The sequence below is a fragment of the Mucilaginibacter sp. OK283 genome (genome assembly GCF_900110415.1).
GTDB lineage: Bacteria > Bacteroidota > Bacteroidia > Sphingobacteriales > Sphingobacteriaceae > Mucilaginibacter.
Window position 1 is genome coordinate 403,375 of record NZ_FODR01000003.1, and the last position, 57,671, is coordinate 461,045.

52 protein-coding genes (2 of these 52 only partly in view) are annotated in these 57,671 nt (G+C 44.1%); 31 read left to right on the forward strand and 21 right to left on the reverse strand.

Annotated features, from left to right (window positions below; translation table 11 throughout):
• A protein-coding gene (locus tag BMX56_RS30370) for a TIR domain-containing protein (protein ID WP_218152397.1) crosses the window boundary here: on the reverse strand, positions 1-230 show its 5' end (the start). Its footprint begins 646 nt before the window's first position; only the first 230 of its 876 coding nucleotides appear in the window; its start codon is at positions 228-230; its stop codon lies off the left edge, out of view.
• Positions 231-346: 116 nt separating this feature from the next.
• Here BMX56_RS30370 and BMX56_RS09935 point away from each other — a divergent pair, with 116 nt between their 5' ends.
• The 5 genes from BMX56_RS09935 to ftcD all read left to right on the forward strand — a co-directional run bounded on the left by BMX56_RS09935 (position 347) and on the right by ftcD (position 7,259).
• The gene (locus BMX56_RS09935) at positions 347-856 is read left to right on the forward strand and encodes a MarR family winged helix-turn-helix transcriptional regulator (RefSeq protein WP_090645350.1); all 510 of its coding nucleotides are present in this window, start codon (positions 347-349) and stop codon (positions 854-856) included.
• On the forward strand, positions 849-2,408 hold the full coding sequence (gene hutH, locus BMX56_RS09940) for a histidine ammonia-lyase (protein WP_090645353.1): 1,560 nt from the start codon (positions 849-851) through the stop codon (positions 2,406-2,408). Before BMX56_RS09935 ends, hutH begins: the two co-directional genes overlap by 8 nt.
• Positions 2,386-4,059, forward strand: coding sequence for a urocanate hydratase (gene hutU, locus BMX56_RS09945; protein WP_090645356.1), 1,674 nt, complete (start codon positions 2,386-2,388; stop codon positions 4,057-4,059). The genes hutH and hutU overlap by 23 nt, the downstream gene beginning before the upstream one ends.
• A gap of 114 nt (positions 4,060-4,173) precedes the next feature.
• Positions 4,174-5,400, forward strand: a complete 1,227-nt coding sequence (hutI, locus tag BMX56_RS09950) for an imidazolonepropionase (protein ID WP_090645360.1) — start codon at positions 4,174-4,176, stop codon at positions 5,398-5,400.
• Between the two features lie 170 nt (positions 5,401-5,570).
• Complete coding sequence (ftcD, locus tag BMX56_RS09955) at positions 5,571-7,259, forward strand: glutamate formimidoyltransferase (RefSeq protein ID WP_090645365.1); 1,689 nt, start codon at positions 5,571-5,573, stop codon at positions 7,257-7,259.
• Positions 7,260-7,304: 45 nt separating this feature from the next.
• Here ftcD and nagB read toward each other — a convergent pair whose 3' ends face one another.
• On the reverse strand, positions 7,305-9,227 hold the full coding sequence (gene nagB, locus BMX56_RS09960) for a glucosamine-6-phosphate deaminase (protein WP_090645368.1): 1,923 nt from the start codon (positions 9,225-9,227) through the stop codon (positions 7,305-7,307).
• A 776-nt stretch (positions 9,228-10,003) separates the two neighbouring features.
• On the opposite strand from nagB, the gene cysC reads away from it, so the two are divergent.
• Positions 10,004-10,555 (forward strand): adenylyl-sulfate kinase, encoded by a 552-nt coding sequence (gene cysC, locus BMX56_RS09965; RefSeq protein WP_090645371.1) that lies wholly within the window; start codon positions 10,004-10,006, stop codon positions 10,553-10,555.
• A 37-nt stretch (positions 10,556-10,592) separates the two neighbouring features.
• Positions 10,593-11,423, forward strand: a complete 831-nt coding sequence (locus tag BMX56_RS09970) for a sulfotransferase (protein ID WP_090645374.1) — start codon at positions 10,593-10,595, stop codon at positions 11,421-11,423.
• A gap of 232 nt (positions 11,424-11,655) precedes the next feature.
• On the opposite strand, the gene BMX56_RS09975 is transcribed toward BMX56_RS09970, so the two are convergent.
• Positions 11,656-12,207 (reverse strand): cupin domain-containing protein, encoded by a 552-nt coding sequence (locus BMX56_RS09975; protein WP_090645377.1) that lies wholly within the window; start codon positions 12,205-12,207, stop codon positions 11,656-11,658.
• Between the two features lie 312 nt (positions 12,208-12,519).
• Between BMX56_RS09975 and BMX56_RS09980 the strand changes: the two genes are divergently transcribed.
• On the forward strand, positions 12,520-15,372 hold the full coding sequence (locus BMX56_RS09980; RefSeq protein ID WP_090645380.1) for a DNA gyrase/topoisomerase IV subunit A: 2,853 nt from the start codon (positions 12,520-12,522) through the stop codon (positions 15,370-15,372).
• A 55-nt stretch (positions 15,373-15,427) separates the two neighbouring features.
• Here the strand turns inward: BMX56_RS09980 and BMX56_RS09985 are convergent, their stop codons facing one another.
• Together BMX56_RS09985 and BMX56_RS30495 are read right to left on the reverse strand one after the other, a co-directional pair.
• Positions 15,428-15,745: a hypothetical protein gene (locus BMX56_RS09985; protein WP_090645384.1), complete on the reverse strand. Its 318-nt coding sequence runs from the start codon at positions 15,743-15,745 to the stop codon at positions 15,428-15,430.
• Positions 15,745-15,867: a hypothetical protein gene (locus BMX56_RS30495; RefSeq protein ID WP_255369814.1), complete on the reverse strand. Its 123-nt coding sequence runs from the start codon at positions 15,865-15,867 to the stop codon at positions 15,745-15,747. Before BMX56_RS30495 ends, BMX56_RS09985 begins: the two co-directional genes overlap by 1 nt.
• Before the next feature lie 200 nt (positions 15,868-16,067).
• Here BMX56_RS30495 and BMX56_RS09990 point away from each other — a divergent pair, with 200 nt between their 5' ends.
• The 3 genes from BMX56_RS09990 to BMX56_RS10000 all read left to right on the forward strand — a co-directional run bounded on the left by BMX56_RS09990 (position 16,068) and on the right by BMX56_RS10000 (position 17,798).
• On the forward strand, positions 16,068-16,451 hold the full coding sequence (locus tag BMX56_RS09990) for a TraR/DksA family transcriptional regulator (protein WP_090645387.1): 384 nt from the start codon (positions 16,068-16,070) through the stop codon (positions 16,449-16,451).
• 230 nt (positions 16,452-16,681) lie between these two features.
• Positions 16,682-17,329, forward strand: coding sequence for a hypothetical protein (locus BMX56_RS09995; protein ID WP_090645390.1), 648 nt, complete (start codon positions 16,682-16,684; stop codon positions 17,327-17,329).
• Between the two features lie 103 nt (positions 17,330-17,432).
• Complete coding sequence (locus BMX56_RS10000) at positions 17,433-17,798, forward strand: DUF1304 domain-containing protein (protein ID WP_090645393.1); 366 nt, start codon at positions 17,433-17,435, stop codon at positions 17,796-17,798.
• A gap of 19 nt (positions 17,799-17,817) precedes the next feature.
• On the opposite strand, the gene BMX56_RS10005 is transcribed toward BMX56_RS10000, so the two are convergent.
• The 4 genes from BMX56_RS10005 to BMX56_RS10020 are packed head-to-tail and all read right to left on the reverse strand — an operon-like array spanning position 17,818 to position 19,496.
• Positions 17,818-18,132: an antibiotic biosynthesis monooxygenase family protein gene (locus BMX56_RS10005; RefSeq protein ID WP_090645396.1), complete on the reverse strand. Its 315-nt coding sequence runs from the start codon at positions 18,130-18,132 to the stop codon at positions 17,818-17,820.
• A 17-nt stretch (positions 18,133-18,149) separates the two neighbouring features.
• On the reverse strand, positions 18,150-18,374 hold the full coding sequence (locus tag BMX56_RS10010; RefSeq protein ID WP_090645398.1) for a hypothetical protein: 225 nt from the start codon (positions 18,372-18,374) through the stop codon (positions 18,150-18,152).
• A 2-nt stretch (positions 18,375-18,376) separates the two neighbouring features.
• Entirely contained in the window at positions 18,377-19,021 is a 645-nt protein-coding gene (locus BMX56_RS10015; RefSeq protein ID WP_090645401.1) for an NAD(P)-dependent oxidoreductase, read from the reverse strand.
• 1 nt (position 19,022) lies between these two features.
• A complete protein-coding gene (locus BMX56_RS10020; protein WP_143065419.1) occupies positions 19,023-19,496 on the reverse strand; it encodes a DUF2214 family protein in 474 nt (157 codons plus the stop codon).
• A gap of 97 nt (positions 19,497-19,593) precedes the next feature.
• On the opposite strand from BMX56_RS10020, the gene BMX56_RS10025 reads away from it, so the two are divergent.
• On the forward strand, positions 19,594-20,229 hold the full coding sequence (locus BMX56_RS10025; RefSeq protein ID WP_090645407.1) for a MarR family winged helix-turn-helix transcriptional regulator: 636 nt from the start codon (positions 19,594-19,596) through the stop codon (positions 20,227-20,229).
• Between the two features lie 39 nt (positions 20,230-20,268).
• Here the strand turns inward: BMX56_RS10025 and BMX56_RS10030 are convergent, their stop codons facing one another.
• Positions 20,269-20,826 carry a DoxX family membrane protein gene (locus BMX56_RS10030; RefSeq protein ID WP_090645410.1) on the reverse strand — a complete coding sequence of 186 codons (558 nt, stop codon included), beginning with the start codon at positions 20,824-20,826 and terminating at the stop codon, positions 20,269-20,271.
• Positions 20,827-21,040: 214 nt separating this feature from the next.
• Here BMX56_RS10030 and BMX56_RS10035 point away from each other — a divergent pair, with 214 nt between their 5' ends.
• Entirely contained in the window at positions 21,041-21,604 is a 564-nt protein-coding gene (locus BMX56_RS10035) for a thioredoxin family protein (protein WP_090645413.1), read from the forward strand.
• Positions 21,605-21,844: 240 nt separating this feature from the next.
• On the opposite strand, the gene BMX56_RS10040 is transcribed toward BMX56_RS10035, so the two are convergent.
• A complete protein-coding gene (locus BMX56_RS10040; RefSeq protein ID WP_090645416.1) occupies positions 21,845-23,752 on the reverse strand; it encodes a DUF294 nucleotidyltransferase-like domain-containing protein in 1,908 nt (635 codons plus the stop codon).
• Positions 23,749-24,480, reverse strand: a complete 732-nt coding sequence (locus BMX56_RS10045) for a 3'-5' exonuclease (protein WP_090645420.1) — start codon at positions 24,478-24,480, stop codon at positions 23,749-23,751. Before BMX56_RS10045 ends, BMX56_RS10040 begins: the two co-directional genes overlap by 4 nt.
• A gap of 441 nt (positions 24,481-24,921) precedes the next feature.
• On the opposite strand from BMX56_RS10045, the gene BMX56_RS10050 reads away from it, so the two are divergent.
• From BMX56_RS10050 to BMX56_RS10095, 10 genes are all read left to right on the forward strand, one after another.
• Complete coding sequence (locus BMX56_RS10050; RefSeq protein WP_090645423.1) at positions 24,922-25,263, forward strand: HopJ type III effector protein; 342 nt, start codon at positions 24,922-24,924, stop codon at positions 25,261-25,263.
• A 149-nt stretch (positions 25,264-25,412) separates the two neighbouring features.
• Positions 25,413-26,768 carry a sensor histidine kinase gene (locus BMX56_RS10055; RefSeq protein ID WP_090645426.1) on the forward strand — a complete coding sequence of 452 codons (1,356 nt, stop codon included), beginning with the start codon at positions 25,413-25,415 and terminating at the stop codon, positions 26,766-26,768.
• Between the two features lie 285 nt (positions 26,769-27,053).
• Complete coding sequence (locus BMX56_RS30375) at positions 27,054-29,180, forward strand: ATP-binding protein (RefSeq protein WP_218152398.1); 2,127 nt, start codon at positions 27,054-27,056, stop codon at positions 29,178-29,180.
• Positions 29,181-29,389: 209 nt separating this feature from the next.
• On the forward strand, positions 29,390-29,977 hold the full coding sequence (locus BMX56_RS10065) for an RNA polymerase sigma factor (protein ID WP_090645434.1): 588 nt from the start codon (positions 29,390-29,392) through the stop codon (positions 29,975-29,977).
• 73 nt (positions 29,978-30,050) lie between these two features.
• On the forward strand, positions 30,051-31,208 hold the full coding sequence (locus BMX56_RS10070) for a FecR family protein (RefSeq protein WP_090645437.1): 1,158 nt from the start codon (positions 30,051-30,053) through the stop codon (positions 31,206-31,208).
• 199 nt (positions 31,209-31,407) lie between these two features.
• A complete protein-coding gene (locus BMX56_RS10075; protein WP_090645439.1) occupies positions 31,408-35,169 on the forward strand; it encodes a SusC/RagA family TonB-linked outer membrane protein in 3,762 nt (1,253 codons plus the stop codon).
• A 30-nt stretch (positions 35,170-35,199) separates the two neighbouring features.
• A complete protein-coding gene (locus tag BMX56_RS10080) occupies positions 35,200-36,843 on the forward strand; it encodes a SusD/RagB family nutrient-binding outer membrane lipoprotein (RefSeq protein WP_090645446.1) in 1,644 nt (547 codons plus the stop codon).
• Positions 36,844-37,116: 273 nt separating this feature from the next.
• A complete protein-coding gene (locus tag BMX56_RS10085; protein WP_090645449.1) occupies positions 37,117-37,860 on the forward strand; it encodes an isocitrate lyase/PEP mutase family protein in 744 nt (247 codons plus the stop codon).
• Positions 37,861-37,892: 32 nt separating this feature from the next.
• Positions 37,893-38,510, forward strand: a complete 618-nt coding sequence (locus BMX56_RS10090) for a DinB family protein (RefSeq protein WP_090645452.1) — start codon at positions 37,893-37,895, stop codon at positions 38,508-38,510.
• A 341-nt stretch (positions 38,511-38,851) separates the two neighbouring features.
• Entirely contained in the window at positions 38,852-40,096 is a 1,245-nt protein-coding gene (locus BMX56_RS10095) for a sensor histidine kinase (RefSeq protein ID WP_090645456.1), read from the forward strand.
• Positions 40,097-40,334: 238 nt separating this feature from the next.
• Here the strand turns inward: BMX56_RS10095 and BMX56_RS10100 are convergent, their stop codons facing one another.
• On the reverse strand, positions 40,335-41,492 hold the full coding sequence (locus tag BMX56_RS10100) for an acetyltransferase domain-containing protein (protein WP_090645459.1): 1,158 nt from the start codon (positions 41,490-41,492) through the stop codon (positions 40,335-40,337).
• Positions 41,493-41,875: 383 nt separating this feature from the next.
• Between BMX56_RS10100 and BMX56_RS10105 the strand changes: the two genes are divergently transcribed.
• Positions 41,876-42,832 (forward strand): alpha/beta hydrolase, encoded by a 957-nt coding sequence (locus BMX56_RS10105; protein ID WP_090645462.1) that lies wholly within the window; start codon positions 41,876-41,878, stop codon positions 42,830-42,832.
• Positions 42,833-43,088: 256 nt separating this feature from the next.
• On the opposite strand, the gene BMX56_RS10110 is transcribed toward BMX56_RS10105, so the two are convergent.
• Positions 43,089-43,445: a hypothetical protein gene (locus tag BMX56_RS10110; protein ID WP_143065420.1), complete on the reverse strand. Its 357-nt coding sequence runs from the start codon at positions 43,443-43,445 to the stop codon at positions 43,089-43,091.
• On the opposite strand from BMX56_RS10110, the gene BMX56_RS10115 reads away from it, so the two are divergent.
• Complete coding sequence (locus BMX56_RS10115) at positions 43,412-44,146, forward strand: hypothetical protein (RefSeq protein ID WP_090645468.1); 735 nt, start codon at positions 43,412-43,414, stop codon at positions 44,144-44,146. The genes BMX56_RS10110 and BMX56_RS10115 overlap by 34 nt on opposite strands.
• A gap of 333 nt (positions 44,147-44,479) precedes the next feature.
• Here BMX56_RS10115 and BMX56_RS10120 read toward each other — a convergent pair whose 3' ends face one another.
• Both BMX56_RS10120 and BMX56_RS10125 read right to left on the reverse strand, forming a co-directional pair.
• Positions 44,480-45,775, reverse strand: coding sequence for an aKG-HExxH-type peptide beta-hydroxylase (locus BMX56_RS10120; RefSeq protein ID WP_090645471.1), 1,296 nt, complete (start codon positions 45,773-45,775; stop codon positions 44,480-44,482).
• 85 nt (positions 45,776-45,860) lie between these two features.
• Complete coding sequence (locus BMX56_RS10125) at positions 45,861-46,052, reverse strand: hypothetical protein (protein ID WP_090645473.1); 192 nt, start codon at positions 46,050-46,052, stop codon at positions 45,861-45,863.
• A 381-nt stretch (positions 46,053-46,433) separates the two neighbouring features.
• Here BMX56_RS10125 and BMX56_RS10130 point away from each other — a divergent pair, with 381 nt between their 5' ends.
• Both BMX56_RS10130 and BMX56_RS10135 read left to right on the forward strand, forming a co-directional pair.
• Positions 46,434-46,883, forward strand: a complete 450-nt coding sequence (locus BMX56_RS10130) for a MarR family winged helix-turn-helix transcriptional regulator (RefSeq protein WP_090645476.1) — start codon at positions 46,434-46,436, stop codon at positions 46,881-46,883.
• Between the two features lie 39 nt (positions 46,884-46,922).
• Entirely contained in the window at positions 46,923-47,849 is a 927-nt protein-coding gene (locus BMX56_RS10135) for a DUF6268 family outer membrane beta-barrel protein (RefSeq protein WP_143065421.1), read from the forward strand.
• Between the two features lie 271 nt (positions 47,850-48,120).
• Here the strand turns inward: BMX56_RS10135 and BMX56_RS10140 are convergent, their stop codons facing one another.
• From BMX56_RS10140 to BMX56_RS10160, 5 genes are all read right to left on the reverse strand, one after another.
• On the reverse strand, positions 48,121-48,558 hold the full coding sequence (locus BMX56_RS10140) for a type II toxin-antitoxin system VapC family toxin (protein ID WP_090645482.1): 438 nt from the start codon (positions 48,556-48,558) through the stop codon (positions 48,121-48,123).
• A complete protein-coding gene (locus BMX56_RS10145) occupies positions 48,527-48,784 on the reverse strand; it encodes a hypothetical protein (RefSeq protein ID WP_090645485.1) in 258 nt (85 codons plus the stop codon). Before BMX56_RS10145 ends, BMX56_RS10140 begins: the two co-directional genes overlap by 32 nt.
• A 533-nt stretch (positions 48,785-49,317) precedes the next feature.
• Positions 49,318-50,313 carry an MlaD family protein gene (locus BMX56_RS10150; RefSeq protein ID WP_090645488.1) on the reverse strand — a complete coding sequence of 332 codons (996 nt, stop codon included), beginning with the start codon at positions 50,311-50,313 and terminating at the stop codon, positions 49,318-49,320.
• A gap of 24 nt (positions 50,314-50,337) precedes the next feature.
• Positions 50,338-51,111 (reverse strand): ABC transporter ATP-binding protein, encoded by a 774-nt coding sequence (locus BMX56_RS10155; protein WP_090645491.1) that lies wholly within the window; start codon positions 51,109-51,111, stop codon positions 50,338-50,340.
• 10 nt (positions 51,112-51,121) lie between these two features.
• The gene (locus tag BMX56_RS10160; RefSeq protein ID WP_090645494.1) at positions 51,122-51,931 is read right to left on the reverse strand and encodes an MlaE family ABC transporter permease; all 810 of its coding nucleotides are present in this window, start codon (positions 51,929-51,931) and stop codon (positions 51,122-51,124) included.
• Between the two features lie 607 nt (positions 51,932-52,538).
• Here BMX56_RS10160 and BMX56_RS10165 point away from each other — a divergent pair.
• From BMX56_RS10165 to BMX56_RS10180, 4 genes are all read left to right on the forward strand, one after another.
• The gene (locus tag BMX56_RS10165) at positions 52,539-53,417 is read left to right on the forward strand and encodes an AraC family transcriptional regulator (protein ID WP_090645498.1); all 879 of its coding nucleotides are present in this window, start codon (positions 52,539-52,541) and stop codon (positions 53,415-53,417) included.
• A gap of 499 nt (positions 53,418-53,916) precedes the next feature.
• Positions 53,917-55,749 carry a sodium:solute symporter family protein gene (locus tag BMX56_RS10170; protein ID WP_090645501.1) on the forward strand — a complete coding sequence of 611 codons (1,833 nt, stop codon included), beginning with the start codon at positions 53,917-53,919 and terminating at the stop codon, positions 55,747-55,749.
• Positions 55,750-55,762: 13 nt separating this feature from the next.
• The gene (locus BMX56_RS10175) at positions 55,763-56,965 is read left to right on the forward strand and encodes a glycoside hydrolase family 130 protein (protein WP_090645505.1); all 1,203 of its coding nucleotides are present in this window, start codon (positions 55,763-55,765) and stop codon (positions 56,963-56,965) included.
• A gap of 218 nt (positions 56,966-57,183) precedes the next feature.
• Positions 57,184-57,671, forward strand: partial view of an AGE family epimerase/isomerase gene (locus BMX56_RS10180; RefSeq protein WP_090645508.1) — the 5' portion only. It continues 706 nt past the right edge of the window; the window shows 488 of its 1,194 coding nt (coding positions 1-488); its start codon is at positions 57,184-57,186; its stop codon lies off the right edge, out of view.

Here is a 57,671-nt window from a genome sequence, read left to right on the forward strand (position 1 = left end):
TCATTATGTTCATTGTTAAAGAATTGTTTTAATAATTCAGAGTTATAGTCGTCCCAATTATAATAGTCCTTTTTACTTTCATTTAGTTGGGGCATAGTTTGGATTTGTCTATTTAGGATTTCCTTCCCAAGTTGAATTCTCGAATTAAGTTGATCCGTAAAATATTCTTTTCCAACAATCAGTTGGGTTGGTTCTCTTTCTTTTTGAGTAGAAGGTTTTTTTGTTGCCATTTTGGTTTAACTACAGTGTTGTAAATATAAATAATCGATGCAACTAAATTTTTTGCGCGTGAAATTAAAATCCAACTATTTCTTGCATTTATATAAGTACTTATATAAATTGCGTTATGAATTTATATCAAAGCCTGGGTTATTTGGTATTGGGTAGCAGGTTAAGGCGATTAAGCGAAGCTTTTTTGGCCGAAATTAACCGTGCTTACCAAAATGAGGGGATAGATTTTGATGCCAGTTGGTTTCCGGTGTTTTATTTGTTATCAAAAAACGACGCGCTTTCTATCAAGGAACTGAGCGAACAGATAGAGGTATCGCACCCGGCGGCAAGCCAGCTGATTACCAATTTAAAAAACCGGGGCCTGGTTACCAGCGCAACCTGTACCGACGACGGCCGCAGGCAACTGGTTACGTTAACCGATAGCGGCCGCGCATTACTAAAGCAGATATTGCCCGTTTGGGATGCCATCAGCCAGGCCATGACCCAACTGGTGGATAGCGATGCCATATCGCAACAACTGTTGCCTGCTATTACGGCTGTCGAAAATACCTTTCGTTCAAGCAACCTGTCTGCCGTTATCAGCGAAAAGTTAACAGCTAATTTAAAACCCGCCGATCATGAATAGCATTTTCAACTACGGCACAAACCATTTAACCATTGGCATTTGCCTTGATATTGCAGCAGGTAAAACCAGGGGAATTATCGATGCAGATGCTGATAAAGCTATCCGTGCCTCCTGGGGCGAGGTTGCCAAAATCGTTCATGCGCAAAAGCCGGTTTACGGCATTAATACAGGTTTTGGTCCGCTATGCGATACCCATATATCCGAGGCTGATACCAGTTTGCTGCAAAGTAATATCCTTAAAAGTCATAGTGTAGGGGTGGGCAAGCCCATTCCGCAGGAAATAGCCAAGTTGATGCTGATAACCAAAGTACATGCTTTGGCACAAGGTTTCTCGGGAGTTGCGCCGGATACGTTAACGCGAATCATCTGGCTTATCGATAACGACATTATACCTCTTGTGCCCGAAAAGGGATCTGTAGGTGCGTCCGGCGATCTGGCCCCCTTATCGCACCTGTTTTTACCTTTAATAGGTTTAGGCGAGGTGTATGAAAATGGCGAGCGCAAACCTGCAGCACAGGTACTGCAAAAACATAACCTGGCCCCATTGGTGTTAGGGCCTAAAGAAGGGCTTGCTTTAATAAACGGCACACAATTTATATTAGCTTTCGCGATAAAAGCAGTTGAGCGTTTGGATGATGCCCTGAACCGTGCCGACCTGATTGGCGCCATGTCTTTAGAAGGGCTGATGGGCTCGGTAAGGCCTTTTGATGCCCGTATACATGCTTTACGCCCCTTTAAAGGCACTAAAATGGTTGCCGACCGCCTGTTTACTTTATTAAACGGATCAGAGATCAACTCCTCGCACATCAATTGTAATAGGGTGCAGGACCCTTATTCGTTACGTTGTATGCCTCAGGTACACGGCGCATCGCGCAACGCCTGGCTGCATTTAAAAGAACTTACCGAAATTGAATTAAACTCGGTTACCGATAACCCCGTTATTTTTAGTGCTGATGACACCATTAGTGGGGGCAACTTTCACGGCCAGCCGCTGGCTTTACCCTTGGACTATGCCACCGTGGCCGCCGCCGAACTGGGTAATATTGCCGACAGGCGCTGCTACCTGATGAGCGAAGGCCGTTACGGTTTGCCCAAGCTGCTTACTCATGATGCCGGATTAAATTCTGGATTGATGATCCCACAGTATACTACCGCTGCTTTGGTTACTGAAAATAAAACCCTGTGTTTCCCGGCAAGTGCCGATAGCGTGCCTACTTCATTAGGGCAGGAAGATCACGTATCCATGGGTTCCATCAGCGGGCGCAAGCTGCATACGGTGTTAGATAATATAGAATACATACAGGCCATCGAGCTGCTTTATGCGGCGCAGGCCATGGACTTTCGCAGGCCATTAAAATCAACACCGGTGGTAGAGGCGTTGCATGATTTTGTGCGCCAATACGTTCCGTTTATAAACGACGACCGTGTTTTTGCGGACGATATTAACCGTTTACATCAAATTATTACCGATGGCTCTTTTTTGGCGACTGCCAATAACGCAGCTATTCATCACCACATAACCCTCAGTCATGACGAGTTCGGAATTTATTGATACCTACGCCAGCCACCCGGTATACAAAGCGCCCCGCGGTATGCAGTTGCATGCCAAAAGCTGGCAAACCGAAGCTCCTTTGCGGATGCTGCTTAACAACCTTGATGACGAAGTTGCCGAAAATCCTGCCGAACTGGTGGTGTACGGCGGCATTGGCCAGGCTGCCCGCAACCCGGAATCGCTGCGGAAAATTATTGAGTTGTTGCTGGAACTGGATGAGTATCACTCTTTACTGGTACAATCGGGCAAGCCGGTAGGCATTATCCGTAGCCATCCCCAGGCTCCGCGTGTTTTAATAGCCAATAGCAACCTGGTGCCTGCCTGGGCCAACTGGGAGCATTTTAATGATTTGCGCGCCAAAGGCCTGATGATGTACGGCCAGATGACCGCCGGCAGCTGGATATATATAGGTACACAAGGTATTTTGCAGGGCACCTACGAAACCTTTGTAGAGTGTGGCAACCAGCACTTTAATGGCGATTTGGCAGGCAAGCTGATTGTAAGCGCCGGTTTAGGCGGTATGGGCGGGGCTCAGCCATTGGCGGCAACTATGGCAGGCGGGGTATTTTTAGGTGCGGATGTGGATGCAACGCGTATCCAAAAAAGGTTGGATTCGCAATATATCGACCGCATGACCTACTCCTACGAAAAGGCCATAACCTGGGTAAAAGAGGCTATCGACAAAAAAGAAACCCTGTCTGTAGGCCTGGTAAGCGATGCCGGCGATCTGCTGGAAAGATTATTGAATGACAACCTTATTCCCGATATTTTAACCGACCAGACATCGGCACATGATCCGTTGAACGGGTATATCCCGAATGGTCTGTCGTTAACGGAAGCTTTGGATTTAGGCAAGAGCGATCCGGTAGAATACAAGCGCTTATCGTTAAAAAGTATGGCCAGGCATGTAGGCCTGATGCTGGAATTACAACAACGCGGCGCTATAACTTTTGACTACGGTAACAACCTGCGCGAATTTGCACGGCAGGGGGGCGAACCGGATGCATTTAATTTCCCGGGTTTTACACCGGCCTATATCCGCCCGCTGTTTTGCGAAGGTAAAGGGCCGTTCAGATGGGTAGCCCTTTCCGGCGATCCGGAAGATATTTATACTACGGATAAAGCGCTGATGGAATTATTCCCCGAGGATAAGCCGCTGGCCAAATGGTTGACCAATGCGAGGGAAAAAATCTCGTTCCAGGGATTGCCTGCCCGTATTTGCTGGCTGGGGATGGGCGATAGGGAAAAGGCCGGCCTGTTGTTTAATGAGCTGGTAAAATCAGGCAAGGTAAAAGGCCCGATAGTAATAGGCCGCGACCATTTGGATTGCGGCTCGGTAGCATCGCCCAATCGCGAAACCGAATCCATGAAAGATGGCTCGGATGCCGTGTCTGACTGGCCGCTGCTTAACCTGATGGCCAATGCATCCGGCGGCGCTACCTGGATCTCGTTTCACCACGGCGGCGGCGTAGGCATGGGTTACTCCCAACATGCCGGCATGGTTGTTTTGGCCGATGGAACGGAAAGGGCCGCCACCTGCCTCAAACGCGTATTATATAATGATCCGGCGATGGGGATATTCCGGCATACCGATGCAGGGTACGATAAGGCTGAAGAGTGGGCAGAGAAGTTTGGGTTGAAGGTGTGGTGAGCCCCACCCAACCCTCCCCTGAAGGGGAGGGCTTTAAAAAGAATGTTGAATAAAACCTGAGCTTTTGAAAGTCTCCCCCTTCAGGGGGAGATTTAGAGGGGGCTGCTGATATTTATGAAAAAACTAATCGGTCCATTCACGCAAATCCTTCCTTTAACAGGGCTGCCAATAAAGGGCGCGCTAAAGGACGAGCAGTTACACATCATCCCTAACGGAGGCGTATTGGTTGATGACGGACTAATACTCGCCGTTGATGACTTTGAAAAACTCCGGTCAAACTATCCGTCGGCACAAATCGAAGAAATTAACGGTAATCACGTACTATTGCCCGGTTTTGTAGATTGCCATACCCACATTTGCTTTGCCGGCAGCCGTGCAAAGGACTATGCCATGCGTAACAGTGGTAAAACTTATTTGGAGATAGCGCAATCAGGCGGGGGCATCTGGGATTCGGTTACTCAAACCCGTGCTGCAGATGAGGCAACGTTAACAAGTCTGCTTTTGAAGCGCGTACAACGGCATGTAAGCGAAGGCGTCACCACCATCGAAATAAAAAGCGGCTACTGCTTAAGTGTCGGGGGCGAGTTAAAGCAGTTAAACGCTATAAAAGAGGCGGCAGATAAAACAAATGCAAGTTTAATATCAACCTGCCTTGCCGCCCATATATTACCTAAGGACTTTAATGGCAATCACCAGGAATACCTTAATCATGTTTTAAACAACCTATTGCCTGTTATCAAACAAAAGGGATTGAGCAACCGGATTGATGTTTTTATCGAGCAAAGTGCGTTTAACGCCAGCGACGCTTTAAACTATTTGGCCAAAGCTAAACAAATGGGCTTCGAGGTAACAGTTCATGCCGATCAGTTTACCACAGGAGGTAGCGAAGTCGCTATCAAGGCCCGCGCTGCATCCGCCGATCACCTGGAAGCCAGTGGCGATTATGAAATAAAATTATTGGCCAATTCCGATACCGTAGCTGTAACTTTACCCGGCGCATCCTTGGGTTTAGGAATGGCTTACGCTCCCGCCCGCAAGCTGCTGGATGTCGGAGCCTGCCTGGCCATAGCCAGCGACTGGAACCCCGGCTCGGCCCCAATGGGCGACCTGCTGATGCAGGCTGCGGTAATGGCTGCCGCAGAAAAGCTAAGCGCAGCCGAAGTATTTACGGGCCTAACCGCCCGCGCGGCCCAGGCCCTGAAACTAAACGACCGTGGGATCTTAAGCAAAGGCAAACTTGCCGATATGCAGGCTTACCCATGCGACGATTACCGCGAGATATTATACCGCCAAGGAAAATTGAAGCCTGAAATGGTATGGACGGAGGGGTTGAAAAATTAAAAGGCGGGGGAATGTGCGATTCCCCTCTTGAGAGGGGCGGAGGGGGGTGTTTATAAAAGCAGGCGATGAACGCTGGTCAACACACCCCTGCCACCGCGCTTTCCATCCCGCCCCCTCTCGAGAGGGGAACTTAAAAAGAGGCAGGCTTCGCCGCCATAACCAGTGAACCAATGAACAAACTAATAGAATGCGTACCCAATTTTAGCGAAGGTGTAAACCTTGATATTATTAAACAGATAACCAACGAAGTGGAATCGGTTGAGGGAGTAAGGTTACTGAATGTTGACCCTGGTAAGGCTACCAACCGAACTGTCGTGACATTTGTGGGCGAACCTTCCCGGGTGATTGAAGCTGCTTTCCTCGCGATAAAAAAAGCGGGGGAGCTGATTGATATGAGCAAACAGAAAGGCGAGCATCCGAGGATGGGTGCTACTGATGTTTGTCCGCTGATACCGATTAGTAATATCAGTATGGAAGAAACCGCGGAGTATGCCCAGCAGTTGGCCAGGAGGGTAGGCGAGGAGTTGCAGATCCCGGTTTATTTGTACGAGAATGCGCAGCCCAACAAAAGCAGGAGTAACCTTTCGGTGATTCGAGCCGGCGAATATGAAGGTTTTTTTAAGAAGATAAAACTGCCCGAATGGGCTCCCGATTTCGGTCCGGCCGAAAATGATGTTAAGCGGGGGGCAACTGTGATAGGTGCCCGTGATTTCCTGGTAGCTTACAATGTGAACCTTAATACTACATCAACCCGCAGGGCAAATGCTATTGCGTTTGATGTACGCGAGGCTGGCCGAACTTTGCGCGAAGGCGACCCGGTTACAGGCAAAATCGTAACAGACGAGAATGGTAAACCCAAATCAATCCCCGGCTCATTAAAAGCGGTTAAAGCCATCGGCTGGTATATCGAAGAATACGGCGTGGCCCAAATCTCAATGAACCTGACTAATATAAAAATAACCCCTGTTCATGTGGCTTTTGACGAAGTTTGCACCAAAGCCAATGAGCGCGGCATTCGGGTAACAGGCAGCGAATTGGTGGGTTTGATCCCTTTAAAAGCGATGCTGGATGCAGGTAAATATTTCCTGCGCAAGCAACAACGCTCTGTTGGCGTTAGTGAAAAGGAACTGATAAAAATAGCCATCAAGTCGATGGGGCTTGATGAACTTGGCCCTTTTGTTCCCGAAGAACGCATTATTGAATATTTATTGAAAGATAAGGCTGATAGTAAATTGATCAGCATGAGCCTTACTGACTTTGCCGATGAGACGGCGAGCGAAAGCCCGGCACCCGGTGGTGGTTCTATCTCGGCCTATGTAGGCTCATTAGGCGCTTCATTGGCTGGCATGGTGGCCAACCTAAGCTCGCACAAAAAAGGATGGGACAGCCGCTGGCTGGAGTTCAGCGACTGGGCCGGGCAGGCGCAACAATATAAAAATGAGCTTTTGGCATTGGTGGACCTGGATACTACGGCTTTTAATAAGATCATGGAATCTTTCAGCCTGCCCAAATCTACCAATGAAGAAAAGGCTGCAAGGGATCAGGCAATCCAGGAGGCCACAAAATATGCCATTGAAATCCCTTTTAAGGTGATGCAGGCCGCGCTGAACAGTATGGAAGTGATTAAGGCGATGGTGGAGATAGGCAACCCCAACTCTGTAACCGATGCCGGTGTAGCTGCCCTTTGTGCCCGCACGGCCGTTTTAGGAGCGTTTATGAACGTGAAGATCAACGCTTCGGGGTATAAGGATAAGGATTATGTTTTGGATATTATTTACCGGGGCAACGAGATTGAACGGCAGGCTATTGCTTTGGAAGCAGAGATTATTGAGACGGTGAATGGGAAGATAGCCTTGTAAGAAAAAGTCCATGGACCATAGTCTATGGTCCATGGACTAAACGAACTAAAACCTATACCTCACAAAAGCTTCCATAGCTTCATATTCTGCTAAACCTAATCTGTCGTATTTTTTAGCGGTATCGCTTGTCCTGTCTTCGGCGCGTACCCAAAACTCCCTTGCATCGTCACCAGGGAATACCGGCCTGTCTTTTTGTGATTGGTGTTTGAAGATGGCATTACGCTTGCGGATCACTTCCTGTGGTGAAAGCGGCACAGCCATTTCAATTTCATGAGTTTCAAACTCGTGCCATGCACCGCGGTACATCCACAGCCAGCAATCTTTTACCCATTCTTCGGTTGCCTTCAGGCGGTCGAGTGCTGCAAGGATAATGTTGAAGCACACCAGGTGGGTTCCATTAGGGTCGGCAAAATCACCGGCTGCAAAAATCTGGTGTGGCTTTATTTTTTGTAACAGGTCGATGGTTAACAGGATATCTTCCTCGCCAACGGTGTTCTTTTTGATTTTGCCGGTTTCGTAAAATGGCAAGGCCATAAAGTGGATATGATCATCCTGTAAACCTGCATAACGGGCCCCCGAAATGGCCTCTGTTTTGCGGATAAAACCTTTTACATTCCTGATTTCGCGGGTATCAATCTGGTTGGGTTGTTTTTGCGGGAAGAAGGCACGCATTTCTTCGTATAACGAAGTCAGGTGTGCACTGTCCTCACCAATGCTGTTGGTAAAGTCGATAGCGAACTCCATGTAACGCAGTACATCATCGTCCCAAACCGCGGTGTTGCCCGATGTTTGGTAAGCAACATGCACATCATGCCCCTGGTCGACCAGGCGGATGAAGGTACCACCCATCGAGATCACATCATCATCCGGGTGCGGGGAGAAGATAACCGAGCGTTTTTTTGCCGGTAAAGCCCTTTCCGGGCGTTGTGAATCATCAGCATTCGGTTTGCCGCCCGGCCAGCCCGTAATGGTATGCTGTATCTGGTTAAAAATATCAATATTGATGTTGTATACGGGGCCCTGCTCTACGGCTAATTGAGCCATACCATGGTTGTTGTAATCTTCTTCGGTAAGTTTTAATACCGGTTTACCAATGGTATCAGCCAGCCAGATCACGGCTTTCTTTTTCAGCGTATTATCATCCCATGAACAATCTTTAACCAGCCATGGGGTATCAAAACGGGTTAGTTCAGATGCGGCCGCTTCGTCCAGCACAAATTCCACATGCTCTGATAATTGCAGGTAGGTAGCAGGAACTTCACCGGATATTTCACCTTCAACCGCTTTTTTAACAATAGGCGCTTTTTTGGCGCTCCAGGCCATCAGGATGATCTCTCTTGCTTTAAAAATAGTACCAATCCCCATGGTGATGGCTTTGGTAGGCACATTGGCCTTGCCGCCAAAATCGCGGGCAGCATCACTGCGAGTCAGGTCATCTAAAGTAACCAAACGAGTGCCCGAATTTGGAGCAGATCCAGGCTCATTAAAACCGATGTGACCGGTACGGCCGATACCTAATATCTGCAGGTCTAAACCACCTAATTCTTCAATTTGCTTTTCATAATCCAGGCAGAAGGCTACTACGTCTTCTTTATCCAAAGTACCATCGGGTATGTGCACATTGGCTTTATCAATATCAACATGGCTGAAAAGGTTTTCGTACATGAAAGTAACATAGCTTTGGGCGGCATCGGGCTTCATGGGGTAGTACTCATCCAGGTTAAAGGTGATGACATCTTTAAACGACAAGCCTTCTTCTTTGTGTAAGCGTACCAGTTCGGCATAAACACGGATGGGGGTAACACCTGTTGCCAGGCCAAGCACGGCCTGTTCGCCTTTTGCCTGTTTATCGCGGATAAGTTTGGCTATCCTGCCTGCTACGGCAAGGGATGCCTCCTGCTGGTTGCCATAAACGCTTACCGGCAGCTTCTCGTACCGGGTCTCTTCCAATAAATTTAATCGAGCCATAATTTTCTAAAGAACCTTTGTTATATATATGTTGAATAAAAAAAAGCGTGTTAAAAAAAATCCCCGCCGAAACGAGGATTTTATCAAACCAATTAACAAAAACTGTTTTAACCTCACCGACATAAGGCTAAAAAGAATTCTATTTAATAACAAGTTGTGCATTACTGGTACAAACATAATAAAACTTATTTTCAATAAAAAGAACTTTTTAAATTATTTTAATAAGTATCATCGCACGAATTGTCACGAATTAAATCGGATTTCCCAAATGACGGTCACGCGAATTTTAGGACGATAAGTATCGATAGCGACATTAACTTTCTAATTCGTGTAATTCGTAAAGATTCGTGAGCACTGGTGTGTAACAAGAAAAGAGCTCCTGATGGGCAGGAGCTCAGATTCTAACCAATTATAAAACATAAATATGAGAAGAGAAGAGATGCAGGGGATGGGGTCGAACCATCCGCTTGCTGCCGGCCAGCGCCTGCGTTATAGTTAAAAATGCACCCATTTATAAACTATCTGCTGCAAATATATAATTAATCTATAATATCTATCTATTTAGTAGATAAAATATTGAAATATTTTTTAAGTTTATAAAATTTCCTTCAACAAAAACTCCTGGTCTGCGTTATTAATGGGTTCGTCGATACAAAACTACTCTCTGTCGATGCACACTGTGTTAACTACAATTTAAGCTGAAAATTTGTCGTTAAGTAAATAATTAATTAAGGGTTCAATCAGCTCTGTTTACGTTAACCAAAACTATTAATTGTATGATCTTACTACTTTGCGGCCTGTCTGGCGCCGGGAAAACCACCCTCGCTCAAAAAGTTAAAGTAAGCCTCAGCCGGATAGAAATCCCAACAGAGGTAATTGATGCCGACGAATACCGGCAGCAGCTATTCCCCGATCTTAAATATTCAAAGGAAGATAGGTTTGAAAACATCAGGCGGCTGGGCTTTATAGCCAATAAGTTTAGCAACCAGGGCATCGTTACCGTCATCAGCGCCATAATGCCCTATAACGCTATGCGGAGCCAGCTGGTTAACAATTACGATGATGTTAAAGTAGTTTATGTAGACTGCCCTTTACCCATTTTAAAGGCAAGGGATACCAAAGGGCTTTATCAAAAAGCGCAATTGCCAGCCGGCCATCCCGAACGCGTTGGCAATTTAACAGGCGTGAATGACCCGTTTGAAGCACCGGCATCGCCCCACCTGCATATTAATACCTATACCCATAATATTACCGAATGCACAGCTATGCTGCTGGCTTTTATACAACACGAGCATCAATTATTAAAACAGCAGGTTATTGCCTGTTGAATATTTCAAAATCAATCACAGTTAAATTAATACCCCCATGCAACACCAAACTTTAATTATAGCCGGAATGCACCGCTCAGGCACATCGTTAATAACAAACTGGCTTAACCGGTGCGGACTGCAAATTGGCGAAAACCTGGCAGCGGGTAACAATGGAAACATTGACGGGCATTTTGAGGATGTTGAATTTTTAAAGCTGCATGAGGAGATTTTGAATAACAACAGCCTCCATATTTCGGGCCTGGTAGATGCCAAAAAGATAGAATTATCACCTTACCAGCTGGCCAAATTGCAAGGCATTATTAATATAAAACAGCAACTGTATGAGCAATGGGCATGGAAAGACCCACGCACCTGCCTTTTCCTGGATACCTACGGTAGGTTACTGCCCGAGGCCAAATACCTGGTAATTATGCGCGATTACCAGGCTGTTATCAGTTCGTTGATAAACAGGGAGTTTGCGCATATTGATAAAAAATACATGGGCCGCAATTGCCTGCAACGGATGCTCTGGAAACACTGGCGACGCAGCCGCCGCGAAGAAAAGTTTTACGCCGAACATGCCGAAACTTATTTAAAGGTGTGGATAAACTATAATGAAGAAATATTAAAGACCTTAAAAAAGCTGCCCGCAGATGACTACCTGGTTGTTAATTACCGGCTTTTACTGGAGAAGGACACGGAGGTTATTGATTTTTTAAAGAATAAATGGAAATTTAATTTAAACTACTTTAATTTTGGCCTGGTTTACAAAAGCAATTTAATGAGCGCCGCCCGCGATATTGAACGTTTTATACAAACAAAAACGCTACTGGTAAAGGCACAATATTTGCAGATGCGGTTGAGTCACTATGTGAGGCTGGGGTAGGAAGATGTGCAGATTTCAGATGCGCAGATGATTGTATGAACCCGGATTGCTAAGCAGATTGATCAGGTTATTTTGATTTAGATTTTCAAAAAATCCTGTAATCCTTTAGTCTGACGAATCCCGGTTCAGACATCTTTTAACCAGACAGGAATTTGTGAAATTCGAGTCAATTCGTGCCATGTGTGTTAAATAAGAATCGGCACATCTGAAATCTGCATATCTGCACATCAGTTTAAAACTGCACATACTTTTCAATAAGGGCCTTGTCAATGCCTTTTGCGCGGGCTTTTTTAGCCTGTTTTCTGAGTATAAACTCAAAAATGCTCATCCAGCCGGGGAGGTTGCTTTCGCTGATATCAAACAGCCAGGCTAATGCCAGCTTATCCCTTGGGAAGCCTTTTTTATTGGTGAGGCCATCTAATGCCAGGCCATATCCTATTTGAAGCGATTGCTCAAAGCCCCTGCTTGCGGGCCTCAGTTCTACGCTGAATTTGCAGGGTTTGCCGCTTCTGTTCCTGAACAGGTGATTAACGTTGGGTTCGGCCAGGGCTTGCTGGCCGGGTTTTAACTTATATGCATTTTTGCCTAATGCTACCTCTACTTCACCATCAATACAGCTAAATTTTTCGCTGTAAGTTTTGTGGTAATGCAGGCCCACACCGCCGCCATCGGCCAGTTCAACTTCTACTAAAGTGTATTCGCCGTTTGTTTCGGCGGCTGTTTTCAAGAATACCACGGTATCTTTCTGGATAGGATTATGAATGCTTCTGCGGTTTTCGGTCATGATTGCTTGCGATTTATCACTATATACGGTCAGTTAAACAATATGGATTTTTGTCTGAACCCGGATTGCAGATTCTTCAGATTTTTTTGATTTGATTTGCAGGGGATGAATGGTCAAAGTTCTGAAATCTGTGTAATCTGAAGAATCTGCTTAATCCGAGTTCAGACTAGTCACTAACCAGACAAGAATTTGTGAAATTCGAATCAATCCGCATCATTCGTGTTGAAAAATCATCTGCACATCTGAAATTTGAAATCTGCACATCTGCACTTTAATTTTTATCTTTACCCATCCAAAAGTTTTTAGCGAATAATGAGTGAAGATCTGAATCAAAACGAGATACCTGATAATAACGACGACAAATTACATAACGTTACCTCACTCGACGGGTTATACGAAAACTGGTTTCTTGATTATGCCTCTTACGTTATCCTCGACCGTGCCGTACCACACATCAATGATGGTTTAAAACCGGTACAGCGCCGTATCCTGCATTCATTAAAGGAAATGGACGACGGGCGTTTTAACAAGGCCGCCAACGTAATTGGTAATACCATGAAGTATCACCCCCACGGTGATGCATCCATAGGCGATGCCATGGTACAAATAGGGCAAAAAAACCTGCTGATTGATTGCCAGGGCAACTGGGGCGACCCGGTTACGGGCGATTCGGCAGCAGCGCCACGTTATATCGAGGCCCGCTTATCCAAATTCGCGCTGGATGTGGTGTTTAATGCTGATACAACCATTTGGCAGGCCAGCTACGATGGGCGTAATAAAGAACCTATTACCCTGCCTGTAAAATTTCCTTTGCTGCTTGCCCAGGGCGCCGAAGGTATCGCGGTAGGTTTGGCTACCAAAATATTACCGCATAATTTTATCGAACTGATTGATGCATCCATAGCCGCCCTTAAAGGTATAAGGCCGAATTTATTGCCCGATTTCCCTACCGGAGGTATGGCCGATGCATCTGCCTATAACGAAGGGCAACGCGGCGGTAAGATAAGGGTACGCGCCCGCATTGCCGAAAAGGATAAGAAAACGCTGGTGATATCCGAAATTCCGTTCAGCACTACTACCGGGGGGCTGATGGAAAGCATTGTGAATGCCAACGAAAAAGGCAAGATCAAGATCAAGAAGATTGAAGATAATACATCAAAGGATGTAGAGATTGTAGTGCACCTTGCGCCGGGTATATCGCCCGATGTAACTATTGATGCATTATATGCCTTTACCGATTGCGAGGTATCGATATCGCCCAATACCTGCGTAATTCAATCAGATAAGCCACGCTTTATGAGCGTGAACGATATGCTTACCGAAAGCACGTTTTTTACCAAGGAGCTGTTAAAACAGGAGCTGGAGATAAGGCTGAAGGAACTGATGGAGAAGATTTTCTTCAGTTCGCTGCTTAAAATATTTATACAGGAGGGCATGTACAAACACCCCGACTATGAAACATCGGGCAACTTTGAAACTGTGCTGGAGGTATTGAACCGCTTGTTCGAGCCGTTCTTCCCGCAGTTTTACCGTACCATAATGCCCGATGATTATAAAAAGCTGATAGATAAACCTATGAGCAGCATCACCCGCTTTGACGTTAAAAAAGCGGATGAGCAGATGAAGGCCCTGGAAAATGAAATAAAACAGGTAAAACATCACCTGAAACACCTTACTGATTACACCATTGCCTGGTTTGAAAAACTACGCGAAAAGTATGGTAAAGACAGGGGCCGTAAAACCGAACTGCGCACCTTTGATAAGGTAGAGGCTGCACAGGTGGCGTTGGCCAACATAAAATTGTATGTGAATAAAACCGACGGCTTTGTGGGCTCGGGCCTTAAGCGCGATGACTCGGTTGAGTATGTTGGCGATTGCTCGGATATCGACGAGATTATCGTTTTCCGCGCGGATGGCCGCTGCCTGATCACCAAAGTGCAGGATAAGGTTTTTGTGGGTAAAGACATCATCCACGTGGCCGTATTTAAAAAGAACGACGAGCGTACCGTTTACAACATGATATACAAAGATGGCGAAAGCGGCATTGCGTATATCAAACGTTTCTCGGTAGTGGGGGTAACCCGCGATAAGGAATACGACCTTACCAAGGGCACCAAAGGTACCAAAGTGTTGTATTTTACGGCCAACTCCAACGGCGAGGCCGAAATAGTAAATGTGCAGCTTAAGCCGCATTCCAAACTCAAGAAACTGCAGTTTGATGAAGACTTTGCTTCGATAGCTATTAAAGGCCGTGGATCGATGGGGAACATCATTACCAAATACCCGGTTAAAAAAATTGTGCTGAAATCAAAAGGCGTATCAACCCTGGCCGGCAGAAAGATTTGGTATGATGAGATCCTGAAACGCCTTAACGCCGATGGCCGCGGCAAATACCTGGGCGAATTTGATGGCGACGACCGTATCCTGAACGTATTAAGTACCGGTGTATATGAACTTACCAATTTTGATCTGAACAATCATTTTGATGATAAAATGATCCTGATTGAAAAGTATGATCCTAAAAAAGTTTTCTCGGCAATCCACCTGGATGGAAAATCCAAAAACTACATGGTTAAACGCTTCGTGTTTGAAACCATAGCTATAGGTAAACAGGTAAGCATCATCAGCGATGAGCCCGGATCAAAACTTATTTACATTGCCAAAGCAAACCAATTGGTAAAAATTGTACAGCTTAAAGGTAAAGAGCAAACACCCGAAACCATTGAGGTAAACCTGGCCGACCTGATAGATGTAAAAGGCATGAAGGCCATGGGCAACCGCCTGTCGCAATTACCCATCAAGTCTGTCGAACTGATAGTTACCGAGGATGTTGCGGAGGAGGCCATTGAGCAAGAAGCTGATAGCGAAGCAGAAGAATTGGATGAGGCAGCCGCGGAGGCAGATGAAACTGAGACTGAGAATGAACCGGTGAAACCGGAAGCACCGGCAATGAAATCGGCCCCAAAGCCGGTTGAACCTCCAAAAGGAGAATCACCTAAAACAGAAGCTGCAAAATCACCTGAACCTGAGGTGGGCGAAGCCTCAAACGAAACATCGAATTTGCCCGCAAAACCGGCGCAAATTCAAACAAAGAAAATTGATTTCGAGATTACTAACCCGGATGATATTGATATAGACGACAAAGGCCAGTTAGGGCTGTTTTAAATTATTTAAGCCATCGGTTGAACATGCAACCGGTGGCTTTTTTGGCAGTACTATATTACATTTTCCTTGTGGCCACATAAGCCACCAGGTATTGCGGTTCGGCTTTAGGGCCCGCCTTAAGTACACCTTGTTCTGCACCGGCAATTACCTGGTTTAGCCGGGTAGCTACAAGGCCGGGCACGGTGGCAAGTACATCAGGTGCCAGCAGGGCCGATATTACAGGGTAGTATTTCTTTTCGATAACTGCTTTTTGTTTATCGGCGACTATGCTTACATTCCACAATTCGTCTTTAGCAAACCCGTACTCGCTGGCGCAGTTGGTTAACTCATATAAAAAATCCCTGGCCTGGGCCTCGGCAGATTTAGCGGCCATTATTTGGCTTTTTTATTGGGTACTATAATTTCCGGTTTGGCTTTGCTGGTTTTCCCGGCCTGGTAATCAGACGGGGCTTTTTTACCTACCGGATTAGGCATGCTTTTTTTGTCTTTGCTCATGGTAGTATGGGTTTTATAACCTGCCGGATGTATTTCTGGCTGTGTGTAGTAATCAAAGATGAACTAATAAAACGATGTTTGCGCTATGTTAAAATAATAATTAAATAATTGCGGTATATTTACTTTTTGATTAAAAAACAACAAAACTAATTTGTACTTGATGTGTTGTTTGGTTCAATAATAAAAGGTAAACTGCACTCATGAACGCTGAACAAGAAAAGACAAGATATAACGAAACCGAATTACTGGAATTTAAAACACTGATACAGGGCAAAATTAAATCGGCCCGTGAAGAACTGCTCGATCTGACTTCTTCCATCAGTAACCCCAATGCCAATGGTACCGATGATACGGCCAGTTCGCACAACACTTTGGAGGATGGCTCGGCTACGCTGGAGAAAGAATCTATCAACCAACTGGCATCGCGCCAAAAGAAATTTATCGATCAGCTGGAAGCAGCGCTGGTGCGCATAGAGAACCGTACTTACGGCATTTGCCGCGAAACCGGCAAGCTTATCCAGCGCGAACGTTTATTGGCCGTGCCGCACACTACGCTGAGCATGGCGGCTAAGCTGAAGCAGTAAGGTTGTTGTAAGTTATTTGAAAAATCAAAGCCCGGATGGATAAACATTCGGGCTTTATTTTTTAATACAGATTCTCCCGTTTGGTATCCATATAATTTTCGGATGTTTATTGAAATCAAATATTTTGACATCATTCCGGAATTGCCATATATTTATCAGCAAAGAAATCATTATAACAATACCTGCTTAATAGTTTGCCTTAACGTATAAAACAAACCTAACCTTACCCGATGAAAAAATGGCCAATAATTATTGTATGCTTTTCTTGTTTATTTATAGGCTCCATTTGGTATGCCGAATTTAAATATAAATTAGAATCGCTCGATTGGTTATTAACCAAATTGGCAGGTATGACGTTGATATCGGTAGCTTTAATTTTTGTAATTGTTACCAATAAGGAATCAACCGGGAGTAAAATTTTAAGGATATGTAATTTGCTTTTTTGGATGATATTTATGGGGTATAAAGATGTATCCAAATACAACAATAATGTCCATCTGACTAAGTTTGGCTTGGTGTTTAATGGCGCCAGGCGAAGGTTGGGCATACCCGAAATTCCTGTTGATTGGTATATAAAATTTAAGGGAAACAGGTTTGTAGAATGGCAGGCGAAGGATACAACGATTGGGCACCAATCGAAATATGTTTCCCTGGATGATTCTGTTTGGAACATAAACTTGGAGAATGATGAATATAAGCTTAAGCCCATTAATGGCCAGCCAAGGGATATGTCGATAAGAATCGAATACGCACATGGCAAAGCCAAAGACTCCATTTTTTATTATTTCAATCCCGGTGATAGCAGCCGGTTAATTTCCAGGCAACAAGCTGATAGTATTTTTGCAGCAGAAAAAATTAGAAAAGATTACCAGCGGTAATGTATTAAAATACCAAGCTGATAGCTTCGAAGCATTATTCGCCATGCTTTTAATATTAATCGATATTTAACTTAGTTTTATAAACCATTAGCCTGATACCATCATGAAAATTATAGCATCGATATTAATAGCCCTGGTTGCCATTGAACACATTTATATTTTATGGATAGAAATGTTTGCCTGGACAACCAAAGGTCGTGCAACTTTTAAAAGCTTCCCTGCCGAGTTGTTTGAGCCCACCAAAAATCTTGCAGCCAACCAGGGGCTTTACAACGGTTTTTTGGCCGCCGGGCTGATATGGTCGCTACTCATTGGCGATGCCGTATGGGCCAAAAATGTGGCCATGTTTTTTTTAGGCTGTGTAGTGGTAGCAGGCTTGTACGGCGGCTTTACCGCAGGTAAAGCTATTTTTGTAAAGCAAATGCTGCCCGCCGCTATAGCTTTGTGCGCGGTATTGGTGTGGATGTAGGTCAACCCCGCCTCGCAGCCTAATTACTAAACCTGTTATATTGCCCCCGCTCCATCCTGATATCCAGGCGTTGCAGCATAGCTGGTAAATTGAACCCTTGTTGCTGATATTCGGCCTGCACCAGTTCCTTCGCGTTTTTTAGCGCTTCTTCACTGGCCCATACGGCTATGGTTATGCAAATAAGGTTGCCCTCATCGTCGGTGCGTTCATAAGCCTCATCGCCAATGAAACCGGGAAGTTTTTTAATAAATTCACGATTGATCTGCATGCGTTGGGTAAATTCTGCTTTTGCGTTTTGAGGCATGATAAAGCGGTCGATAAATATTTGTTCCATTTGATTTGTGTTATTAATTATGTTAAAAGGGTGCAGGCATAACCCTGCCTGTTCATGATATGGATAACCTGTGGCAGGTTAATTGCCTGCTGCGCCGATTCAATACGTAGTATCCGGTCGCAATCTTCCAGGTCGAAATTGATGCGGCAGTGCGGCAGATGTTGCGATAGCAGCCTAATCAGCGTAGCAGCTTCGCATTCCTGTACTACATCGGTTTTAAATATTTCAACCTGTGTGTTCATGCTCAGTAAGCAATTTCGACGGTCGACTTATAAGTTTCTTTATTAACAAGGTTGTTTACCATATAATGGCCTACATCCGCACGCGATACCCGGAGGCAGTTTTTTAAAAAATCGTTTACAGCGGTACGGTAATTAGCCGTTAATGGTTTGTCGGTTAACTGTGGCGGGCGAATAATTGTCCAGTCGGCGCTGCTGTCTTTTACGATAGATTCCATCCGTCGCAGGTCGGCATACATATGTTTAAGCAGCTTTTGAATTACATAACGGGCAACCAGGCGCACATACCAGGGAATCACGGGGCTTATTTCCACCGCCGAGGCCGAGATGCAAATGATGCGCTTAACACCATGCCGCTCCATTGCTTTTAAAATATTAGCGTTGCCCTGTGAGTAAAGCGTGGTAAGCTTATCGCTAAACAAACCGCCGCTTACACCTAATGCCGATAACACAATTTGCTGGCCTTCCATTTCATCCGCAAAAGTTTCGGGTTGCATGATATCGCCCTTTACAATATTAAGATTGGGGTGCACAAGCAGCAATTTTGCCGGATTACGTACCAGCGCGGTAACCCGGTGCCCTGCCTGTAAAGCCTGCTCTACAGCCTGGCGGCCAATGCCGCCATTAGCGCCTGCAATAAATATGTTCATATCAGTTAAATTTAAAAACGCTTAAAAAAATTATGAGTAAAAACAGCAGCAGCTGCAGCAGGTGAAAGGTTTTGATGTTGCTTTTGATGCGGGCAACTTCGGTAGTGAATACCAATCCTCCAGCTTCCAGCAACTTCCGAAGCTTTAAGCCCTGTCGCCGGCCTATAAGCAGGCTGTTCAGGATTACCAGCATCACCAACCCAAACTTTATCCTAAACCAGAGTTGCTCGCCAAAAACGCCGTGGGTTATAGCCATCATGCCTATACCGCTGGTAATAAGTACGGCGGCACCAATGCCGGCTACCCGTGGCAGCATGGCCATCATGTTCAATAAAGCTTCGGGACGGTTGCCCTGGCCGGCAAACTTCCAAAACGATGAGTAAGCCAGGTAATCAACCAATGTGGTACCGGCCATTAATACTAATGCTGTTAAATGCAGCACCAGAAAAGTGGGTAAGAGATAAGTGATTTGCATTTTTTAAACTTTTTGGTAGTAAATAATATACAATATTATACCATATGGTAGTATGTAGCAAATAACTTTTGTCATTTTTTTATAATTTTGCTTCCAAATGGTAGTAAATCAAACAGTAGAATTGGTGAAGCGCTGGGGCGCTTACGAAGCGCAGCATCCCGGCGCCAGTATTGAAGATTTTTGCCGGTACCAGCTGGCGCAAAATGTTAAGCCCGAAAGTTATGGAACACGCAAAGAAGGCGACCTGCGACCCGACCTGAACGGCCAACTGGTGATCCTGTTGCGCCGGATTGGTAAATTCCATATCGCTTATTCAAACAAAGCGCTTGAGGGCACCGGGCTTGACCAGATGGAAGAATTTGGGATACTGGTAACTATTTATAACCAAAAGAATCCCATCAAATCAGAAGCCATATACAATAACATTATGGAATTATCCAGCGGCAGTAATATGCTGATCAGGCTAAAAAAAAGGGGTTTGGTGAGCGAGTACGACGATGAGCAGGACAAACGGGTAAAACGCCTTAAACTAACCACCAAAGGCGAGGCCACTTTATTAACTGCCAAAGAAGTGGTGCTGAAGGTGGCCCGAATGATGGTTAATGAACTGACCGACGAGCAAAAGCGGTTATGCATCCAACTGCTTAGCCCGATTGACCGCCGTTTTTCGGGGCTGTTTCAGAAACAACGCGCCAAGCCGTTTGATGAAATTTATCTGGAAAATATAGGGTAAGCCATATTTATTGAACAGACTTTTGAAAAGCCCCCGCTTTTAAACAAGCTCTGCTTCCCGGACTTTCTTGCTATAATCTGCGTTTGTTTTTTCTGGGTCAGGTACGGCTGCTTTTTGGTATTGTGTGGTTATGAGGCTGCCTTTTGCCGCCGCGCCAATTACAATTGCTGCAGATACCAGCACAATGTTTTTAATAATGTATTGACCCAGCAAAGTGGGAATAAATACAGATGCGCCAAAGGTTTCATGAGGGAAGAAAAATAAAGGCAAAAATGTGCCTGCCATTTGAAAATAGAGCAATAACAGCGTAAGGCGCAGCCATTTTTTAAACACCAGGCCAAAGCCAATAGTACACTCCCACATGGCAAGTAATGGTAACGAAACCTGGGGTTTAACCAGCCCAAATGTTAGCGTGTAAATGGTTTTACCGGCAAGGCCCTCGGCAGGGCTTACACCCGGAAAAAATTTAAGCAGGCCGAACCAGATAAATACCAACCCTAAGGATATTCGTAATATATTTAGGCCATTTTGAGCTTTCCATGCTGTTAATTTCTTCTCCTGCGATGCTATCAAACTAATTACCCGGTTATTTCTCATTATTCTTTAAGCGATATTTACCCTAATGCGGTTGATAAAGATGCAAATAAACTAAAACAAAAAGCGGGCAGATTTTAAAAATTAAAAAGGAATTTTGCCTATCCTTTTTAAGTAAAGTTTTAAGAACGCAGCAGTCGTAACTGGTAAATAATGAGATATGTTGTTTAACTTAGCTTTATCGGCTTTTTTAACTACCAATTAGCTATAACACCTTATGGATTTCATAGCCTACCAGCAGCTTTTTCAGCATATTTTAATGGATACCAATCCCCGGTTCCCTTATGATGATCCGCATTACCTGAATTATACCCGGTTAAACTGGTCGCGACAGGAGCGTTGGCTAAAAGTGGGGGTGTTGAATGAAGAATTAATTGCATTGATAACGGGTATCAAAACCAAACAAAACTGGACTATTATTACCGAGCCGTGGTGCGGCGATGCATCCCATAGCTTACCATTTATACACAGGTTATCGGAATTAAACCCTTTGATAAAAGTTGACTATCAATTGAGAGACAGCGAGCCGTTTTTAATAAACAGTTACCTCACCAGGGGCAGCAAATCAATACCCAAACTGATAATTGCCAATAGCGACCATCAAGACCTTGCCACCTGGGGGCCACGACCTGCCGGTTGCCAGTTGTTATACGAGCAGCTTGTAAAAGACCATGTTGTTATGGAGCAGCAAAAGATAGCCTTGCAGCAATGGTATAATGCTGATAAAGGCGTGAGTTTACAGCAGGAATTGGTTGCTATTTTTAAAGCGATTGGGCAATGATTTATATCGCATGGCGGAGACGACTCATCCCGGCTACGCTACGCTGGCCGACCCTCTCTCCGGCTGAAGCCGCATAGAGGGTGAAGCTCATTTTTTGTTTTCTTATCTTTTTCTTTTTTTGCCCCCTCTATGCGACGCAGTCTGAGTGAGGGGAAGACGGGCGTAGCCTCGTCGGGGTGAGTCGTAGCCGGCGTTCAAAGCCAATGTCTGTGTAAAATCAAATACATCCTGAACAAAAACTCAACTCAATAACCCACCCGTAAACGATATCTTGATCTTTGACTGAAAGTTTTCAATGATCTTGAAAATTTCCTTTAATGTAACGCGTTCAATTTTTGAAAGCTGCGAGATGTCAATGTAATTATCTGGTTCGGTATGATCCTGGATAATCTGTTCGGTTTGTTTTTTTAGGCGCAGGTTCATCAGGAAATAGTAGGATTGGATCAGTTCATGGTATTCTGATTCGGAGAAAATTCCTTTTGCTTTAAGCGCTTTCATGCGCTCGCCGGTGTTTACTTCAAAAATGCGGTTCTTAAGGGCGTAAACGCGTACCAGGTCAACAATAGGGCTCATTGTTCTTTTGATATCAAATACCTCGCGGCTATCTTTTTTAAACGTGCGAATGGTGTTAAAAAACGTTAATGGCGGCTCGTATTGCAAGGCATTTTTGGCCATATGGAAAAATAGCTTTTCTAAAGGCTGTTGCAGCCGTTCGTCTAAAAACTGGTGCAGTTCGTCCATAATGGCACTTTCGCCATAAATGGTGCGGCAATCAAAAAAGGTAGAAAAATTGATCACCGTTTCGGGGATAGATTCGTCCATCCAGTACTCGTAATTGCGTTTCCAGTGCGATAGGGAGTGCGTCCATTTAGGGTTTTGGGCCATAAAATCGCCCGTGCAGTATACAAAGCCAATGTTGTTTAAATCGTTGGATACCCGGGTTGCCAGGTCAAGGAAATAAGCCCGTACCTCTTCGCGGTGCTCATTGGCTTTATCTTCATAAATAATGGCGTTGTCCTGGTCGGTTTTAAAGGTTTGTTCTTTACGGCCCTCGCTGCCCAGCACCATAAAAACGAATTTGGCGGGAGGCGGTCCAATTTGGTCAATTACACTTTCAATTACTTTTTGCGCAATGGTATCAGCAACGGTAGTAATTATCTGGTTCACAATCTCGGCGTTTACGCCACGGCCAAGTAGTTGGGTCACAAACTGCGGTACGCTTTGCCACTTGCGTTTCAGCTCATCTGTTGATAGCGCCAGCTTAACCGATTGTATAAACACCAGCGGCGATTGCGCATGCTCGCTCAACAACTTGTTGCGGCTTATAAAGCCCACATATCCCCCGGCCTTTTGGATCAGGATGTACCGGGTTTTGGTCTGGAACATCATCAGTAGCGCCTCGTAAACAAAGGCATCCGCACTGATGCTCACTATAGGCGTATCCATAACCAGGCTTACGGCACCGGCAGTATCATATTGCCGGGCTATCACCTTATCGCGCAGCGTAATATCTGTTACGTAGCCAATAATCTTTTGCTCATCATCCAATATAAAAAGGCAGCTGGTTTTTTGGGCAGCCATAAGCTGTGCTGCTTTAAATATGGGCGTTTGCTCATGGCAGGCTACTACGGGCCGGTATTCTATACTTTCTACGCGGCGCGAGTATAATTGCTCAGATGCGATATAGCTTTCGGTAAAGGAGGCTGGTTGCTTAAAAAAATGCACAAACTCCTCGTTTTGCATCCGCTTGCCAAACTCGGCCGTAAAATGCAAAAAGAAATCCTCGTAAGTTTTGCACAGCAGCCGGAAATCCCTGCGGTGCAAAAAATACACCAGCGTTCCTTTTTTTGCAACAACCGTACGTAACGACCGACGCCTGTTAAGCAATACCGAAACGCCGCCGTAGCAAAAACCAGGCTCGTGGTTTTCTATCAAACGCTTATTGCCTGCACTATCGTAAAAAAACGATTCATAGCTGCCCTTTACAATAATATCAACCCCCTTCATCATGGTTATATCCTGCTGGTAAATTACCGCGTCTTTTTGGTAGCTGATTTCCTGTAACTGCTCGGCTACGCCTTGCAGCACGTTGGTAGGCAGGGCGTTAAAAGGCGCAGTAGTTTTCAGGAATTCCAGTCGGTTGTTCATAAGCTGTAAATGATGATGGCTGCCAACAATATAAGCATTAACGCGGGCAATAAACAGCCTTTTTGCTTTTGGGTTGGATCGCGCTGTTGTTCAAAATCCAGGTTTTGCTGCCTGATGCTTTTATCCGGGATTTCGCCACGGTTGCGTAACTCAAAAAAGCAAGCGGCGGTAGCCTGGGCATCATGCAGGGCGTTGTGCTGGTGCTGCAAGTTGGTGTTAAACAACATGTAGTACAGCTCTTCTAACCTTAAATGTCGCGTAAGCGAGCTGTGCACCAGGTGCGTGGTAGCTACCATGGTACAAAAAACAGGCAGTGTATTCAACGGGTTTTCCATGGCCGACCGGTAAAAAGCCGCCCCCAGCAGGTAATAATCCAGGCGTATAAAATGGCCTGTTACCATAGGTTGGTATTGTTGCAAATCGGCGGTCAGCAATTGCAGCACTTCGGTTCGCTGTTTGCCGTTTATAGCCAAAAACTCCGGTGTAAGGCCGTGAATAGCCAGGGCGGCAGGTGTAATATGGATGTTCTCGCTGCCTATGTAATGGTTCTGTTGCTTAATCAGCGTGTGGTGCCTGTCGTAAATAAGCCATGACACCTGCAGGGCGTGGGGCCAATTCTCGTCGGCGCTGTAAGGCAGGTCCCATTTAAGCGGGAGGCCCGATGCTTCTGTATCGATAAATAAAAAGTAGTCGCTCAAGGTATTTGCCGATGCTGTTTGCGCGGGCATTCAAAAGTAATTAATTCTGCCAGAAGTTGATGGGGATTAAACCGGCGCAAGGAAATTTCTAACAGCGGTATGCGTTGATAAAATACAACACTTTACATTGTTATTTCTCTTTTGGAAGAAAGTGCACAGAAATTAAACAAACTAATGCACTTAGCAGTAGCGTTGTTAAAATAAAAGTTATCAATGGTGTTAAGTGGTTGGTAGCTATAAAGTTATAAAAAATAATTCCCGCCTCAAAATATTTTTAAAAAAAAGTCGTTATAAGAGGTTTTTGTACGGCGTGTGCTTGTGGCTTTCAAGCTCAATAATCAGCGAGGGGATTTTTGCAGCGATGTAAAAGCAATATAAACCCGGCAGCAATGGCAAAACCGGGAGCACTATCGATTCTGTATATATTGGGATTGATTTTTCTTTTTTTACTTTCGCCAAAAAATATTCGGAATGAAAGAGCAGCTACTTGAGTTAATAATGGCATCCCAAAAAGGATTGCTGGCATTTAATGAAGTTATAAAATTGATTGACATGCATTACAATCATCAGCCAACCGCTTTTAAAAATGGCAATTTGTATAATGAGGCAACGCAAAACCAGGGGAGCGCCAGGGTTTTTACCTGTGCCAAACTTAATAACTTAAGCGCAGCAGATACACTCTGGTTATTTGCCGAACATTATCAATCGGTATTAGCCAACCCGGATGCAGCAGACCATCAAAATATAAGGCAGTTTATGACTCATGGATGGGATGGGGTGGTTTTTGAGGGTGAGACATTGAGCGCGAAATAGTTGGCGCGAAAAACGAAATTTAGTGCGGGAGGCAAAAACGTTACAAAAACGTTGCCACTTAATTTATCAATTGCGAACAAATAGATAAACCTTCCGTATTAATGGTTACCAGCTATAATTGTTAAACCAAATGGTTTGTAATTTATACCATGCCCAAACTTACTTCGCATCCTGTTTTTAAAAAAATTAATGGTTTTTGGACTAAGTTAATAGGCAGCACATCGGCATTCCCGTTAGAAAGTAGGATTTTCCATTCCATCAGTATCAGCCTGATTATACTAACCAGTTTTTATATCCCCTATAACTTTTTTGCCGGGCTTTACATAGGTTCCTTTTCGGCCTTTTTACTGTGGTGTTTTTTCGGTTACCAGTATTACCATTCCAGGTTTAACGGGCACAAACACAACAATATTTTATTTGGGTTAGCCGGAATCGGTATTTTTTCCTTAAACTACTTTGCAAACTCGGGCATCGATGGCTCTACCGATTTGATATGGCCCGTTTATTTATTACTGCTGCTTGCAATTTCGCCTTACCGGCAGCATATAGTATGGTTAGTTGCTTATCTCATGTGCTTTTTAATTGTGCACGCAGTAGCTTATTACTACCCTTTTTTAGTAAAGTATCCTTTTACTGCCGGTAAAGGCCAGTTTATAGATAGGGTTACGGTATTTCCTATCCCGGTGATTACTATTTATGTTATAATCAAATACATCAGGAGAAGCTACGATAACGAAAAGCGTATATCCGAAGAAAAAGCGGCTACTGTAGAACTACGTAACCAACAAATACTGCTTCAAAAAGACCAGCTGGAGCAAAGCAGCGCCGAGAAAACCAAGTTAATGTCTATCATATCGCATGATATGCGTGCGCCGCTCATTAACATACAAAGCTACCTGGGGTTGCTGAACGAAAATGAACTGGAAAGCCATGAACGGCCTGCGCTGGAAAAAGATCTGCTTAATGCTACTAATAATACCATGCAAATGCTTACCAATTTGTTGTATTGGTCAAAATCACAAATGGAGGGGCCTCAGGTTCACCTGGTGCCCATAAACCTGCTTTCGGTATTGCAAAATACCCTTGAAATGGAGAAAATGCAGGCCTCTACAAAAGATATTGTTTTAAACTACCGCATTGACGATAACATAACAGCTATTGCCGATGTGGATATGCTGCAACTGGTGGTGCGCAACCTCATCAGCAATGCCATTAAATTTACCCCGCATGGGGGCATTATTAATATAGATGCCCAACTGGTACTTAACGAATGTAAAATAACGGTTAGCGACAACGGGAAAGGCATAGCACCTGATAAACAGCAAAAGATATTTTCCATAAACACCGAACCCGGTTTTGGTACCAACAACGAACATGGTGTTGGCCTTGGTCTGCTGTTATGTAAAGAATTTATTGAGCGCCAGGGCGGCCGGATAGGTTTTAAAAGTACCTTTGGCCAGGGCTCCAGCTTTTTTATTTTTATACCGGCAGCTGTTGGTGTGTAATTACGCTGTCGTCGTGTACAGTTGCCGTCAATAGATTTTTTCAGGGGATGAAAACGCTATCAGTATTCCCAAAAAAATCTTTGTCGACAATAATTGGCCTGTTGGTGACAACACAGTTGGTCGGGGGCCTCAGGGTCTTTTTTCAAAGAAACCCCGGGCAGGCAAAATCATAAGGCAAGCGCTGGATGGATGGTGGCCGTCCTCAACGCTTTTATTGGCGTTATAAGCTGCGCTATTTGGTGGTTTTTAGCTTTTTATGTACCTTACCATGCCTTTTGCCATAGCATGAATAAGTTAGCCGCTGCCCTTTTATCGATATTTTTTACCGTTTTAAGTTTCGGTCATGCGTCAGCCCAAAAAAATCCGGATACTGCATTCCAACTTAACAGGCTACCTTGTAACGTTACAAATCAGTGGCGATTTCATGCGAGTGATTATCCGGCATGGGCGGATACGGCGTTTGACGACAGTAACTGGCAACATGTTGATGCGACGAGATACTACCGATTTTTGCCCCAATTGGCTCACGCGCAGATGGGGTGGTTCCGGCTTACTTTAAACGTATCGCCGGCAATGCGAAATAAGGCAGTAGCAATGGTTGTCAGGCAGTACGGTGCCGCAGAAGTTTATTTCAACGGAGTGCTAATTCGTACTATGGGCCGCGTAAGCAACAACTATGAAAACGAAAGAACGCGGTCATCATCGCCCGAGCCACTTACGTTGCAGCTAACCAATTCACCAAAACAATACGTTGCGATACGATATTCGTTTAGCAGCTCCAACTTTGTTGTCGGCTATGGCCGGCCCGTAATTCGTACGTCATTCAGCCAGGTAGATAGCGCGTGGGATAACTTTTTTTTCCAGGTAGATTTTTATACCACCCGCGCCTGGGTGTCGGGCGGGTTTATGCTGCTAAGCATACTGCAGCTGGCAATTTATTTTTTTAACCGCGAGCGCAGGGTAAACCTTTACCTTTCCCTTTATGCATTAATGCAAATGATTACCCTTACCGACGGCCTTTTGACACCGATGTTGCATAACAGCAGCTGGTATAATGTTAATCTGGCTGTGTTTAATATAGCCGCTCCTTTAGATTTTATTTTCTTGCTGATGATGACCTATGCTTTTTTTGGCTATAAAAGGCAGCGATGGTTTATCATCTTAATTGTATTAGCATTACCTGTTATCGTGATGCAGTTTATTGCCGATAACGCCGAAAACGAACACCTGCTGGCAATTTATAATATTGTAATTTACTTAACCATTATAGGGGTATCAGTAAAGGCCATTCGCGAAAAAAAGGCAGGGGCCCCGTTGTTCCTGTCCGGTATCATCGTTTCCCTGATATTCTTTTTACTCTTTAATACCAATACCATATCCCTGCTCGCAATGAGTTTTGAAGTGGCACTGGCTTTTATAACACCTGCAATTATCCTTTCTATCCTGCTGGCCCGGGAGTTTGCACAAAATGTGGCTTCATTGCGCTTAAAGCTGGCCGAGGTAGAAAGTTTATCGGCCCGAAACCTGCAACAGGAGATAGAAAAACAACAAATGTTGGCTCGCCAAAACGAAACGCTTGAACAAAAAATAACCGAACGTACTGCCGAGCTGAACCAATCGCTTCAGCAGTTGAAAACATCCCAGCGACAGCTTATTCAATCGGAAAAAATGGCTTCGCTTGGCGAATTGACTGCCGGTATTGCACATGAAATACAAAACCCGTTGAACTTTGTCAATAATTTTTCGGATGTAAACAGAGAGATGATAGAAGAACTTATTGAAGAACTGGAAAAAGGCGATATTCAGGAAGCAAAGGTCATAGCTACCGACATTGGGCAAAATGAAGAGAAGATTAATCACCATGGCAAACGTGCTGATGCCATTGTTAAGGGCATGCTGCAGCACAGCCGTACCTCGGCGGGCCAGATGGAACCCGTCGACCTTAATGCCCTTGCAGGCGAATACCTGCGTTTATCTTACCACGGAATGCGGGCCATGAATAAGCTTTTTAATGCGCAGCTGGCAACACATTTTGACGAGAAGCTCCCCAAAGCAAATGTCATTCCGCAAGACATCGGACGAGTATTGCTCAATATCATGAATAACGCTTTTTATGCTGTTCAGCAAAAAGCCAAAACCGCCGGTGCCGATTACCGGCCCGAAGTAGCCATTAGTACCTTTTGCAACAATGGTAGGGCCGTAATTCAGATACGCGATAACGGTACCGGAATTCCTGCCAACATCCGGGAAAAAGTCATGCAGCCTTTTTTTACCACGAAGCCTACCGGCGAAGGCACAGGCCTGGGTTTGTCCCTGAGCTATGATATTATAGTAAAAGGGCATAACGGAACAATTGACATTGAGAGCACCGAAGGGCAAGGCGCTTTATTTATCGTCGCGCTTCCGTTGTAAATACCTTTTGTTGCGTAAATTGCCAGGTATTGTAAATGCTTTCAAGGCTATGCTTACTAATAGAAGAAGGTTGTAATTGAGCCGACGGCATACAGCGCTCTGTACCTGCGTAAAAAGGGAAGGAGCACGGGGGGGGGCGTAACTGATAATTTTTTTGTTTTTATATTTATATTCTTAAATTTCATACATTCGTTATCAACTTCTTTAAAATGACCACCCTAAAGCACTTTTCGGACAACGAATTGGTTGACTTATTTAAGTCGGGGGATCAGGCTGCTTATGTAGAAATATACGATAGGTACACACTCACTTTATTTAATCATGCCTATAATAAAACACGAGACAGAGAAGAGGCCAAGGATGTTGTTCAGGAAGTTTTCACAACCTTGTGGGCTAAACGCGACCAAATTAATTGCCATTCTAATCTTTCGGGTTATTTATATACGTCATTACGTAACAATATTTTGAACAGAATTGCTCGGCAATCAATACTTGAAAAATATACCACGTCTTTAATACAATTTATTCAAACCGAAGCAAGCCAGATCATCACCGATCACCTTGTCCGTGAACACGAACTTGCTACGCTTATCGAAAAAGAGATTGCCGCTCTTCCGCCAAAAATGCGCCAGGTATTTGAACTTAGCCGCAAACAACATCTCTCACATAAACAAATCGCAGAGCAACTGGATATTTCCGAGCAAACCGTAAGTAAGCATGTTACCAACGCCTTAAAAACATTAAGGGTTCGCCTCGGTTTTTTTATCTATCTATTGATGCTTTTTCGGCTCTTGTAAAATATTTTATTTTTATTTACCTGTACGGTACGCGTTGTTTGTCTTACTAAAATAAAGGGAAATAAATAGTAGTATGAACGATCAGGAGCTCAGGGATTTATTACATAAATACGGAAACGATACGGCCACTGATGATGAGAAATCGCTGATTGAAAGCTGGTATTTGCATCATCAGGAATCGGAATTGCCCGATTATACACTTGATGAGCGCCTTCAGGATGCTGCAGCCGTTCGTGAAAATCTGAAAAGTCAATTCAGGATAGGCAGGGTGATATCACTTCCGCTTCGGATAAGTGCGGCCGCATGTGTTTTAATATTATTGAGCCTGGGCGGTTTTTATCTTATTAGAAATAATGTTACTAAAAACGAACTTACTGCAACTACACACCACGATATTCCGCCGGGGCAAAATAAGGCCGTATTAGCCCTTGCCAACGGGCAAAAGATTTACATAACCGGTATAAAAAAAGGGATTATTTACCGGCAAGGCGCATTGCAGGTAACCCGTAATAAAAACGGAGTGCTTGCCTACACCCTAAACAAAAGCTTGATTGCTCCCGGGAATGCAGATAACCAGGGCACAACAAGATACAACACCCTTTCTACACCTCGTGGCGGCCAGTCGTCGATAACTTTAGCAGACGGAACAGTGGCATACCTTGATGCCCAATCATCTGTCAGGTTTCCGGTTGATTTTTCTAAATCTAAAGAAAGGCGGGTTGAAGTAACCGGGCAGGTATACTTTGATGTAAGGCACAATGCTTCAAAACCTTTTAGGGTAGATGTAAAAGGTCAAACCATTGAAGATATCGGTACTGTATTTAACATCAACGCTTACGATGACGAGCCGGCTATAAAAACCACATTGATTAGCGGCGGTATAAAAATAACAAGAGGAAACTCAATGGCTACGTTGCGGCCTGGTCAACAGGGAATAACTGTTTCTGATAAAACCAATATCCTGGTAAAAGAAACAGATACCGAAGAAGTTACCGCCTGGAAAAATGGCTACTTCCTTTTTAATAACGAGAAGCTGGAAAGCATAATGCGGAAGATATCGCGGTGGTATGATGTTGATATTGTTTATCCGCAAGATAAGAATACCAATGTTGAATACTGGGGCAGCATTACCAGGTATGACAACGTATCTAAAGTTTTAAAGATGCTGGAAATAACCGGCGATGTAAAATTCAGGATTGAAGGAAAGAAGATTTTTATAGAAAAAAAATAACTGACTTGATTAATAACTATTTATAAATTAAACCCAGAGAAATATGAAGAAACAATAACTATAAACTCCAGAAAAGTGAAAAGGAAAAATAGCAGAGGCATTCGCTGTGCCCCTGCTCAATAGCCTGCTCACATCGTTTGCCAGCCGGCAAACGATAAAATTGCTTTGAACAAATATTTCACGTAAAACAGACATTCAAATGTATAAAAAGTTCAACGGATTTTTTTGTACCCGGAAGGGGTATATCCGCAAATTCCTGCTGATTATGAGACTTACCTCTATTATTTTGACGGTTACCATCTTACATGTTAGCGCATTGAGCATTGCTCAAAAAATTACCTACAAAAATAATTCCGCTTCGCTTGAACAAATCTTCAAAGAGATTAGGAAGCAAACTGGCTATAACGTTCTTGTTGCATCCAATAAAATTAAAAACATCCAGCCGCAGGCCGTGAATTTTATAAACACGCCACTTGCCGATGTTTTAGATAAGGTGCTGGATGGACAATCGCTGACTTACAGTATCGACGACAAAACCATATTGATCCGATACGAGCAAAAATTAAAAAAAGACGCGGCGGATGAAGCTCCGCCTATTACCGGAAAAGTAGTTGATTCAACCGGGATGCCTCTTCCCGGTGCTTCCGTCGGCCTGAAGGGAACAACCAATGGCACGCAAACCGATGTCAATGGTAACTTTAGCTTGAACGCGTCGGCAGGCGACATTTTAATAATAAGGTATGTTGGCTATGAAGGCAAGGAAATAAAAATAGGCACCAGTACAAATTTAGTTATCGAACTGAAAAAAAGCGCAGGTTCGTTAAATGAAGTAGTTGTTACTGCTTTGGGTATAAAACGCGAAGCAAGGTCATTAGGCTACGCCGCTCAGACAATATCAGGTGCCGATATGAATAAAGTTAACCCGCCAAATATAGCATCTGGCTTAATGGGCAAAATAGCAGGCCTGAATATTACCCAGCCAAACGGCGTGGAAGGTTCTTCAAACCGTATAGTTATCAGGGGTAATAACAATCTGGCCGGGAATAACCAGGCACTGATAGTGGTTGATAATGTTATTATTGATAATGAACCTGTACAGCCGAAAGGAGGGGTACAGTCTTTCAATGATGCCTTATCACTCAGTAACGGCGGTACCGACGTTTCGCAACCACCGGTAGATAACGGATCTTTTTTAAACAGCCTTAACCCTGATGATATTGAAAGCCTGGATGTATTGAAGGGCCCAACTGCAGCAGCGTTATATGGTGCACGCGGCGCCAACGGTGTTATACTTATCGTCACTAAAAAAGGCAACAAAAAGAAAGGTTTTGGTGTTGATTATGGCTACACCTATCGCGCTAATGATCCTTATCGTTTTATAAAAACGCAAAGTGAATACGGTAACGGGATGACAGAAGACCTTTACTCGGCAAATCCTTTCTTTTATAAAGATGCCAATGGTAAAAACAGGCAGGAACAAATAGGAGGCGATCCGTACGGCTCTCTGGGCAACATACCAGGGGCTTATGTTAGCCCGGGTGTTACCAGTGCTGCTGGTGGGCCGTTTTATAATTATATTGGTTTTCCCGGCGATGGTGCATCATGGGGGCCTAAAATGGAAGGACAGCCGCTTGTTTGGTGGGATGGTACAACCAGGCCTTATACCGGTAATTCAAATATTTTCAAAAGCTTTTACCGAACCGGTAATACACAAACCCATAACATAGCCCTTTCGGGCGGTGGGGAACTTGGTACCCTGCGCGTTTCCTATACACGGTCAACCAATGAGGCTATTACTTACAATAGCAATAATGCCACTAACACATTTAATATAGGTTCATCAATAAACATCAGCCCCAAAGTTAAGGTTGACGCTACAGCCAGCTATATTAACCTGACCAAATTTAATCCACCAAATATATACGGTGAAAACGGAGGTGCGGGTAATATCGGCCTGGGTTATATGACTGTGTACAATTTACCTGCAGATTATAAGCCGATTGAAAGAGGGCTGACTACGCTGGCCGACGGATCGCAAAACCCTATACTAAAGCAATCGCCGTTTGAGTACGGGCAGCAATATTACTGGTGGAATACATTTAATGATATCACCACGCTTACACAAAACCAGTTTGTAGGCTCCATATCATTAAATGCCGAAGTTACACCCTGGTTAAAGGCCGTGGGTAACGTTGGTTTGGATTATTACACCAACGAGTATGTTACTAAAAATTATCCTACAGATGCCGCTGGATTAGTTGGCAGTTACGGATATGACCTGGCCAAAAATGCTACCAACAACCTCGATGGTCGTTTGATATTTCATAAAAACAGGTTACTTCCCGATTTTAATGCCAGTCTTTCGGTAGGTGCAAGGCACTACTACCGCAACATGTATGATATTGCCCAAACTAATCCCGGGCCATTTAATTACCCGTTTTTATTTAACCTGAGCAATTACGCCGGCAATTCAACAACGGCACTTAATGCGTCAGAAAACAGGTATGTGCAGCAAATAAATACTGTTTATGGCTTGCTTAATCTTTCTTACAAAAATTACCTGTTTTTGGATCTGGCAGGAACAAATGACTGGTCGTCTACCTTGCGCCCAACAAACTGGAGTTATTTTTACCCTTCGGCAAGTTTAAGCTTTGTGTTTACCGATGCGTTTGATATGAGTTCGGTAAAAAGCTGGCTCACTTATGGCAAAATACGTGTAAGCGAGGCCAAAAGTGCAAATGCCTATTTGCCTTATCAAAACGGATTTACCTATCGCCCAACCTCAAGCACGCCAGGTTTCACAACCGGGTTGAATTTGCCAAGCTCGTACCCTACCAACATACAGCCGCAACGTTCCCGCTCTTTTGAAATTGGGCCCGACCTGGGTTTTTTCAATGACAGGCTGGATGTAAATTTTACTTACTATAACACCTACTCAGACAACCAGGAAATAACAATTCCTGTAGCTGGTTCATCGGGTGTTCCAAACGTTTTAATAAACTCCGGCGCATTACGCAACAGGGGTTTTGAATTAACCGTGAATGCAAAGGTGATTAAATCAAGCGATTTTTCATGGAACGTAACTTTAAACGCGGCACATAACCAAAACAAGGTTATCGCGCTGGAGCCAGGGCTTAACTCATTGCAGTTAGGGTCATGGTTTGGCAGCAACGGGGTTTTGATGAAAGTTGATGTAGGCCAAAATTATGGCAGCATTTACGGGTCCGATTACAAATATGCACCAAATGGCCAAAAAATTGTTAACCTGATATACGCTGATGGCACAAACACCGGAAATGGCCCCGTACTGGGCTCACAATACGCCACATCTGACAATTTGGTTAAAATAGGCGATGCTACGCCAAAACTGACTGGCGGTATTTCGCAGAGTTTCCGTTACAAAAACTTCAGCTTATATGTTCTGACAGACTTTAAGGTGGGCGGACAGATCTGGTCTGGCGACTATGCTACCCTTATGGGGCAGGGTATGGCCCCCGAAACCGTTTACGAAAGGGATGGGCATGGCTTAGCTTATACTTATCCCGACGGAACAAAGGCCAACGTGGGTGTAATTTTGCCTGGCGTGGTGCAAGGCTCAACAGCGGGTACCTATACACCAAACACCAATGTGGTAAATGCCTGGTGGAAATACGCGGGTAATTATCAATCATGGGATAATGATCCTATTGTACGCACCAACTCTATATTCAATGATTCATGGGGTAAGCTACGTGAAGTGTCGATCACTTATAACCTGCCGAAAGAATTTGTACAAAAAACAAAAATGCTCCAAACCCTGTCGGTATCGTTAATCGGCCGCGACCTGTTTTACCTGTTCAATACCTTACCCGACAGGATAAACCCTGAAAGTGTTGTAGGTACCGGGAACGTTCAGGGTATTCAGTTTGGTGGCTTACCTGGCGTACGCTCCTACGGTTTTTCGGTAAAAGCGGGATTTTAATAGGATTGTTAAAAATTAAGAACGAAACTTATGATTAAGTATCATGATATAAAACGATGGACAATGGTGGTAACTACTATATTGTTCATTACTGCAGTTCTTGCGTCATGTACCAAGAATTTTCAAAAGGAAAACGCGCCTTATAGCGGTCCGGCATCGGCCACCCTGCAACAGCTTTACACAGGTATCGGCGCTAACCTGGATCGTGCGGCTAACATCGGCAACTGGGCCGAAGCAAGATGGCTGTACCCCGTAACCCAGCTGGGCGCAGTATATGCCGTATCTGATTTCGGTTTTGTTGAAGGGCAAAACTGGAGCTTGTTTTACTCAAATTTACCGGCTATGAATCAAATGCTTACCACCATGGCAAGCAGCCCCGATTCGGCAACATACACTAATGCCATAGGTATGGTAAAAGTATTGCGGGCTTACGAGGCGCTTGAAGTATCCAACCTCTATGGCGATATGCCTTACTCTAAAGCAGGAAAGGCGTTTTCGGGGTCTACTGCCGATCTTAAAGTACCGTATGATAAACAGCAGGCCGTATATTTATCCTGCCTGGCCGATCTTACCTGGGCTGCAAACCACTTTACTACCAGCAGTACCCAGTTTTCGTTTGGCTCGGAATTCCTTTTAAACAATAATATCGGCCAATGGAAAGCGTTTGCCAATTCGCTGCGTTTGCGTTACGCGCTTACCATGTATGATAAAGACAATACAGATGCGGCGCCGATAATAGCCGACGCCATAACCAAGCTATCCAGCAACCCGCTTACAGACGTTGTTGGCTTTAAACAAGCCAATATTCCGGGCATCTCCTTTGATATAGACGGAGCTGGAAGAGGTTTCTTCTTCCACCAGGAAAGCCGCGCAAGAATGGGCAGCACCCTATGGAACTTATTCAGCAGCAATAACAATACCGATGGCAGCGGAATATTTGACTTAAGGTGTAAAATATTTTTTGAAGTTAACGGGGCAGGTAACTGGGTACCTTATCCACAAAACCCGGCCACCCCTATAACAGATGGCGGCGACCCTTATAACACCGAAAGAGATGCTGATAATAAAGGTTGGTCGGCCCATAAAGATGGCAATTTGTATTCCGATTATAATTATTACTGGGGAAGGGACGGAATTGCTACCGGCTCGACAGGTGCATGTCCCGAAATTTTCATTACACCGGCCGAGGTTCACTTTTTAAAAGCAGAAGTTTACGCACGTGGCGTTGCGGGTGTAGCGCAAAGCACATCGTCGGCACAAAGTGAATATAATGCAGGCGTTACCGCATCACTTACCTTCTGGAATAGTGTGGCGTACAATTCATCCGTTTGGGTTGTCAACAAACCTACTTCAGAAACACCATCTGCTGCAACTATCAACACTATACTTGCCAACCCGAAAGTTGCCTTTAACTCCACAAATGCGCTCAGTTTGATCTATGCGCAGGAATGGATTGATATGTTCCGCCAGCCCTGGTTAGCGTGGACCCTGCTAAGAAGAACCGGCGGCGCAACACCTATGGATACCAATAACCCGGCGGGCTATAAACAAAATTATGGCAGCTTACAGCGTTACCAATATCCGGCCGATGAAGCGCAACTGAACACGGCCAACTGGAAAGCAGCAACCGGTGGCAGTGATCTTACCAGCACAAAAATCTGGATTACGAAATAATAAAATGTAAAACGGTATTACACTGAATAACACCAATGCAATTGTAGCACTTGATAAATCTATATCACTTTAGTGTGTGTTGGGTGTTATAAAAATTTGATTTAGTTGATTACCATGTATGAGCCGTCCTGTTACCAGGGCGGCTTTTTTAGTTTGAAATAGCAGTAATTTCGCCAACTACTAATGTCTAAATCGGCCCGCTATAATGTCTAATTTACACCCTTTTAATTGCAGGAAACAACATAAGTTTGTATAAAATATATCAGATAAGGTATGACTAATTACCAAACCTTTTACCAGCTGCATCATCGGCCAGTTCCTTTTTTATTAGGTAACGCCTGGAACGCCAAAAGCGCCCGGCTTATACAAGTTGCCGGGTTTGAGGCGATAGGTACTTCAAGTGGCGCAATTGCCGATTCAATGGGTTATGCCGATGGCGAGCAAATTCCTTTTAATGAATTGCTCTACATTGTTCAAAGGATCAAAGCTTCAACAGATCTTCCACTGTCGGTCGATTTTGAAAGGGGGTATAGTAATGATCTCGTGGTTATCAATGAACAAATTCAGCAACTGCTGGATATTGGGGTTGTTGGCATTAATTTAGAGGACGCCCAGGGCCAGGATATTTATTTGCGTAAACTGGATAGCATCAAAAACTACCTTGCCAAAACCAACCAGCAGCTTTTTATAAATGCCCGCACTGATGTTTACCTGCAAAAACTGGCCTCGCCGCTCGAAACCGTTATCCTTAGGGCAGGGCTTTACCGTGATGCCGGCGCAGATGGCCTTTTTGTTACCGGCATAGGCGATGCCGCAGTTATTAAACAAATCAGCATGGCGGTTTCCCTCCCTGTTAATGTTGTTGGTAACCCAAATTTGGCTACTGTTGAGGCATTGCAAATTGCCGGTGTAAAAAGGATCAGTATGGCAGTTTTTCCTTATAGGGCGGCCTACGGACACCTGGAGCAGGTAATTAAACAAGTAAATACTTCGCAATCACTCATGCCCTTGTATTAGGGTAAAAAATTATAAATTTTATATTTCAATCCATGAAACGTATCATCATCCTCGCCTTGCTAAGCTTTACAGCATACCAATGCAGCGCGCAACAACAAACAAGCAACATGATAACCCCACAAGAAAGAGAAAAAGCTACGCAATTGCTCACCCAAACCGAGGCTGGCGTTTTTGATGCCGTTAAAGGCCTGAGCGAGGCCCAGCTAAACTTTAAGCCTGCTGCTGATAAATGGAGCGTGGCCGACTGTATTAAACATATTGCCGCCGCCGAAAAAGAACTCTGGGCCATGGCCGAACCTACCTTAGTGCAACCGGCTAACCCCGAAAAACGGGCCGGTATTAAATTTACCGACGACGACCTCATAAAGGCCGTGGAAGATCGCACACATAAATCCAAAACCTTCGCCGCACTTGAGCCGGCAAATTCGCCCTATAAAACCGTTACCGAAGCGCTCGCCGCATTCAGATCCAATCGCGAAAAGCTGATAGCACTCATAAAAAACACCAAAACAGACCTGCGCAACCACGTGTTGGTATTGCCTGTTGGTACTTACGATAGTTACCAGTTCATCCTGCTGATAGCAGCCCACAGTAACCGCCATACCCAACAAATAAACGAGGTAAAGGGGGATGTTGGGTTCCCTAAATAACGGGCAGGTGCTTTAAAAGTTCACATAGGAGTAAGTTTTAGGAGCCCATATCCTGGTTATACAGGGTATGGGCTTTTTTTGTTGATATCGTTAGAGGGAGTTTGAAGCTTTGGCTTTCCAAAAAATATGCTGCAGGACGAACGGCAATCCCATTTGAATAAACCCGTTAGTCTGCAGAAAAAGACATAGTAATTCGAAGTCGGACGTCGAACAGCGGGTAAAATAACAGCTTTGGCCGGTGCTCCGATACCAACAACCAGAAGCTAAAATGGCTTAACGGCGATTGGAAAAATCGGCGGGAACACTATCTTTAGTTCTGTTAACAGAAATGTTTTTTCGATATGAAAGATAAAGTAAGCCTGGTAAATAAAGTGCCTGTAAAATGTGGCCCATCATGTTATGATCACCGTGTACCGCCCGATTTCGGCAACGGCGGATTTATAAGCCAGGTAAAAAGTTTTTTTGCAAAACTTTTTGATACTGCCGATTGGCCCGCAAGATGGCATTGCGGCAACTGGTCAGATTTTCATGGATGGTTATATATATTGTCAGACATTGCTATCTGGGCAGCATACTTCGCAATCCCCTTCCTGCTTTTCCGGATTATCAGTAAACGGAAGGATATTCCTTTCCCTAAAATACTTTGGCTTTTTATCGGTTTTATCCTATTGTGTGGCACTACCCATTTATTAGATGCTATTATATTTTGGTGGCCGGCTTACCGTCTTAGTGCCCTGGTCAGGTTATTCACTGCAATTATATCTGTGTTTACGGTTTTTGCATTATACAGATTGCTTCCGATGATTTACAGGTTAAGAACACTCGACGAATTGGAGGCTGAAATTGAGGAACGGAAAAGGGCAGAAGAACAAAGCCGTCACCAGCAGGTACTGACAAAGGCCGCAGAAGATTTGATGGCAAAAAAAGACGAATTTATGAGTATAGCAAGCCATGAGTTAAAAACACCGATAACTACCGTAAAAGCATCTTTGCAGGTGCTCGAGCGAATTCTGGCCCAAAATGATGAGCTGGCAGTTATTGCGCCTTTTGTACACCGTTCATCCAAACAAATTAATAAGCTCACCAGTTTAATTGATGAATTGCTTGATGTAACCCGTATACAGGCCGGACAGTTGCAATTACACAAAGAAGACTTCAATATTATGAAAATGGCTGCCGAATGTGTTGAGCAATGCCAATCGGTGGACGGAATGCACCATGTTACTATACAGGGAGATGAAAACCTGACGGTATTTGCAGATTACAACCGGATTGACCAGGTGTTATGCAACTTCCTGACAAATGCTTTTAAATACTCGCCAGAGCATACCTTAGTAGAAGTAAATATCAGCCCCGTTGATAATGGAAAGATCAAACTAAGTGTGGCCGACCGGGGAATTGGAATTCCGGACGATAAAAAAGATAATATTTTCGACAGATTTTTCAGGGTTGAAAATACATCCCATAAATACTCAGGCATTGGTTTGGGCTTATATATTTCTTCCCAAATTATAGCAGCGCATGGCGGGCAAATTGGTGTAACGGATAATGGGGCAAACGGAACTATATTTTGGTTTATTATTTAACAGGGTTATACACCGTATTTGCGCAAAGCGAAGAGGCCGGGGCTGGCGCATTCGTGTTAGGCCTGGCCTGGTTTACCGGGTTATTTCACTTCTAAATTGTCCTGGTATCGATTGTTTTAGGCACCCTGTAGACTACAGACTAAGGGCACAATAATTCGAAGTCGGAGAATCGAACAGCAGGGTCCTGGCCTGCCTGGGCGGTTTTTTTGCTGATTTGCGACAACCAGGTATCCCAATCCTATATAAACGATAACCACCATCCGCTATGTGTTTGCTTATATCGGCCATAGTGACGGCAGGGATAATACATCAGCGCAATAACGGTTATCCAGCACAGGTACACCCCCCAAAGCGGAATACCGAAACCCGGCGCGGCCCATACCGGTGTAGGCTTCTGAAAGTCAAGCGGAATACCGGCGATTACAACGCCCGCTACATTGATTATGCGCAGCAACACCAAATGTGCTATAAAATAAAAGTAAGGCACATTTCCATATACAGTACAAAACCGGGTAATGCGGTTGCTTATGCCCTCAGTAACCGACAACAATAGCAATACCGGCCCAAGCGTCATCAACATAAACAGGAGCGAGGGCGTTTGCTTTCTCACGTTCAGGAACGAAAGCAGGGTATGCGCCGTATTCCGCTGAACGGCCCAGGGTGCAGGGTCGCCGTAATGGTTGATGAGGCGCAGGGTAACAAAAAGCACAACCAATACGCAGCCCGAAAGCCTTAATATTTTCTGCCGCTTTGCCGCATTATAGCCCTTTTTGTACAGATGGCCAAAAACGTAGCCTAACAATAAAGCCCCCGTCCACGGAATGGCGGCATAAATAGCGAAAATAAACCGGTTGGCGCCAATAGGGATCAATGCCCCTACGCCATTCAATAATAGCGTAGAAAGGTTGCCTGGCATGCCGTTCTTAGGCAAATCAACGTTGTCGAGTAAATTATGGCCGGCAATAATCAGTATGGCAACCACGGCTATAATTGTTTTAGGTGCCCGAATCAGTAAGGCCAAAATAATCATGCCAAAGCCAATGGCCCACAAAACCTCCAGCACCGGGAAATGGTAATGCACATCAAAGCTAAAGATGAGGCTGATAATTACCAGGTCGGATAATATGAGCCAGGCACCTCGTTTTAGTAAAAAAGTGGTCATTTGGCCGGTTGTTCGGCGTTGCGCGGCAAGGCATGCCGATACGCCGCTCAAAAAAACAAAGGTGGGTGCGCAAAAATGTGTTATCCAGCGCGTAAAAAACAGTATCACCGTGGTGCGCTGTACATCAAGCGGGGGCGGCCCGGCCAGGTGCAAAAAATCGCGGGTATGGTCAAGCGTCATGATAATCATGATTAATCCGCGCACGATGTCTACCGACTGTATACGTTCTTTCATCAAAATAAAGATAGTACAAAACGTTAGTTTTTCTCAATAAGGTATCTTCCTTATCCCGATTTTTAAACAAGCATTGTATGAACGCTTTTTGCTACTTGATTATGGAAGCGGGAATAGGCACCTTAGTGTGGAGACTACGGATATAATTAATAATTTGAAGGCAGAGAATTGAATTGTGAGGTTATCACCACCATGTCATTGCGAGGGACGAAGCAATCTCTGGACTGTGCATGGCGGTTATGCATGGCCTATACTTAGCACGCGGACCACAAAGGTGGACCTGCGGTAGCGAGGGGAACCCTATGAACAACAGGCTTATTTTATTTTTGGTGAAGCCTGAGCATACGGAATAATAGTAATATTTTTGATCTAAATTATACTAAATGACCACTTTAAAATTAGCCTTTTCAGTTCTTATTATATTTTTTTTTAACTGCAAAAAAAATCAGCAATTAACAAAAGAAACTACTCAAAAAGATAGCGTAATTGTTCCGGTTAAGCAATGGCTCAATTTGAATTATGCCGATGATGGCAAAGAGTATCATAACCTCGACATCCATTTGCCTAACGTAGCAAAACCCACCTATAAGGCAATTATTGTAATATACGGTAGCGCATGGTATGGCAATAATTTGAAACAAGCTGCGTTTGATGCCCTTGGAAAACCATTGCTTGACAGCGGTTTTGCGGTTATAGCCATTAACCACAGGTCAAGTGGCGATGCTCCTTACCCAGCCCAAATCAATGATGTGAAAGCTGCGGTACGATATATAAGGGCAAATGCTGGTAAATATCAAATTGATGCTTCATTTATTGGCATTACAGGCTATTCATCAGGTGGACATCTTGCCTCGCTCGCCGGAACATCAAATTCTGTTAAAGAATTTACAGTGGGGAAAGTGAAGGTTGACATAGAAGGAAACGTAGGAAATTATACCGCAGCCAGCAGTTCTGTGAATGCGGTAGTTGATTGGTTTGGCCCTATCGACATGGCTCTGATGGATGAGTGTAAGAAACCTAAAGGAGCAGACTCTCCCGAAGGTGCGCTTATTAGAGGCAATCCGGTTGATAATCTTGATATGATAGCCCTGCTCAACCCCATCACCTTTCTGGACAAAGCGGACCCTCATTTTATGGTAATTCATGGCGATGCTGATAATGTTGTACCCTATTGCCAAAGTGAGCTTTTTGCCAAAGCATTGAAAGAACAGGGAATATTAACTGAGTTTATTTCTGTTCCTCAAGGTCAGCACGGACCGATTACATTCAATGAAAATACTTTTAATAAAATGACAGATTTCTTTTTAAAAGAAGCCAAAAAAAATAGTGCAGCACTTTAATCGTCTCTTTGCCCTTAGTGGCCTCCCACACCAATTGAATAGCCCCGATTGTTCCGTGGAGACATAAAGCAGGCCAGCAGAGTTGACGATAAACGCGGCATTAGCTTATGGTCGGTGTTATCACCGCACCAGCCAATGCTCGTATTTTACATATGCTTTAGTTGCAAATCTATGCAACACCGGGTTTCCGAGAGACCAACTGGAAGTGGTGCGGTGATAACACCGACCACAGGCTAAATGATAAGGAATGGTTTTTTCATTTTGCCCTAAGATCAATTGCTTTCCACCCAGGAGTATTAGCTACTTTTTGTTTTAAGTAAGTCACGACATAAGTATAGGTGATATCTTTCCCTTCATAAAATTCAACTTCTATCTCTATTCTATTATCCGGAAACTCATTAGGCGGAGGCGTTAAGTGGCCTGCTTTGTTTAAAATTTGCTCCTCTGTTGGTTGTGCCATAATCATCGGTTTATTCTGTAAAGATGTAATTTTTCTAAAGAAATCGCATGATGGTTGCGCCTCCATTGCAAATAATAAATGTGCAACCTTTTCTATACTTTTATGCAACTTAAATAAAAATGGAAAAATATCAGTTAGGGTACCTTTTAACATTGGCCGCGCAGATTATAGTAACTGTTGTTATCCTCATTCGGCAAGGATACTATCTAAAAAAAGGGCAGAATGCGGCCGATAAGGAGGACATTGAGGGCCTAACCAAGGTTATCGAAGGCATCAAAGCGGAGTTTATGCGGGATAATGCAAAGGTGATGTCCGATTTAGATATACTTAAAGATAAAAAGGGTAAAAATTACACGCAATCTCAGCAGGCAATAATTAATTTTTACTCTGATTACAGTACGTGGATACACAAAATGTCTTCAGCAAATGTTCCGATGCCGAAGGCCGTTAATCTATCCACGCAAGTTGACCTAATATTACTTGATATAAGGGCTTATGAGCATAGAGTAAATGTATCTACAAACTTGATGGACTTGCTTTTTGACGACCCTAATAAATTAGGGTACGAAATGCTAATTAGAGGTCTGAATTTACAAAACCATGTGGAGTTGAATTTGACAATTTACGTCAATCTTACCAACAGGAAGCAGGCCATTGAGCCATCACGGAAAATATATGCCGATCTGGGTTTACCATCAAATGATAATTCAAATCAAATTATCGTTGAAATTGAGGCGGAGTTGGCGGAGTTAAGGGAGAACTATTCCCCTGAATTGATAAGACTGCACAAGGAGGTGTTCCAGGTGCAGTCTCAATTTAAAGAGTTGGCAAAAGCTTATTTAAATAACGATTAAAGGCCGGTTAAAAAACTTATATACGAACTGAAATTTCGGTTACCAGTGTTGGCGGTTAGGCAACCGTAAAGTAGTAGTTTGGCTTTTCATTTTTAGGCCTTTTTTCTGGTTATATTAAGACTTTGGTCTGTGTTCACCGTACCACTTTCGATTGCCTCACAGAAGCCCCTCTACTATGTGGGGTCGAAAAGAAAAGTAAGTGTAAAATACAAGCTTTGGCTGGCGCGGTGATAACACAGTCCACGAACTAAAAATCTTAAAAAATTAGATGCGTTTTCCCTGGCTCCTTGCCTATTATGGATGATAATTTAGCTGCTTGGACTGCCTTTAGCATTAATTTATAATAGTATGCCCTTCGTTTTCCTTTTCCCAATTGATTTTATGTGTCACAATTTCTATAGGCGGCTTTTGAAGATCTATTGCCAAACTTTCACACACTTTTTTTGTTGACAGGTAAATTTCATCTATCAACTTGGTAGAAAAGTCTGATAGTGTTATAGGAGTAATCTGTCGTATGCCAATGAATATTTGATTTATCATAATTTCTAAACGTTTAAAATTATTTCCATATTTATTAGCATTTGCGTCATCGGATAATACTTTAAACCAAAAAAGAACAACCGAATGTGTTACATAAATACCATGAATAAGGCCTAACAGTGGCCGGGAATCTATCCTCCATGGAGAATAGTACCTTTCAGGGGGTAGGTTTTCTTTTGTGAGTAAAATAGTATCTTGAATAAGATGTAATTCACAATGACTGAATTCGTGTATGATACTCGAAATCATCGTCGAGTCTTCTAAGAAAATTGACAAGAAAATACTTTTTTTAAGAAGGGCACTTGAAAAATTCGGGGGATTAAGTTTGTTATTACTTCCTAAAGGGACGATGAACTTTATCGTTGAAACTATTTTTTTGTAAAGTTGAACATCAATAATACTGATCTTAGTAAGTGCTTTTTCTACTTTACTCTTTATCTGATAACCCCAAAATGCATTTTCACTACACTGATTTATATACCCCTCTTCAAAGATACATTGATGAACATTGTATAGCAATAATAAATTATTGTGATTTTCAAATTTAGTATACAAAAGTTTATGGTGATTTGGAACATCTTTTAAATCGATGCAATAGTTACTTTTTAAGACTTCGCTACTTTCGATCTCTAATTTATAGTCAATTATTGTTGCATCTAACTTTGTTAATGTTATCTTTTTGTCTTTGGAGAAAGTAAGGGATACTTTGTTTTTCAATAACGGAATTGCTTCATTTCCTGTATTTATAAATGTGATAAAGCTCCCTTTAGGAATGATGTTAAAGAATGAGTCGAATGAATTAATTAAGAAATAACTATAGTTTAGTTCAACTATTGAGGGTTTATCTCCTTTTTTTAAGCAGCTATATATTCTATGTATAGATAACCAAAAAAAATCATTTCCTCTCTCAATTAAATTATAGGATGTCATTTTAGATAGAAAATCTAAAATGTTTTGCTCGGTAGTCTTAAAATAAGTATTCCTTTCCAATTCTAACAATTTCCCAATAACTGCTTTGAATTTTATAACATGGAATGTGTCGCTTTTTTCGGAAGCAGTAGGAAATATATCGGACAATAAAGTAGGCATATTTGGACAAATAAAAAATTATCAAAAACTATAAATAGCGTTTATAATTTTTGATAATTAAAGGATAACAAACTCGATGTTATTATTAGCATCCCGACCACGTTGCTTCACGCATCAAATGTTTAGTTGTGTCCGTCCAATTTGTATTGGATTCCATTTGCTCCAATAAAACAGAAGCTTCTTCAAAAGTAACCGCATCCAAAATAGCTAAAGAATTTTCCGTCGATTCAAAATCGTTTGCTCTTAAATTTTCCATATCTGTCTCTTTTTTAGACATTAAAGATAACGTTTTTTAAATAGATTTATCTTTGTATAGCAATATTTTTAAAATAACAGCTTTTTCGTCCCCCACCGCTGGTGCACGCGTATGCCTCGCATGCAAATGACAATTTTGTCGAAAACCCCAACCCACAATCCCGCATACCCCCGTTAGCGATTGAAACGGATACCGGCCTGCGCCTAATGCCTTGTGCGCGTATGAGTGTAAAGCGCGGGCCGCAGGCAACGGCAGGAAAAGAGCCAAGATGTAAGAATCAAGAATAAAGACGCATTCGATATTTTAAATGCTTCGCCCCTCAGTATCAACGGAGGGAGTGATGTTGTGAAAAGTTTTTTCAATATTGGTTGATATATCAACTAATATTTATACATTTGTATCATGAATCGCAAAGTTGAACATCCTGCCCCGCCTTCGCTGGTTGCACAAATAGGCGCCCTTTATCATCGGGTATATAAAGAATGTGACAAAATTTTCAGCGGACACAACTTTCCGCTTCAGATGGACCAGGTACCGGTTTTGATGGTGCTGTATTACTCGCGCGGGGCATCTCAAAAAAAGATCAGTACAGACCTGGGGCGCGATAAAGCATCAGTTAACAGAACAATATCGGTTTTACTCAAAAATGATTTTGTTGCGGTAGTCCCCGATGCCGTTGATAAGCGCAAAACCTATGTGAAACTGACGGCAAGCGGCGATAGTGTGGCAAAACAGGCCGACGCTATCCTGGCGAGATTTGATGCGGTGCTATCTGCAGAACTAACAGAAGAGGAAAGAAAAGAATTTGACAGAACAATGCTGAAATTAATTGGTGTAGTTACCCCTTGCTAACTTAACTACCCTTTCATCCAACAAACATATCGACAAAAAATGAAAAGAAGCTTTTTTCTTATGGGCATGCTATTGCCCGTACTCGGCTATTGCCAAAGCGCCGATAGCAGCAGTATGCACAAAAAATTAACTACTACAGCACCCCTGCTGGGCGGCATTACGGTAACCAATAGTGTGGCCCCGGTTGATGCCGGCGCAAATACCCTTACCATACAGCAACCTATTGTAGATGTGGGTTTACCTGTGTACAAAGATTTTTCGGCACCTCATCCTATTTTGATAAAAACAGGCATCCGCTACCAGGGCCTTTTTCTTTCGGGCGCGCAAAATATAGGCGGCAACCAATTTCATTCCATCACCATTCCCTTGCTGGTAAATTATTCGCTTTCGCGCACCACCAGTATCAGTTTTGTGGGTTTGGCAACTGTTGGTTCCGACTTTAAGCGGAGTATTGGTGCAGAGGATATTCTTTATATTGCCGGTGTGCGGGTAGGCTTTCGCCAGGGCAAGGCTTTCAAATACGGCGTCACGCTGGTTTATACCAGCAACTACACCGGTAAGTTCCTGCTGCCATTACCTGATATCGACTGGACGATTAGCAACAGGCTAAGCCTTACGGGCATTATACCTGCCAGGGCTTCTTTAAAGTATAAGCTGTCGGCAATGCAATCATTGGGTATTACAGCGTCGCTCAACGGCAGCATGTACCGCCTGAACGGCGACGCGAAAGATCAATATATACATTTGCGGCAAAATAGTGCGGGACTCATTTACGACCTTAAACTTAGCAGGCGATGGAAATTGAACATGATTGCCGGTCATACTTTTTCGCAAAGGCTGGAAACGTTTAATATGGATCAAAAAGTACCATTCGACGGATTCGGCAAATTAAACGACCGCGTAGCCAATGTAGCTTATCGTCAGAATTCATTTATATTCCAGGGCGGGCTTAGTTATGAGTTTTGAAAAATGTGATAAGCCAGGACTGTTTGATGTACTTTTTTGTTGCCATTGTTCGGGTGAGACTTCGGACAGCGGGGGAAACCCTATCCCCGTTAGCGATTGAAACGGATACCGGCCCGCGCCTAATGCCTTGTGCGCGTATAAGTGTAAAGCGCGGGCCGCAGGCAACGGAAGGTAAAGAGTCAAGAAATTAGAGTCAAGAATTAAGATGGCATTCGATATTCTTCGCCTCTCAGTATCAACGGAGGGAGTGGTGCTTTACCGGCTCTTAAACTTATAGAAAATGTATATTCAGTTTCGTAAGCGGCTGAATTCTTTTAAAATCCTTATAGTTACAGGTGTATAGGTCTGTGCAATGTTTTTCGGCTATGGCGGTGTGCAGGCAGTCATTAAAATCTTTAAATCCTATCGATGACGCCAACTCCATGGCCCTTTTAAATTCATCAAGGCCATATTGAACAGGGGACGATGAAATCAATTGGTTTAATTTTGTTGTAATAAATGAGGTTGGCTGATCAAGTTTAGCAAGTACAAATCCAAGTTCCTGAATGCTGAGCCAGGATATGAGCAGAGTTTGAGTTGTAACCATATCCTCTATCATATCATTTACCTTCAAATGTAAATTTGAATTTTGATTGACAAGTGAATGAGTCAATACATCTGTGTCGATATAATTCATCCTACTCGCCCCCAACCGGGTTGTGTGAATCATCAATTAATGCCCTGATATCCACATCTGGAGAAATTACGGGAGCAGCCTTACGGTTGTCGTTTATCATTTGCAGTAAATTGTTATTTACAGGGCTATCCGATTTTTTTTGAGGATTGTCTACAGATTTTACAGTGATCTCGACTTCCTGCCCGGCAAACATTGTTTTCAGGGATTTCAGAAGTGCCATGCTGATCTCTTGCGCCTTTAGTCTGTAAGTTGTTTGCATTGTTGCTGATATTACTGTTCAATCAAAAATACAGAATAATTGTGGAAATATAAACCCTGGTACCAGTCGCCCTATTACACCGAAGCAGGCGCATGGCAACTTCAGTTTACACAAACATTGGCCTTGAATGCTGGCTACGACTCACCCCGGCTACGCTGCGCTGGCCGACCCTCTCTCCGGCTTCGCCGCAAAGAGGGTGAAGCTCATTTTTTATTTTTTCTCCGCCCCTCTATGCGACGCAGTCGGAGAGGAGGGGCAGACGGGCGTAGCCTCGTCGGGATGAGTCGTCGCCGATATGCGATGAAAGTTATTCTCTCTTCAGAATTTTCCGAAATTTACAGCTTAGCATGACATACCCAATTTTCCTGTCATCCTGAGGTACGATGGATCTATCAGCTGTGCATGACCGTTAGAAAAGTTCGCGAATAGATCCTTCACTCCGTTCAGGATGACAGTCGTTTATTTTTGAATGTTTTTCCCGTTCAGCGTTTCGCGAAATTTTACACTCCGCATGACAGGGTAGGGTCAAGGCCTTATTGCCCCGCCTTTTTCAAACTATCTGCCTTGGCCTTTTTGGCTTTGTCCTTAAAAAAACCTTTCAGGAAAAAATTGTGCTGGGCGGCTTCCAGGTCGTCGTTTAGTTTGATGGAGCTTTGTTGCAGGTTGTCAAGGGTGGTTTGCACTTTAACGGCAGCCTTGGGGTCGTTTAGCAATACGCCGAGGGCGTTATCGGTACGGTTGAGTTTGTTGCTGGCCTTGTTCAGGTTGTTGGTGAGGGTGCTGGCGTTGCTGGCGGCTTGTTGCAGCTGGTTTACGGCCAGGCGGATGTGGTTAAAGGTGGCCGTATCGGTAAGCATTTTGTCTGCTAAACCACCTTTGGTGTTTAGCTTATTGCTAAACGCATTTAGCGAGGCCGCCATTACCGCGGCGTTTTGGGTGGCCGTTTGAAGGTTTTTCATGGCGGCGCGCAGTTGCAGGGCCATGGTATTATCGGCCATCAGCGCGCCAATGGTGCCTTTGCCTTGTAAAATCTGATGGCTTAGGGTTTTAAAGTCGCTGGTTATGGCCAGCAGGTTTTGGTTGTTATCCTGCAGGGTTTTCATGATATCATCTGTCGAGAGTAGTTTTTCGGCCTGTAGTACGTCGCCATCCTGTACTTCGGGAGCTTGCGGGCTGCCGCCGTCAATTACAATGATCTTGTTGCCTATCAATCCATCGCTGCTTATTTTGGCCTGGGCGTTGCGGTGGATGTATTGCTGAGTTGCCTGGTCCACACTCATGGATACCCGCACCTGCGATGGTCCTTCAAAGCGCACGGAGCTGATGGTGCCTACCTTTACGCCCGAAAACCAAACGTTGTTGCCTTTTTTAAGCCCGGCCACATCGCCGAAAACCGAACTGAGGTGAATATTTTTTACAAACGCTTTTTGCTGACCGCCAAGCGTAAAGATGCCAAGGATAAACAATATGAGGCCGAGGCCCAGGAACAGGCCTACGGTGATTGCTTTTTTATTTTCTGATGCGTCCATGATAATGGTATAATATCTTTTTTGTTATTGGATAAAGTTATAGTCGTAAAACGGTTTAACACGGCTGTCGTTGGTATCAAATACCTCGTCGAAACTGCCGGTGCGCTGAAACCTGCCATCCAGTAGCATGGCAATGCGGTCGCCGGTTTGTTTGGCGCAGGTTAAATCATGTGTAATAATGATAGACGAGGTGTTGAAGCGTTGCTGTACCTCGTTAATCAGGTCGTTAATCTCGATGCAGGTAATAGGGTCGAGGCCGGCGGTTGGCTCATCATACAGCATAATTTCGGGGTTCAGGATCAGCGTACGGGCAATGCCGATACGCTTGCGCTGCCCGCCCGAAAGCTCGGATGGCATCTGGTTAATAGTTTGCGACAGGCCAACGGCATCCAGCACAGTTTCAACCGCTGTGTTAATTTCATTACGGGTAATACCCCTGCGGTTGCGCACCAGCGGAAATTCGAGGTTTTTGCGTACCGTCATGCTATCATACAAAGCACTGTTCTGGAACGAGAAGCCAATGCGGATGCGCAGCTCCTGCAGTTCCTTTTCGCTTATTTGGGAGTAGTTATGGCCTAACACATTAATCTCGCCTTTATCGGGCGTTAACAGGCCGGATATGATTTTTATTAATACAGATTTGCCGGTACCCGAGCGACCCAATACCACCAGGTTTTCGCCCTGGTATAGGTCAAGGTCGATACCGCGGAGAACGTGATAGTCTTCAAAGGCTTTTTCAAGCCCCCGGATAGTGATAACCGGGTTGTTATGGTCGGCCTTTACAATTTTCTTTTCCATGCTAAATCGATTAACGGAACCAGCTGGTTATCTGTACAATAATTACTTCTTCAATAAACACCAGGAACATTGCGGTAACCACAGCGCCGTTGGCTGCCTTGCCCACGCCCTCGGTACCCTTGCTGCTGTTATAGCCCTGGTAGCAGCCCACAATGCCTATGGTAAACCCAAACACGATGGATTTGATAAGCGAGGCCACAAAATCGGTATAGGTTAGGGGATCAAAAAACTCCTGTATAAAGGTTGTCCAGGTGGTGCCCTCGTTTTGGGCCACGTTTAAATAACCGCCAAACATGGCAATAAAGCCGGTGTAGGTAGATAGGATGGGGATGGTAAGCGTAGTAGCCAGTACCCTGGTACACACCAGGTATTTGAATGGCTTGGTTCCCGATACCTCCATGGCATCAATTTGTTCGGTTACCCGCATAGAGCCCAGTTCGGCCCCAATGCCCGAACCTACCTTGCCCGATGCGATAAGTGCCGTAACCAATGGTGCCAGCGCCCGCATAATGGCTATAGATACCAGCGATGGCAACCATGATGTAGCCCCAAACTGCGAAAGCGACGGCCGCGATTGTTTGGTAAATATCAGCCCCACAATAAAGCCGGTAACGGTAATAAGGGTAAAGGAGCGCACGCCAACTTCATAACACTGCCGCATAACCTCTTTAAACTCAAAAGGGGGCATAAAAGCCTCCCTGAAGAAGCGCAGGATAAACTGGTTTATGCGGTACAGGCTTATCAGGAAGTCGGTAATGCTTTGCTTAAACTTGTTTACCCTTTTGCGTATAGTAGGTTTGGTGCTTTGTGCGGTATCCATTAATTATGTAATGTTTTGATCCATCTTTGTTTATACCGTGTTCTACAACAAATATCCGGTAATTGTTTTGATAGTTGTGCGTATTGAGTATTGAGTTCTGAGTCTTGGGTTTTAAGTCCGAAGTCTTGAGTCAAAAGTTCTAAGTCCTGAACAATTGTCAAAATACTGCAGGTTTCGGGCCCGAGACTTTGGCAGTAAGACCTTGGATTTAAAACTTCGGACTCAAGACTCAGAACTCAAGACTTAAAACTCAGTGCTAAACAAGCTGACCCAAAGGGTTAAAAGTTAAAAATCAATTTGGTTGCAAACCTAAAAGTTAAAATTTATATCAATGTAACAGGCAGTTAAAAAAAGCGTTATTTTTTTGTAATTTTTTGGATGTTTTTAGGTGTCAATGGGGAGGTTTTTGGTGCTTAGCCGGACTTTATTGACGCTATTTGACGGTGTTTGAGGGGTGTTTTGGGGTGGGGCGACGACTTAATTTAATTGTTTTAGTGGGAGTGATATCCGTGCAGTTGGTATTGAAAACTTTATAAAAATGTAAAATATTTGATATGCTGATGTTAAATATGTATCATTGATCGCCTTTTTAAATCTGTTCAGAATTATGATTACCAATAATGTAATGCGCGAGATTACGCCGCTAACCCCAAGCGACTGTTTTACCATTTTTTCGAGGGTTAAAAAGAAGTTTGATTTTCCGCTGCATTACCATGATGAGTATGAGTTAAACCTGATTATCAATGCCAAGGGCGCCAAGCGCGTTGTAGGCGGCCATATCGAGATGATTGACGAGCTGGAGCTGGCGCTCATCGGCCCCAACCTGTACCATGCCTGGTTTACCCACCAATGCCAAAGCGAAGAGATTACCGAGGTAACCATCCAGTTTCATAAGGATTTGTTTGATGAAAAACTGCTGAGACGCAACCAGTTAAGTTTTGTAAAAAGTATGCTGGAGCGGTCGCAGCGGGGCATTGTATTTTCGCCCGATACCATCATGGCTTTACGTGACCGCATCCAGGGCCTTGATAAAAAAAGCGGGTTTGATTCGGTGCTGGAACTGATGTCGATACTGCATGATCTGTCTATCTCGCGCAATATGAAGATGTTATCAGATCCCAGCTTTGCCAATGATAAGTTTTATTACAACAGCCGCCGGATTGAGAAGGTGTTTGAGCACATGAACATTAACTACAACAAGCAGGTAACCCTTGCCGAGGTGGCCAAAATAGCCAATATGCCCGAGGCATCGTTCAGCAGGTTTATCAAAAAACGCACCGGTAAAACCTTCATTGACAGCCTGAACGAGATTCGCCTGGGTCACGCCTCCCGCATGTTGATAGACTCGACAGCCACCGTGGCCGAGATTGCTTACAAATGCGGTTTCAACAATATCTCCAACTTTAACCGCATTTTTAAACGCAAAAAGCTGTGCATTCCCAAGGAATTCCGGGAAACTTATACGGGGAACAGGGTGTTTATTTAATTTGAGAATTTGAAGATTAACTCTGTTGAGGGCTTCGCCGTTTGAGGATTTGAAACGGGGTATTTCCGGGGCTGGGACGCATTATTAATGAACAATGTTCGATATAAAATTAAACCGCTTTTGTTGTAGACTATTGCCGTTTGATCAGGGTGTACAATAAGGTACTTGTCAACCGTTAAAGATACTCCCAAACACCCTGCCAAGCACCCGGAAGTTACCAAAACAATACTCCGCGCACCCTGAAAGTCCCCCGAAAACAAATGGTTATTGTAAGCCAAAAAAAGCGATAGTTCTTGACCTTTGTTATATAGAATATCGATAAGTAAAAGAATAGGTTAAAAAAGTATTACAAAAATGACTTTTATAAACCCACTTTTGAGTGCACCAATTATGATCTGGATTTACAGAATTTGAGAATTAACAGAATTTGTAAAAAATTACCGAACGCAAGGTATTCTGAAAATCCGTAAATTCTGAAAATTCTGATTCCGACAAAAAAATGAAGCTACACTTAGCCGATATTATTATCATCGTTCTGTACCTGCTGAGTACCATTTTTATTGGTTTGTGGTACCGTAAAAAAGCCCGCGAAAACAAGGAAAGCTACATGCTTGGCGGCAAATCGCTGCCCTGGTATAAATTGGGGCTTAGCGATGCTTCGGATATGTTCGATATCAGCGGCACCATGTGGATGGTAAGCCTGTGCTTTGTTTACGGCATGAAAAGCATCTGGATACCCTGGCTGTGGCCCGTATTTAACCAGGTGTTCTTGATGATGTACCTGTCGCGCTGGCTGCGCCGCTCCAACGCTGCAACCGGCGCCGAATGGCTGGCCACCCGTTTTGGTAAAACGGGTACCTGGGTGGCCGCCTCACAAATGGTAGTTATCGCTTTTGCGTTGTTAAGCTGTTTTGGTTTCCTGGCTTATGGGTTTATCGGGCTGGGTAAATTCATCGAGATATTTATCCCCTGGGATTTGGTGAAAAGCTATGTGCCCTTTAACGTTGCCCCGCAATATGTGCCACATGTTTATGGTATTATATTCACGTTGTTTGCCATGTTTTATTCCATTTTAGGTGGGATGCACAGCATCGTTTTGGGCGACATGGTTAAGTACGGCGTGATGACGGTTGCCTGTATCTGGATAGGGTTCATCGCTGCCCACAAACTGGCCGATCATAGCCTTCATGTACCCGATGGTTGGTTTAGTCCGTTTTTTGGCACCCACTTGAACATGAACTGGTCGGGCATTATTACCGAGGTAAACAAAAAGATAAAAGACGACGGCTACTCGCTGTTCGGGTTGTTTTTTATGATGATGACCTTCAAGGGCTTTTTCGCAGCATTGGCGGGACCTGCACCCAATTATGATATGCAGAAGATCCTGTCAACCCGCTCGCCCGAGGACGCCAGTAAAATGAGTGGCTTTGTTAATATTGTTTTGCTGCCCATCAGGTATTCGCTCATTGTAAGCCTCACCATTTTAGGTTTAATCTACTATCACCAAATGAACCTGAAGGATGCCACCGGCGATATCGATTTTGAACGGATATTACCGGCAGTTATCAATAATTTTTTACCCGTTGGCCTGGTAGGCTTATTGCTGGCCGGTTTATTAGGCGCTTTTATGAGCACCTTTAGCGGCACCATGAACGCGGCCCAGGCTTACATTGTTAATGATATTTACCTCAAATACGTTAACCCGGTTGCCTCCAACAAAAATATCATCACCATGAATTACCTGGTGGGCATCATTGTGGTAGCTATCGGGGTTTTCCTGGGCTTTTTTGCGCACAATGTTAACACCGTACTGCAATGGATCGTCTCGGCATTATATGGCGGCTATGTAGCATCAAATGTGTTAAAGTGGCATTGGTGGCGCTTTAATGCCGGCGGGTTTTTCTGGGGAATGCTATCGGGCATTTTGTCGGCAATGGTTTTCTCGTTGTATGTTTCCAATAACGAGTTATTGTATTGGTTCCCGGTATTGTTCCTTATCTCGCTGGCTGGTTCGGTTATAGGATCGCTTGCAACCGAGCCTACAGATATAGCGGTACTGAAAGCCTTCTACAGCAATGTACGGCCCTGGGGCTTTTGGGGACCGGTAAAAAAGCTGGTCATGGCCGATGATGAAAGTTTTACGCCCAACAAAAACTTTAAGCTCAACATGTTCAACGTAGTTATAGGTACAATCACCCAGCTATGCCTTACCATATTGCCTATGTACCTTATCCTCAACCAAAAGTTGCCTTTGGTGGTTACCATAGGCTTGCTGGCAATTACGATGCTGATCCTGAAAAAAACATGGTGGAATAAACTAAAAGAATATTGATAAACTAACCCCTATGACCCCTGAATTTAAACAAAGGCTGGCCCTGCTACACCAGGAACAGCAACAACTCATAAACAAGCCAAACCAGGTAGCCGGTATCGGCAATGGTATTTTTAAACGCTATAAAAACCCGGTGCTTACCGCCGCGCATACCCCCATCAACTGGCGGTATGATTTGAATCCCGACACCAATCCGTACCTGATGGAACGCTTTGGTATTAACGCTGCTTTTAATGCCGGTGCTATTAAATTCAATAACAAATACCTGATGGTGGTTAGGGTAGAGGGGGCAGACCGCAAATCGTTTTTCGCCGTAGCCGAAAGCCCTGATGGTATCAGCAACTTTACTTTTTGGGATTACCCCATCAACCTGCCGCAAACCCAGGAGCCGGATACCAATGTGTATGATATGCGCCTTACCCTGCACCAGGATGGCTACATATACGGCCTGTTTTGTACCGAAAGACGCGACCCGGCAGCGCCTGCCTATGATCAGTCCATGGCCGTAGCGGCCTGTGGTATAGCCCGTACTAAGGATATGGTGAAATGGGAGCGCCTGCCCGATTTGAAAACCAACTCGCCTCAGCAACGTAATGTGGTACTGCACCCCGAGTTTGTGGATGGCAAATATGCCCTGTATACCCGCCCGCAAGATGGTTTTATCAGCGCGGGTACCGGCGGCGGCATTGGCTTTGGCTTAGCCGAAACAATGGAAAATGCCGTGATAGACCAGGAAACCATCATCGATAATAAAAACTACCATACCGTTTACGAAGCTAAAAACGGACAAGGCCCCACACCCATTAAGACCGATAAAGGCTGGCTGCACCTGGCACATGGCGTACGCAACACGGCCGCCGGCTTGCGTTATGTACTGTACATGTTCATGACCGATTTGTATGACCTGACCAAAGTTTTGCACAAACCTGGAGGTTATTTTTTAGCCCCCGAGGGCGAGGAACGCATTGGCGATGTATCAAACGTGGTTTTTTGCAACGGTTGGATTGCCGATGAAGATGGGTCGGTGTATATTTACTATGCATCCTCAGATACCCGCATGCATGTGGCAACTACTACAGTTAATAAATTGATTGACTACGTGGTGAATACACCGGCAGATGGCTTTAAGTCGTCAACTTCGGTAGATGCAATTTATAGGATTATTGATAGGAATAAGGAGCCTCATCCTGCCCTCTCCAAAGGGGAGGGTTCTTGATTAGGCTAAATAAAAAAGCGGGGCAAGTGCGAATCCCCTCTTGAGAGGGGCGGAGGGGTGTGTTTATTCAGGATACATAGTAGATACTCCCTCTAATAAGGCATTATCCGATTGTTCCCTTTCGGATGAAAATTAATTACTAAAAAGGCATGACGTATAACACACCCCTACAGCCGCACCATTCATCGCGCCCCCTCTCAAGAGGGGAACTTGAAAATATGCTTGGGACAGTAAGTGTCGAGCTTGCCACCCAACTCCACAACATCATCGCCTACTGGCAAAATTATACACCCGACGAAACGCACGGCGGCTTTTTGGGTCAAATAGATAACGACAATAACGCTACGCCAGAAGCGCCCAAAGGGTCCGTATTAAACGCAAGGATATTGTGGAGCTTTTCGGCGGCTTATAACCTGCAACCCGATGATGCAGCGTTGCAAATGGCGCACCGGGCTTATGAGTACATCTGCCGGTATTTTATCGATCCCGAATTTGGCGGAGTATATTGGTCGGTTGATTTTAAAGGCGAAAAATTGGATACCAAAAAACAGGTTTATGCGAGTGCCTTTACCATTTACGCGCTGAGTGAATACTACAGGGCTTCAGGCTTAAAAGAAGCCAGGGATCAAGCTATCAGCCTATATCAGTTACTGGTTAAAAAAAGCTATGATGCTGATAGAACGGGTTACATGGAGGCCTTTACCCG

Excerpts from the sequence above, each read along its gene's own strand:
- cysC (WP_090645371.1), top strand. The coding sequence starts at position 10,004 with ATGATCTTACTACTTTGCGGCCTGTCTGGCGCCGGGAAAACCACCCTC.
- BMX56_RS10025 (WP_090645407.1), top strand. The coding sequence starts at position 19,594 with ATGGTAGTAAATCAAACAGTAGAATTGGTGAAGCGCTGGGGCGCTTAC.
- BMX56_RS10070 (WP_090645437.1), top strand. The coding sequence starts at position 30,051 with ATGAACGATCAGGAGCTCAGGGATTTATTACATAAATACGGAAACGAT.
- BMX56_RS10140 (WP_090645482.1), bottom strand. The coding sequence starts at position 48,558 with ATGATTCACACAACCCGGTTGGGGGCGAGTAGGATGAATTATATCGAC.
- BMX56_RS10055 (WP_090645426.1), top strand. The coding sequence starts at position 25,413 with ATGCCCAAACTTACTTCGCATCCTGTTTTTAAAAAAATTAATGGTTTT.
- BMX56_RS10015 (WP_090645401.1), bottom strand. The coding sequence starts at position 19,021 with ATGAACATATTTATTGCAGGCGCTAATGGCGGCATTGGCCGCCAGGCT.
- hutI (WP_090645360.1), top strand. The coding sequence starts at position 4,174 with ATGAAAAAACTAATCGGTCCATTCACGCAAATCCTTCCTTTAACAGGG.
- BMX56_RS10170 (WP_090645501.1), top strand. The coding sequence starts at position 53,917 with ATGAAGCTACACTTAGCCGATATTATTATCATCGTTCTGTACCTGCTG.
- BMX56_RS10125 (WP_090645473.1), bottom strand. The coding sequence starts at position 46,052 with ATGTCTAAAAAAGAGACAGATATGGAAAATTTAAGAGCAAACGATTTT.
- BMX56_RS10100 (WP_090645459.1), bottom strand. The coding sequence starts at position 41,492 with ATGAAAGAACGTATACAGTCGGTAGACATCGTGCGCGGATTAATCATG.
- BMX56_RS10090 (WP_090645452.1), top strand. The coding sequence starts at position 37,893 with ATGAAACGTATCATCATCCTCGCCTTGCTAAGCTTTACAGCATACCAA.
- BMX56_RS09935 (WP_090645350.1), top strand. The coding sequence starts at position 347 with ATGAATTTATATCAAAGCCTGGGTTATTTGGTATTGGGTAGCAGGTTA.
- BMX56_RS10160 (WP_090645494.1), bottom strand. The coding sequence starts at position 51,931 with ATGGATACCGCACAAAGCACCAAACCTACTATACGCAAAAGGGTAAAC.
- BMX56_RS10010 (WP_090645398.1), bottom strand. The coding sequence starts at position 18,374 with ATGAACACACAGGTTGAAATATTTAAAACCGATGTAGTACAGGAATGC.
- BMX56_RS09970 (WP_090645374.1), top strand. The coding sequence starts at position 10,593 with ATGCAACACCAAACTTTAATTATAGCCGGAATGCACCGCTCAGGCACA.
- hutH (WP_090645353.1), top strand. The coding sequence starts at position 849 with ATGAATAGCATTTTCAACTACGGCACAAACCATTTAACCATTGGCATT.
- ftcD (WP_090645365.1), top strand. The coding sequence starts at position 5,571 with ATGAACAAACTAATAGAATGCGTACCCAATTTTAGCGAAGGTGTAAAC.
- BMX56_RS10080 (WP_090645446.1), top strand. The coding sequence starts at position 35,200 with ATGATTAAGTATCATGATATAAAACGATGGACAATGGTGGTAACTACT.
- BMX56_RS10120 (WP_090645471.1), bottom strand. The coding sequence starts at position 45,775 with ATGCCTACTTTATTGTCCGATATATTTCCTACTGCTTCCGAAAAAAGC.
- BMX56_RS09995 (WP_090645390.1), top strand. The coding sequence starts at position 16,682 with ATGAAAAAATGGCCAATAATTATTGTATGCTTTTCTTGTTTATTTATA.
- BMX56_RS10005 (WP_090645396.1), bottom strand. The coding sequence starts at position 18,132 with ATGGAACAAATATTTATCGACCGCTTTATCATGCCTCAAAACGCAAAA.
- BMX56_RS10040 (WP_090645416.1), bottom strand. The coding sequence starts at position 23,752 with ATGAACAACCGACTGGAATTCCTGAAAACTACTGCGCCTTTTAACGCC.
- BMX56_RS10155 (WP_090645491.1), bottom strand. The coding sequence starts at position 51,111 with ATGGAAAAGAAAATTGTAAAGGCCGACCATAACAACCCGGTTATCACT.
- BMX56_RS10145 (WP_090645485.1), bottom strand. The coding sequence starts at position 48,784 with ATGCAAACAACTTACAGACTAAAGGCGCAAGAGATCAGCATGGCACTT.
- BMX56_RS10075 (WP_090645439.1), top strand. The coding sequence starts at position 31,408 with ATGTATAAAAAGTTCAACGGATTTTTTTGTACCCGGAAGGGGTATATC.
- BMX56_RS10085 (WP_090645449.1), top strand. The coding sequence starts at position 37,117 with ATGACTAATTACCAAACCTTTTACCAGCTGCATCATCGGCCAGTTCCT.
- BMX56_RS10175 (WP_090645505.1), top strand. The coding sequence starts at position 55,763 with ATGACCCCTGAATTTAAACAAAGGCTGGCCCTGCTACACCAGGAACAG.
- BMX56_RS09990 (WP_090645387.1), top strand. The coding sequence starts at position 16,068 with ATGAACGCTGAACAAGAAAAGACAAGATATAACGAAACCGAATTACTG.
- nagB (WP_090645368.1), bottom strand. The coding sequence starts at position 9,227 with ATGGCTCGATTAAATTTATTGGAAGAGACCCGGTACGAGAAGCTGCCG.
- BMX56_RS10065 (WP_090645434.1), top strand. The coding sequence starts at position 29,390 with ATGACCACCCTAAAGCACTTTTCGGACAACGAATTGGTTGACTTATTT.
- BMX56_RS10045 (WP_090645420.1), bottom strand. The coding sequence starts at position 24,480 with ATGCCCGCGCAAACAGCATCGGCAAATACCTTGAGCGACTACTTTTTA.
- BMX56_RS10000 (WP_090645393.1), top strand. The coding sequence starts at position 17,433 with ATGAAAATTATAGCATCGATATTAATAGCCCTGGTTGCCATTGAACAC.
- BMX56_RS30375 (WP_218152398.1), top strand. The coding sequence starts at position 27,054 with ATGAATAAGTTAGCCGCTGCCCTTTTATCGATATTTTTTACCGTTTTA.
- BMX56_RS10030 (WP_090645410.1), bottom strand. The coding sequence starts at position 20,826 with ATGAGAAATAACCGGGTAATTAGTTTGATAGCATCGCAGGAGAAGAAA.
- BMX56_RS10020 (WP_143065419.1), bottom strand. The coding sequence starts at position 19,496 with ATGCAAATCACTTATCTCTTACCCACTTTTCTGGTGCTGCATTTAACA.
- BMX56_RS10105 (WP_090645462.1), top strand. The coding sequence starts at position 41,876 with ATGACCACTTTAAAATTAGCCTTTTCAGTTCTTATTATATTTTTTTTT.
- BMX56_RS10110 (WP_143065420.1), bottom strand. The coding sequence starts at position 43,445 with ATGTTAAAAGGTACCCTAACTGATATTTTTCCATTTTTATTTAAGTTG.
- BMX56_RS10050 (WP_090645423.1), top strand. The coding sequence starts at position 24,922 with ATGAAAGAGCAGCTACTTGAGTTAATAATGGCATCCCAAAAAGGATTG.
- BMX56_RS09980 (WP_090645380.1), top strand. The coding sequence starts at position 12,520 with ATGAGTGAAGATCTGAATCAAAACGAGATACCTGATAATAACGACGAC.
- BMX56_RS10095 (WP_090645456.1), top strand. The coding sequence starts at position 38,852 with ATGAAAGATAAAGTAAGCCTGGTAAATAAAGTGCCTGTAAAATGTGGC.
- BMX56_RS10035 (WP_090645413.1), top strand. The coding sequence starts at position 21,041 with ATGGATTTCATAGCCTACCAGCAGCTTTTTCAGCATATTTTAATGGAT.
- BMX56_RS10150 (WP_090645488.1), bottom strand. The coding sequence starts at position 50,313 with ATGGACGCATCAGAAAATAAAAAAGCAATCACCGTAGGCCTGTTCCTG.
- BMX56_RS30495 (WP_255369814.1), bottom strand. The coding sequence starts at position 15,867 with ATGAGCAAAGACAAAAAAAGCATGCCTAATCCGGTAGGTAAAAAAGCC.
- BMX56_RS10115 (WP_090645468.1), top strand. The coding sequence starts at position 43,412 with ATGGAAAAATATCAGTTAGGGTACCTTTTAACATTGGCCGCGCAGATT.
- BMX56_RS09975 (WP_090645377.1), bottom strand. The coding sequence starts at position 12,207 with ATGACCGAAAACCGCAGAAGCATTCATAATCCTATCCAGAAAGATACC.
- BMX56_RS10135 (WP_143065421.1), top strand. The coding sequence starts at position 46,923 with ATGAAAAGAAGCTTTTTTCTTATGGGCATGCTATTGCCCGTACTCGGC.
- hutU (WP_090645356.1), top strand. The coding sequence starts at position 2,386 with ATGACGAGTTCGGAATTTATTGATACCTACGCCAGCCACCCGGTATAC.
- BMX56_RS10130 (WP_090645476.1), top strand. The coding sequence starts at position 46,434 with ATGAATCGCAAAGTTGAACATCCTGCCCCGCCTTCGCTGGTTGCACAA.
- BMX56_RS10165 (WP_090645498.1), top strand. The coding sequence starts at position 52,539 with ATGATTACCAATAATGTAATGCGCGAGATTACGCCGCTAACCCCAAGC.
- BMX56_RS09985 (WP_090645384.1), bottom strand. The coding sequence starts at position 15,745 with ATGGCCGCTAAATCTGCCGAGGCCCAGGCCAGGGATTTTTTATATGAG.